The sequence below is a fragment of the Flavobacterium sp. ENC genome, from assembly GCF_020991415.1.
Classification (GTDB): domain Bacteria; phylum Bacteroidota; class Bacteroidia; order Flavobacteriales; family Flavobacteriaceae; genus Flavobacterium.
The window spans coordinates 345,830-403,500 of record NZ_JAJMOY010000005.1 but is presented as its reverse complement, the minus strand read 5'-3'; the positions used below and the strand labels follow the sequence as shown (position 1 = coordinate 403,500).

Below are 57,671 nucleotides of genomic sequence, written 5' to 3'. Positions count from 1 at the left end.
AAGCTTTTATATTTAATCACGCAAAGTCGCAGAGTCGCAAAGTTTGTTCTTTTTAGTTTTTGACTTGGCGTCTTAGCGCCTTTGCGAGAAATATTCAATCGCTTTCATCGTGTGATTTTTTTTGTCTCGCTGATTTTGCAGATTAAGCAGATCTGTTTGAAAAATATTAAAAAAAATCTGCTTGATCTGTCCAATCTGCGGGAAAACTTATTCGTAAAGTTTGCTAAGCTTTTATGTTTAATCACGCAAAGTCGCAGAGTCGCAAAGTTTTTTCTTTTAGGTTTTCAAACTTGGCGTCTTAGCGCCTTTGCGAGAAATATCCAATCACTTTCATCTTGTGATTTTTTTGCTCGCAGATTAAGCGGATCTATTCTAAAATTATTTAAAAAAAAAAGAAAATCTGCTCAATCTGCAAAATCTGCGAGAGAAATTTATCCAAGAGCTTGAAAAGAAAAACTTATAAATCCTTACATCTGTGGTAAAAAAAAACGAGCCAGATCTTTCTGGCTCGTTTAGTATAAAGTATAAAGAAAATTATACTAACTGTTTCAGTGCAATTTCAAAAGCTGTTGCGCTGATATTTGTTTTTGACCCATTTAGGGCATGCGCTTTTACAATTGCATTTTTTATAATATCTGAAGTATCATTAAAAATAGCCTCATCTGTCATTTGAACTTTTTTCTCCATGAAATAAGCAAATACCCTCGCCATTCCGCAGTTTGAAATGAAATCAGGAATCAAACTCACTTTGCTGTCTACTTCTTCCATAATAGAACCGAAGAAAATTTCTTTATCGGCAAAAGGAACATTCGCCCCGCAGGAGATAACTTCCAGTCCGTTTTGAATTAAACTGTCAATCTGAGTTTGGGTTACCAGTCTTGAAGCAGCACAAGGTGTGAAGATTTCAGCACCGATTGTCCAGATTTTAGAATTGATTTCATCAAACGGGATCATAGCATCGGCAACCAGTTTGTTTCCGTCTTTATTCAAAAACAACGTTCTGATTTCTTCAAAAGAAAAACCTTCTTCTTTGATCAGTCCACCATCACGGTCAATAATTCCGATTACTTTTGCGCCCATTTCGGCTAAGTAAAATGCAGCGGCTGAGCCTACATTTCCGAAACCCTGTACGATTGCTTTTTTGCCTTTTACATCACCACCGTAAGTTGCATAAAAATGACGAACAGCTTCAGCAACGCCATAACCGGTAATCATATCGGCTACTGTATATTTGCGGGTAACATCAGGTGAGAATTTAGGGTTTTCGATTACTTTGATAACACCCTGACGCAATTGTCCAATTCGGTTGATTTTATCGGCTTCAGTAGGTTTAAAATGTCCGTTGAAAACACCTTCCTGCGGATGCCATACCCCACATTCTTCTGTCATTGGGATTACTTCGTGAATTTCATCAACATTCAAATCCCCGCCAGTTCCGTAATAACTTTTTAATAAAGGCGAAACTGCTTTGTACCAACGCTGTAAAACTCCCTTTTTACGCGGGTCATTCGGATCAAAATTAATTCCGGATTTAGCTCCACCAATTGCAGGACCAGAAACGGAAAACTTAACTTCCATAGTTTTAGCCAAAGACAGAACTTCATTCATATCCAGGCCTTTTCTCATTCTTGTTCCTCCACCTGCGGCTCCTCCACGAAGTGAATTAATTACTGTCCAACCTTCTGCTTCTGTTTCAGAATCTTTCCAGTTAAAAACAATTTCAGGTTCCTTATTTTCAAATTGCTGTAATAAATCTTTCATTTTGTTGTGATATGTTTATTTTGCGTAAAAGTATAAAATAGAATAATGCGAATAATGTATTTGACATCAATTTTATTCAAACCCAAAAATAAAGCCGGAAAACATTATCGTATCCGGCTTCAACTATATTGTAATAAGAAAATTTTATTTCCCCAGTAAGTTTTCCTTTAGGGTTTGATCAACCGGCTTGTCGGACAGCCAGATGCCGAACAATGCTTTTTTGAAATCAAATCCCGGGATTTTTCCTTTCAACACTTCATTTTTGTAAACGTTTATTGTCTGATCGAAAGGATTATATGCTAAAACAAATACATCTTTTTCGGTAATAGGATCGCTTAATAATTTTTTGAAATCCTCAATTCTTGGTCGTAACTCCTGAAGATTGCTTCCTGCTGATTTTTCAAAACCCGTATTCATGGCCTTGGTCAGTTTATTGGAAGAAACCATAGAAGAAGTGATTTCTATACGAATAGCCATTTCAGTATCACTGTCAATAATAAATTGCGGGTCCTGGCTTAACTGTGATAAATACAAAGCCTGCACATAAACTTCCAGCCACATTTTTGATCTTCCGCCGGCACCGTTAAGTTGTAAGGTCTTGTTTTGGAATTCAATTTTTCTTGGAACTGTAACGCCATTAACTTCTAAAGTATTCTGTGCAGAAACAGTTGAAAATTGTAAACTTAAAAGGAGTGTAAATGCTAGTAAAATCTTTTTCATACGCTATCAATAATTTATTTTTTATAGGCAAAAATAATGTAATTTATAATTTTTGACTATTTAAAGTTAGTATTTTTTTTAGTAAAACGTTTTTTTTATGGCTGTTAGGCTATTCATTATCAAAATAGTAAGAGTTGTTTTACGTACATATACGTGATTTTGCCATTTTTGGTTTTTTTGAGATTATAATAATTTAACATATTTTCAGGCTCCTGTTTTGAGCGATAATTTAAGCGTTGCATTTTACATAAAACGTTGCAAAATTAATTCTGATCGGATTAAAATTCAACAGAATCACGAAAACGTTATCGTGATTGCTGATAATTTCTTAAAATGATATGCGCGCATTGTTAATTCGCATTTAAAAATTATCTTTGGAAGCCTTTATTCAAGAAAAAAGGACTTCAAAAAAAACAAAACAACAAAAACAAAGAATATGGATTTCAATCTTACTGAAGAGCATTTAATGATTCAACAGGCCGCAAGAGATTTTGCTCAAAACGAATTGTTGCCAGGTGTTATCGAGCGTGACGAAAAGCAAATTTTTCCGACAGAGCAGGTAAAAAAAATGGGGCAGCTGGGCTTCATGGGAATGATGGTTGATCCGAAATACGGAGGAAGTGGCCTGGATGCTATTTCGTATGTAATCGCTATGGAAGAAATTTCAAAAGTAGATGCATCTGCTTCAGTAGTAATGTCGGTAAACAATTCATTGGTTTGCTGGGGATTACAGGAATTTGGTACAGAAGAACAAAAACAAAAATATTTGCCGGGCTTAGCCTCAGGTGAAATTCACGGCGCTTTTTGTTTAAGCGAGCCGGAAGCCGGTAGTGATGCCACTTCGCAAAAAACTACTGCTGTTGATATGGGAGACCATTATATTGTAAATGGTACTAAAAACTGGATTACCAACGGAAACACGGCTTCTGTTTATTTAGTAATTGCGCAAACGCATCCGGAGTTAAAACACAAAGGAATCAATGCGTTGATCATGACCAAAGATATGCCGGGATTCTCTATCGGACCAAAAGAACAAAAAATGGGAATCCGTGGTTCAGATACCCACTCCTTAATGTTTAGTGATGTAAAAGTTCCGAAAGAAAACAGAATCGGTGAGGACGGTTTCGGATTTAAATTTGCTATGAAAACTTTAGCGGGAGGCCGTATTGGTATTGCTTCTCAGGCTTTGGGAATTGCTTCAGGAGCTTATGAACTGGCTTTGAAATATTCGAAAGAACGTAAAGCTTTCGGAACTGAAATCTGCAATCATCAGGCCATTGCTTTTAAACTGGCCGATATGGCAGTGAATATCGAAGCAGCGCGTCATTTGTGTATGAAAGCGGCCTGGGATAAAGACCAGCATAAAAATTATGATGTAAGTGGAGCCATGGCTAAGTTATTTGCTTCGCAGGTGGCAATGGACACGGCTGTTGAAGCCGTTCAGATTCACGGTGGAAACGGTTATGTGAAAGAATATCATGTAGAACGTTTTATGCGTGATGCCAAGATTACACAGATTTACGAAGGTACTTCTGAAATTCAGAAAATTGTAATTTCAAGATCCGTTATCGCAGGATAATTTTTTCTGAAATAATTTTATAAAAACCCTTTTGAAGTTTCGCTTTAAAAGGGTTTTGTTTTTAAGATGAAAATTTAATTACTTTTACAGCAACTGAATTCGATTTTTATGTACGAAGATTTAAAATACTGGTATTTGCGCGATCACAAATTGTTCCGGACCCTGAGCTTCAGCCAAATCAAACAATTGTGTATTATTACAGGTTTTAAAAAAGCGTCGAAAGGAGAAATTATTTACTTCTCCTCTTCTGATGTACCCCGTATTTTCCTGCTTAAAAAAGGGAATATCAAAATTGTTGCCGTTGATGAAGACGGAAACGAAACCATAAAAGATATTATCCAGAAAGGGGATTTGTTTGGAGAACTGACGCTGGAAACTGATGATAAAGCCAACGAATATGCGAAAGTACTTTCTGATGATGTCGCGATCTGCAGTTTCCTAATGTCCGATTTTGAAGATTTATTGCTTCGAAACCCGACACTCGCACTTTCGTATACGAAGTTTGTGGGGCTGAAAATGAAACGCATCAAAAACAGTTATGCCAATTTAATTTCTAAAGATGCCAAAACCAGATTGTATCAGTTCCTGAAAGACTGGGCAGAACAGGAAGGTATCAGAAACGGTAATTCGGTTGTAATTGAAAATTACCTGACCCAAAATGATATTGCCCAGATTATCTGTACTTCAAGGCAGACAGCAACCCAATTGCTGAATGAGATGGAAACCAATCATCTTTTAAGTTATACCCGAAAAGAGATTATTATACAGGATATCACCCAATTATAAACTATTTTGCCTCAAGTGTAAATTAGCCGACAAATTGTTTTTTCATACCACAGTAGTTTTACATCATCATAAAAGATGAAAAATTATATACTATGAAAAAAGCACTTTTTATTCTGTTTGCAGCCGTAAGTACTGTTGCAAACGCACAAAATACAGTTGCCAAAACGGCAACGGATGTAGCTCCCTTATTAATAGGGGAGAAGATTCCCAATTCGACTTTAAAATCATCAGATAATGCAGCTGTCAGTCTTTCTGAGCTGATTAGTAAGAAGAAAACCGTATTGGTTTTTTACCGCGGCGGCTGGTGCCCGTATTGTAACCTGCATCTGGCTGCCCTGGCCGAAGCCGAAAAACAAATTCTTGACTTAGGCTATCAGATTGTTGCGGTAAGTCCTGATTCTCCCGAAAATTTAAAGATCACAGCAGAAAAGGATAAAGTAAAATATACATTGCTGTCCGATGCAAACGGAGCCTTAATCAAAGAATTCGGAATTGCTTTTGAAGCTCCGGAAAACTATAAATCAGTTATCAACGTACATTCTAATGGAATGAACACAAATCTTTTACCTGTTCCTTCTGTTTTTGTAGTAAACACGAATGGAGACATTTTGTTCGAATACGTTTCGCCTGATTTTAAACAACGTATAAGCGCTGAATTATTAGTTTCAGTATTAAAAACCTTAAAATAAAATCAAGATGAAAAAGTTAATTTTAATAGTATTTGTTTTCGTATCAGCTGCTGTATTTTCGCAAAATGATACAAAAAGAATCACTCAGTATAATGTAGAAAATAAAGTGGCGATTCAGGGATATGATCCTGTGGCTTATTTTAAACAAAACAAAGCGATAAAAGGTAAAAATGAAGTGACGGCTTCTTATATGGGCATTACCTATAAATTTTCATCCGTGGCCAATAAGGAAATTTTTCTGAAAAATCCTGCCGGCTTTGAACCGCAATATGGCGGCTGGTGTGCTTATGCTATGGGAAGTGCCGGTGAAAAAGTAGAGATAAATCCGGAAACGTTTAAAATCACGGACGGGAAACTGTATTTGTTTTACAACGCCTATTTTAATAATACGCTGAAAAGCTGGAATAAAGACGAAACCAATCTGAAGGCAAAAGCAGAAGTGAACTGGAAAAAAATATACAAATAGTCATGAAAACACATTTGATAACCTGGGTGCTGCGAATAACGGCTTCGGCAATTTTACTGCAGACGCTGTACTTTAAATTTACAGGGGCGCCCGAAAGTATTTATATTTTCTCGACTTTAGGAATAGAGCCTTACGGAAGAATCGGATCCGGAATTGCCGAATTGATTGTTGTCGTTTTACTTTTAATTCCAAAAACAACCTGGCTCGGCGCTTTAGGCGGATGTGGCGTTATGACGGGTGCTGTCCTTTCGCATTTATTTGTGTTGGGAATCGAAGTTCAGGGTGACTCCGGTCTGCTTTTTTCGCTGGCCGTAATCACCTTAGTCTGTTGCCTCATATTACTTTATAGAAATAAAAATATAATTATGAACCTTTTAAGAACGAAATAATTATGCTGCTAAAATCAATAAACCACAGTTTAGAGGAGTTAACAAATTTGTTAAACCAATTGTCCGATCAGTTGTATGCAAAACCCTGTGCGGCTTTAAGCGACTCCAGTATCGGCGAACATACCCGTCATATTCTTGAAATGTTTCAATGTCTTGAAAACAGCTATGAGCCGGGAGTTTTAAATTATGATAACAGAGAACGTAATAAACGCATTCAGACCGAAACACAGTTTGCAAAACAATGTATCCTTGATATTAAAGCGGGTTTGCAAAAAGAAAATAAACCGCTCTATTTAGAACAAATGATCGACGGGCTTACTTTTAGGATTCAAAGTAATTATTACAGGGAATTGCTTTATAACTTAGAACATTGTATTCATCACCAGGCGTTGATAAAGGTAGCTGTTTTACAATTGGAGGATATTTTTGTGAATGAAAATTTTGGTGTGGCACGTTCCACCATAGCCTATAGAAGCCAATGTGTACAGTAAGTTTTGTAGCTCATAATGAAACGGTTATTATCACCTCGAACCGTGATGAAAAAGTGATTCGCCCCGGTGCACTTCCACCGCGGAGTTATCACTGTAATGGTAAAATCCTGGTGTATCCGAAAGATCAGAAAGCCGGAGGAACCTGGTTTGTGGCTGATGCAGACGGAACTGTTTTGGTACTGCTCAATGGCGGTATCACCAAACATGAAGTTCGGTTTTCGTACAGAAGAAGCCGCGGGTTAATTGCGCTGGATATTATTTGCAGCGAATCTCCAAAGGATTTTTGGGGAGTCATTAACCTGGAAGATATTGAGCCTTTTACGCTGGTGCTGTATCAGGACAAAAAATTGTACGAACTGATCTGGGATGGTTTGACCAAAAGAAGTACGATTTTAGATGAAACGAAAAATCATATCTGGTCGTCCGTAACCTTGTATCCGGAAGCTGTCAGAAAGAAGCGATCCCGCTGGTTTTTTGATTTCCTGAAAGATAAAAATGAAATTTCAGCTTCAGACATGCTCGGTTTTCATCGCAATACGGAAGGGAATGATTCTGAAAACGGACTGATTATCAATCGGGAAAATACTTTGAAAACAGTAAGCATCACACAAGTTGTAATCGGGCAGAATAAAAGGGCAATCGCCTATCATGACTTAGTTCTGGAACAGGAATTTTCGACAGCATTTATTAGTATTTAATATCATATAAAATGAAGCTCTTTTTTCATAAAATCGCAAATTGGGAATATTGGCCGTTTCAGGTAGTGTATATTCCGATCTATTTTCTTTGGGCGTATTATGCCATCAAAGCAAGATCTATTTTCTTCTTTAATGCTTCCAATCCCAGAATTAAAAACGGGGGATTTATTATGGAAAGCAAAAAGCAGATTTATGATCTGATTCCGCGAAAATATTATCCCAAAACGATTCTCATCCCTAAAAATACGGATCTCAAAAAAATCGTTCAGCAGATTATAGAGAAAGAAATTCATTTTCCATTAATTGCAAAACCGGATATTGGTTTGCGGGGTTCGGGAGTGAAAAAAATTCACACTGTTTCGGAGTTAGAACGTTATATGGAAAAAGCCAATTTCGATTTCCTGCTGCAGGATTTGATTCCTTACAAAAATGAAGTGGGTATCTTTTATGTACGCCATCCCAACGAAAAAGAGGGCAGGATTACAGGAATCGTCGCAAAGGAATTTCTGACGGTTGTGGGTGACGGGACCTCCACAATTGAAGCATTAATTCATAAAACGCCAAGATTTCAATTACAGTTTGACGCTTTACAGGAAGAATATGGCGATTTGCTGCATAAAATTTTAGCAACGGGAGAAGCATTCAATTTGGTTCCGTTTGGCAATCATGCCCGTGGTGCCAAATTTTTAGACGGAAGTCACTGGATTACCCCAAAACTTACCCAAACCATCAATGAGATTTGTGCGCAGATCCCGGAGTTTTATTTTGGAAGGTTTGATATTATGTATGATTCTTTTGAAGAACTGGAAAGAGGGGAGCATTTTCAAATTGTCGAATTAAACGGGGCAGCAAGCGAACCGACCCATATCTATGATCCAAAACATTCTATCTGGTTTGCATGGAAAGAACTGTCAAGACATATTACCTATATGTACGAAATCAGTGTAGCCAATCATAAAAGGGGATTTCCTTATTTGGATTATAAAGCCGGCATGCAGGAATACCGTTTGCATCAGGTTCAGAACAGTAAAATTTTAAATTTTTAGGAATGCAGCAAAGAGCGCAAAATATAGCAGTTGGATTTCTGGTCAGCTTTATCGGCTCTGTTCCGTTGGGCTATCTCAATTTGGCCGGACTGGAAATTTATTCCGGTTCCGGACTTCATCATTTGATTTTCTTTTTATTGGGCGTTGTTTTCGTAGAAACGTTTGTGATTTATTTTACACTGCTTTTTGCCAAACGGCTGGTAAAAAATAAAAAACTGATGAAAATTATCGATGGTTTCGCGGTTATATTTATGTTCGTTCTGGCCTATTTTTTTTATTCAAATTCACACGGTACTTCAGGTTCGAATGGAAATCTGAAAGCTTATTTAATGTATTCTCCGTTTGTAATAGGCGTAATTTTGAACTGTTTTAATTTTTTGCAATTGCCATTCTGGACGAGCTGGAATTTATATTTAATTAACGCAAAGTATATTACGATTGAAAAAAAGTTAAAATATTATTATATTGCAGGAACTTTGGCGGGTGTTTTTTCAGGAATGTTAAGTCTGATTGTACTTTTACAGACCATTTTTCATGAAACAAATCCATTTTCAAAGTATGTAATGCCTGTATTCATTCCATTATTTTTTATTGTTATGGGAAGTATTCAGGTGTTTAAGGTGTATAAAAAATATTTTAAATCAACTGCTTTGGAATCGTAGCTTCTGAAGCTAAAATTCTATTCATGAAAAAATTATACTTTCTGCTTCCACTTGTTTTGTTAGCCTGTAAATCGAATACCACAGCTGTAAGCGATACCTCTTCCAAAGTAAATTCCCAACCCGTTGAGATTGCTTATAAAGTAGAACAGTCAAACGTTTCGGATTTTCTGAAATATCTTTCTTCAGATGAATTGGAAGGCCGCGAGACGGGAACCAAAGGAATTGAGAAAGCAGCTGAATTCCTGGAAAAATTTCTCAAGAAAAACAACGTAAAGCCTTATTTTAAGACCTACCGCGACACGCTGACCAATTTTAAGTCACCAGCTTTTAATATTGTCGGGGTTTTGGAAGGAAATGATCCGGAACTTAAAAAGGAATTTGTGGTGCTGAGCGCGCATTACGATCATATTGGCGTAGATAAAAATAAAAAAGAAGACGTGATCAATAACGGGGCAAATGACGATGCGTCCGGAGTAACAGCCGTAGCCGAAATGGCGAAATATTTCAGCGAAACAAAATCGAACAAAAGAAGTATTCTCATTGTGTTTTTTGCCGGAGAAGAAAAAGGCCTGCTGGGGTCTAAAAGTTTAGTGGAAAAACTGAAGGTTCAAAACTTCAATTTATACGCACAGCTTAACATCGAAATGATCGGTGTACCCATGAAACGTGATTATCTGGCCTACATTACAGGTTTTGATAAATCGAACATGGCCGAAAAAATAAATGAATATACCGGTAAAAAAACAATTGGATTCCTGCCAAAGGAAGCCGAATATAAATTGTTTTACAGATCGGATAATTATTCTTTTTATGACGCTTTCAAAAAACCCTGCCAGTCCATAAGCACTTTTGACTTTGAGAATTTCGAATTTTACCACCATCCTTCAGACGAATTCAAAGTGATGGATATTCCTCATATGACTGCTTTTATACAGGAGTTTTTGCCTGCCGTAACGCAGATTGCAAATTCTAAGACACAGGAAATTACAATGAAGAATTAACGGTTCTTTTTGAGGGTTTTGCTTATTTTTGCTTCATGAAAAATATTATTATAACAGGAACGAGCAGAGGTATCGGTTATGAATTGGCCCTGCAGTTTGCAAATGCCGGAAATAAAGTCCTGGCTATTTCAAGAAAAATACCTCAGGCCCTTTTAGAACATGAAAATGTAACCTGTCTGTCTGTCGATTTATCAAACGAATCAGAATTATATAAGGTAGAAGATTTCCTTTCTTCTGCCTGGAAAAAAGTAGATGCGTTAGTGCATAATGCAGGGGCTTTGCTTTTGAAACCTTTTGCGGAAACCACACAGGCTGATTTTGAAAGTATTTACAAAGTAAATGTTTTTGCCGTGGCCAATCTTACCAGAATTTGCCTTCCCTATCTTCAAAGAGGAAGTCACGTGGTAACGATCAGTTCCATTGGCGGGGTGCGCGGAAGCCTGAAATTTGCCGGTTTAGCCGCTTACAGTTCCAGTAAAGGTGCTGTGATTACCCTAAGCGAATTACTGGCAGAAGAATACAAAGAAAAGGGAATTTCATTTAATGTACTGGCGCTAGGATCCGTTCAGACCGAAATGCTTCAGGAAGCTTTTCCCGGCTATCAGGCCCCTATTTCCGCAGAAGGAATGGCTACTTATATTTATGATTTTACCCTTAATGGGAATAAATATTTTAATGGGAAAGTTTTGGAAGTTTCTTCAACGAACCCTTAACTAAATACCAATTTTAAAATTCCAAATTCCAATTTGAGACAAAAAACTTTAACCTTTAACTTTTTACAAACAACTTTTAACTTCAAAAATTGAACGAAACTTTAGCAAGATATATACCGGAACATGCTGTAAAGCCTGTTTTTGATTTGATTGTGGCCAATCAGGTTCATCTGAAAATCGTAAATGAGCGCCAGACGCGTCATGGCGATTACAGAAGGGGACCAAGTGGCAAACATGAGATCACGGTAAATGCCAGTTTAAACAAATATCGTTTTTTGATTACGCTGATTCATGAAATTTCACATCTGGTAGCGTTTGAAAAGTTTGGAAGAAACATTAAGCCGCACGGAAATGAATGGAAACATACGTTCCAGCGAATGATGGTTCCTTTTATACGTCCCGAGATCTTTCCGGGCGGTTTATTGCCATTATTAGCGAGACATTTTAAAAATCCATCTGCCAGTAGCGATACGGACACCACTTTATCTCTCGCGTTAAAACAGTACGATGCGCAAAACGATAAAAACTATGTTTTTGAAATTCCGTACGGAAGTGTTTTCAGAATTAAGAACGGTAAAATATTCAAGAAACTGGCCGTTCGGACGAAACGTTTCGAATGCATCGAATTAAGTTCAGGCAGAACCTATCTTTTTAATCCGAATGCTGAAGTGGAACTGATTAAAAATTCCAATTAAAGGTATAAAATTCCAATAAAAAAATTCCAAATTCCAACTTTATAAATTGGGATTTGGAATTTTTTTATTAGGATTTAAAGCTTGGAATTTGGAATTTTCAGTATTGTAATTTCAAAATATTTTATCCCTTCAAATACGCTTCTCTTACTTTTTTGAACAAATTAGAAGAGTATACAAATTTCACAATGTCTTTGTTATCTGTTCTGAAGATTTCTTCTTTGGTTCCCTGCCAGGCTTTTAGTCCTTTTTTCAGGAAAACAATATTTTCTCCAATTTCCATTACCGAGTTCATATCGTGCGTATTGATTACGGTGGTGATATTGTATTCTTCAGTAATTTCCTTAATAAGGTTATCGATCAAAGTAGAAGTGTTTGGATCCAGACCGGAGTTGGGCTCATCACAAAACAGGTATTTTGGATTGTTTACAATAGCGCGGGCAATGGCCACACGTTTCTGCATACCACCTGAAATTTCCGAAGGTAATTTTTGATGAGCATCTACTAAATTTACTCTTTCCAGCACAAAATCAACACGTTCTTTAATTTTTGCTTTATTGTCGTGGGTAAACATTCTTAACGGGAAAGCTACGTTTTCTGCAACAGTCATCGAATCGAATAGCGCGCTTCCCTGAAAAACCATTCCGATTTCAGTTCTTAATTCTCTTTTTTCATCCGGATCCAATTCAGAATAAACACGTCCGTCAAACTCAATAGTTCCGGAGTCCGGTGTATGAATTCCCAATAAGGTTTTTAATAAAACTGTTTTTCCGGATCCACTCTGTCCAATAATCAGGTTGGTTTTTCCAGTTTCAAAAACTGTCGAAACACCTTTTAAAACTTTACTGTCCGCAAATGATTTTTCTATGTTTTTTACTTCAATCATTATCCTAATAATAGTTGCGTTAATATATAATTGAAAAGAATAATACAAACCGATGTCCACACAAACGATACTGTACTTGCCTTACCAACTTCAAGGGCTCCGCCTTTCATATAATAGCCATGAAAAGAAGGGATTGTAGCGAGTAACATGGCAAAAATTAAAGTTTTGATAAAAGCATAGGTGATATGAAAAGGGATAAACTCCATCTGAGCGCCCTGAATAAAGTCCTGACTGGTTGAAAATCCGCCGTATGCACAAGCAAGCCATCCTCCGAAAACACCCAAAAACATACTGATTCCGATGACGAAAGGATACATTAATAAGGCTACTATTTTTGGAAAAACAAGATAGTTTAAGGAATTAACACCCATAACTTCCAAAGCATCAATTTGTTCCGTAACACGCATGGTTCCGATACTCGAAGTGATGTAAGACCCCATTTTTCCAGCCATAATAACGGAAATAAAAGTAGGGGCAAACTCCAGAATTACCGACTGACGTGTGGCAAAACCAATTAAGTATTTTGGAATTAACGGATTAGTTAAATTTAGCGCCGTCTGAATGGCTACAACTCCTCCGATAAAGAAAGAGATAAAACAAACAATTCCCAGGGAGTCAATAATTAAATCGTCTATTTCTTTCAGGATTAGATTTTTCATGACAGGCCATTTGGTCTGTTTGTTGAAAATTTCCTTCAGCATTAAAAAATATCTTCCTATTTGGGATAAATAACGAATGAGCATCATAGTTTTTACAAATATTGGCTAAGGTAAAAAGAAGTTATGAGTTTTGGGTTATGAGTTAAGTATTTTCGGCCGTTTCGAGGTCAAATTAACTTTTCTTTCATTTTCTGCAAACGATAATTTCTAATAAATTTTGCCTGTTCAGGATTCACTAACAAAGGTGTCTTAGCCTTTTTGGCTTTCCGGAATCCGCTGATATAATCAAAAAAGAGAAATGGTTTTTTCTTCATCATCGCCAGTTTTGCCGAGGCAATTGCCGTAATCCAAAAACCGTAGCCCAGTGTATAAAAGGCTTCTCCTTGTTTGTAACGGGCCGTTTTGTTGTAATTGGCGCCTGTTGGTTTAAGGTGTTTGACGTGCAAAGAAGTATCTGTAACTACTTTCCAGTCGTAATATTTACAAAGTAATTCATCTACCGTATCCCAGCCCATTGCCGGTTTTAAACCTCCAATTTGCTGAAAAGTGGCTGCACGGTAAGCTTTTAGTGCACCGCGAATATGATCCTTATCAGTCAGGTTTTCTAAAACCCATTCGCCATTCTTTTCAATATAACAAAAACCTCCCGCCATTCCAATTTTCGGATCGGATTCAAAATGTCTGATTATGGTCTCAAAATAATTGGAAGGAAAAATTAAATCGCCGTCTATTTTTACAATAATGTCGTAGTTAGAATCCAGTGTTTCAAAACCTTTCTGAAAAGCCTGAATTACTTTGCTTCCGGGCATGTGAATAGCATCTGACGTTTTGTTTACAACAGAAATAAACGGATTTTCTTTGGCAAACCCCAGTACAATTTCTTCTGTTTTATCTGTCGAATTGTCATTTACAACAACCACTTTTGAAGGTAAAACGGTTTGTGAAACCAAAGATTGTAAGGTCAGGCCAATTAAGTCCTGCTCGTTGTGCGCGGGAATGACGATGTAATATCTCATAAATTTTTAAATTAAATTCCAGTTTTCTAAAATTCCAAATTCCAATTTGAACCATTAATTGGTAAAAATTGGAATTTGGAATTTATTTTATGGAATTTGAATTATATTTTTTCAGCGTAAACAATATAGTATCTGTTTGTAAAACTTCTTAAAAGCGGACGAAGACCAAACTTTTTTACCGGATTGGTCCATTTTTGCCTGTCGATGATTTTCCAGCCGGTTTTTTCTAAAAGCCAGTCTAACTGCCAGTCTTCAAATTCGTGGTAATGTCTGTCCCACATATCTGTTTTACTGCGGTATGCCGGAGAAAACCAAAGGCGCATCGGAATGGAAATTAAAAGCTTGTCGGATTTGATTTCGTTCAGGATCGTAAACGGATTTAATAAGTGCTCGAAGATTTCGAAGGCAGTTACCACGTCCTGTTTATCATTTTTTAAAACATCCTGGTTTAAATCTAAATCTTCTCCGGTAGTGTTTTTTACAGAATAACCGGCTTCTTTCATGATTTTAGAAAAAGGATTTTCTACTCCTAAATCCAAAATAGATTCTGAGGTATTGATATGTTTTTGTAAAAATTCTAAAGTAAGTTTGAATCTTTTATTCGGAAACGTTTTTTCGTACATCTTATATTTTTTAACAGCAAAGGCGCAAATATACTAAAAAGTCCGCATTTTAAAATGCGGACTTTTTTTTAGTTTTCAGTCACGGTGTTCAGTCACGGTATTCAGTCACAGTTTTCAGTCACGGTATTCAGTATATAAACTTTGACTGAAAACTAAATTCAATATCCGGACTGCTAACGGCGACTGTAAACTGAGACTGAAAACTGAATACTGCGACTGCAAACTATATTTTAATATCGGTATACAAAAGCATTCACATTCATTCCTGCTCCGACAGAAGCAAAAATAACAACGTCACCTTTGTTGATTTCATGATTTTCTAATTTGCCCTGTATCAGCAAATCAAATAGCGTAGGCACGGTGGCGACGCTGCTGTTCCCTAAATCATGGATACTCATCGGCATAATATTTTCAGGTGGCGTCTTGTCGTATAATTTATAAAAACGGGCCACAATTGCCTCGTCCATTTTTTCGTTGGCCTGGTGAATCAGGATTTTCTTTACCTCTTCAATTCCGATTCCGCTTTTGTCAAGACATTCTTTCATAGCACATGGTACCTGACTTAAAGCAAACTCGTAAATTTTACGGCCATACATTTTGATGTATTTGATATCCGGATCCAAATCAGGATTGTATGATTTTCCGAAGTATAAAAAATTAGCTTCCTCGTTAGCGAAAGTAGCGCTTTCATACGATAATAATCCTGCTTCATCATCAGAGGCTTCCAGAACCGAAGCACCTGCACCATCCGAATAAATCATGGAATCACGGTCGTGATCATCAACAACTCTCGAAAGGGTTTCAGCGCCAATTACCAGAACTCTCTTTGCCATTCCGGATTTGATAAAAGCATTGGCCTGAAGGACACCTTCAATCCAGCCCGGACATCCGAAAAGAATATCGTAAGCGACACATTTAGGGTTTTTAATGTCGAGTTTATTTTTAACACGGGTTGCTAAACTCGGAAGAATATCGGTTTGATGTGTTCCTGATTTTACGTCGCCAAAATTATGGGCGAAAATAATGTAATCTAAAGTTTCACGATCGATTTTAGCATTTTCAATTGCTCTTTCAGCAGCAAAATAGGCTAAATCTGAGGAAGTGTGATAATCTTCGGCATAACGGCGATTTTCGATTCCGGTAATACCTTTGAATTTTTTAATTACAACTTCGTTAGGGTAAGCGAAAGCAGTTCCATCCTCATTCAAAAAAACATGGTCCCCAAAATCAGTATTGCTTACTTCTTTATTTGGAATATAACTTCCTATGCCTATTATTTTTATTTTCATTATTCCTCGATTATCCGGTAAATTTATTGCTAAATTATAAATAAAATCATGATAACTGTCATAAAAAATACTATGCATGCATATAATTATGAAATAATAATTTTTTGTGGAATTTATTGTTTATTTTTTAATGAATTTTAAGTTTTACCGAGATTTCAAACGTTTGAAATGAAAGTGGCGGAGAAAGTTTTTTTTGTTTCAGGTTTGAAGTTTCAGGTTTCAAGTTAACATGAAACATGAAACATGAAACATGAAACAAAAATAAACCCGACAGGTTTTAAAGTCTGTCGGGTTTGGATATGAACAAGAAAACTGATTTTTAGTTTTCCATATAAGCTTCAATTGGAGCACAGCTGCAGATTAAGTTTCTGTCACCATAAGCATCATCTACACGACGAACTGATGGCCAGAATTTATTTTCAGCGATATACTCTAATGGGTAAGCCGCTTTTTCTCTGGTATAAGGGAAATCCCAGGCATCTGTAGTTAACATTGCCAAAGTGTGAGGTGCATTTTTCAATACATTGTTTTTATTATCGGCTGTTGCAGCTTCGATTTCTTTTCTAATTGAAATAAGCGCATCACAGAAACGATCTAATTCTGCCAAATCTTCAGATTCAGTAGGCTCAATCATTAAAGTTCCTGCAACCGGGAAAGAAACCGTAGGAGCGTGGAAACCGTAATCCATCAAGCGTTTCGCGATATCACCAACTTCAATTCCGTTTTCTTTAAATGCACGACAATCTAAAATCATTTCGTGAGCAGCTCTTCCGCATTCTCCTGTATACAGAATTGGGTAGTGCCCTTCGAAACGTGATTTCATGTAATTAGCATTCAAAATAGCATGTTCTGTAGCGCTTTTTAATCCTTCGGCACCCATCATGGTGATGTAACCGTAAGAAATTAAACATACTAAAGCTGATCCGTAAGGTGCAGATGAAATCGCTGTAATGGCTTGTTCACCGCCTACTTTTAAGATTGGGTTTGTTGGTAAAAACGGAACCAGTTTTTCGTTTACACAGATTGGGCCAACTCCAGGTCCGCCACCACCATGAGGAATAGCGAATGTTTTGTGTAAGTTTAAGTGACAAACATCAGCGCCAATTGTAGCAGGATTTGTTAATCCAACCTGCGCGTTCATATTCGCACCATCCATATAGACTAATCCGCCATTGTCGTGGATTAACTTCGTGATTTCAATTATTGAAGATTCGAAAACTCCGTGAGTAGAAGGATACGTTACCATTAAACAAGATAAATCATCTTTGTGTTCAATCGCTTTTTCTCTTAAATCTTCTACATCAATATTTCCTTCCGGAGTAGTTTTGGTAACAATGATTTTCATTCCGGCCATCGCTGCAGAAGCAGGATTTGTTCCGTGAGCAGATGAAGGAATTAAACATACATTACGGTGACTTTCGTTTCTTGATAAATGGTAAGCACGAATCGCCATTAAACCTGCATATTCTCCCTGAGCTCCGGAGTTAGGCTGCAATGTTGTACCGGCAAATCCTGTAATTACATTTAATTGCTCTTCTAATTTTTTAAGCATCGTGATGTACCCTTCGGCTTGCTCAACTGGTGCAAACGGGTGAATGCTGTTCCAGTTTGGCATTGATAAAGGCAACATTTCTGAAGCTGCGTTTAATTTCATCGTACAAGAACCTAATGAAATCATCGAATGATTCAATGATAAATCTTTACGCTCTAATTTTTTGATGTAACGCATGATCTGACTTTCAGAATGATGATTGTTGAATACATCATGCGTTAAGAAAGGTGATGTTCTTTCTAATGAAGCCGGTAACTGACTTGCAGTCGCTAATTCAGCAACAGTAAAAGTTTCTTTTCCTAAAGCTTCAGCAAAAATGGCAATAATTTGGTTGATGTCGGCAATTGAAGTGGTTTCATTTAACGAAATCGAAATTGTATCGGCATCAGCATAGAAGAAGTTTACTTCGTTTTTCTCCGCAATAGCTTTTACTTTTTGAGCATCAGCTTTTACCAAAATAGTATCAAAGTAAGCAGTATTGGTTTGGAAAACTCCTAGTTTATTTAAAGCTTCAGCAGTTGTAACCGCCGATGCGTGAACTTTGTCTGCAATATATTTTAAGCCTTTTGGTCCGTGGTAAACTGCATACATTCCGGCCATAACCGCTAATAAAACCTGAGCGGTACAAATATTTGAAGTTGCTTTTTCACGTTTAATGTGCTGCTCGCGAGTTCCCAACGCCATACGTAAGGCACGATTTCCGTTTACATCGATAGAAACTCCGATGATACGACCCGGCATGGATCTTTTATACTCATCTTTAGTGGCAAAAAAAGCAGCGTGAGGACCACCATAACCCATTGGGACACCAAAACGCTGTGAAGTTCCAACAACGACTGCAGCTCCCATTTCTCCCGGAGAAGTCAAAGCCGCTAATGATAAAATATCAGCAGCAAAAGCTACTTTAATTTCGTTTTCTTTTGCTTTAGCAACAAAAGCATTATAATCATTTACCTGGCCATATTTTCCGGGATATTGTAAAATAGCTCCGAAAAACTCATTTGAAAAATCAAAAGTTTCGTGGTTTCCAACCACTAATTCAATTCCAACCGGAGTTGAACGCGTTTGTAGTACAGATAAAGTCTGAGGTAAAATTTCTTCTGAAACGAAGAATTTATTTATGTTGTTTTTCTTTTGGTCACGTGTACGAACATCAAATAACAAAGCCATAGCTTCAGCAGCAGCAGTTCCTTCATCAAGTAAAGAAGCATTTGCAATTTCCATTCCGGTTAATTCAATAACAGTAGTCTGAAAATTTAAAATAGCTTCAAGACGACCCTGAGCAATTTCTGCCTGATAAGGCGTATAAGCAGTATACCATCCTGGATTTTCGAAGATATTTCTCTGAATTGGAGCCGGAACGATAGTTGGATGATAACCCAAACCAATATACGATTTGAATACTTTGTTTTTCTTTCCTAATTCCTGAATATGATTTGCGAATTCGTATTCCGTCATCGCCGGATCTAAGTTTAAAGGTGCTTTTAAACGAATGTCATCTGGAAGGGTTTCGTAAACAAGTTGTTCGATCGATTCAACTCCAATTGTTTGTAACATGTGTTGAAGATCTGTTTCTCTTGGACCAATGTGTCTTAAAGCAAAAGCATCTGTTTTCATATAGTTGTAAAAGTGTTGTTTTTTTGTCGCGCAAAATTAAGTATTATTAATAATTTAATAGGTATTTTTAACTTCAATTTTTATGAAATTTATAACTAAAGAGTTGATTTGTTACCAATTGATTAGATTTGAGCTATGAAACTTCCAAAACAGGTATTAGATTTTTATTTAAACAGCAGTATTCACGTGGCTTTATCGTGTTATGCTTTGGTTCGGATAACGTTTCATGTGTTTCATATTCAATATGATGAAGCCATGGCCTTGTTTGTTTTTTTCGGGACAATTGTGGGGTATAATTTTGTTAAATACGATGCTTTGGTCCGGGTCAAAAAAAAACCGATCGGAAATCAGCTGAAAATTATTGCCGTTTTAAGTTTTATTTCCCTGATTTTAGTGGGGTATTATTTTTTTCATTTAAAGCGGATTACACAAGTGGTTTCGGTTGGGATTTTTGCCATAACAGCACTTTATACGCTTCCGTTCTTTCCCAATCGAAAAAATGCCAGAAACTGGGCCGGAGTAAAAATTTATATTGTAGCCCTTTGCTGGGTGGGGGCGACCCTGGTATTGCCTTATGTAAATGCTGAAATTCTCTTTACAGCTAATTTTTTTATAAAGTGTATCCAGCGTTTTGTGTTGGTTTTTGTGCTGATCCTGGTTTTTGAGATTTTAGATCTGGCCAATGACGATCCGCATTTAAAAACGGTTCCGCAGACCATTGGCGTGAAACGAACTAAAATCTTAGGATTTTCACTGTTGATTCCGTTTTGGATTTTAGGAATATTGACGTTTACGCTTCACGACCTGATTATCAATTTGATCATGGTGGTGACGTTAATGTTATTTATTCTGTTTGCGAATCCAAAACGCTCTAAATACTACACTTCTTTCTGGGTAGAGAGCGTACCGATTTTCTGGTGGCTGATGATTGTGTTTCTTTAGAATAAAATTTAAGCTTTAGCTGGAGGCAAGTCAAATGAGTAAATTAAAATCTGCTAAATCTGCGTGAAAAACTGGTTACATTTTTTCTGGAAAAAAGGGTAAAATAATCTATTCCTGTTTTTTCTCAGCGGTCTCTTTCAGGATTTTATTTCTTGCCAAAAGAAAATTGGTCAGGTGTTTTTCGAGAAATAAGACGTCAAATAATTTTCCGAAGATTCCATAGGGCGTTTCATATTGTAAATGGTCTTTCATGATGGTAATGCCGTTTTTTTCTTCAAAAAAATGCTGGTGCCGGAATGATCTGAATTTTCCTTCTTCCATTTCATCCAGAAAATAATCGTACAAATCCATTTGGGTAATTCTGCTTTTATGGGTGAGGTAAAAACCGAAATGTTTGCCGCGCCAGGTCACGGTTTCATTTTTATTAATTAACCCTGAAGTGATGCCGGCAATTGCTTTTTCATTAGAAGTAGCAGCTGATTTTTGATGTAAATCAATATCTCTGGCCGTATCAAAAGTAATTTGTTTTGAGGCGTTTATTTGGGTAGCTAAATGTATCGTGGTCATTAGATGAGATCTTTTAAAGTTTTTTCCAGAGTGTCAAATTCAAATTGAAAACCATTTTCGTGCAGCCGTTTCGGAATCACATTTCGGCTTTTCAGGACAAGTTCTGGTTCTGTTCTGATAATCGCAGACCCAAATTTCAATAATGTTTCACTAATCGGAATTCCAAACGATCTTCCAACCGCTTTTCGCAACAGTGACATGAAATTTTTGTTTTCAATTGGTTTCGGAGACACGATATTGACAACACCCGTTATTTCTTTTTCAATTATAAAAGCAATGGCGCGGGCAAAATCGGCTTCATGAATCCAGCTTGTCATCTGGTTTCCTTTTCCCTGTTTTCCGCCAAAACCCATTTTTGCGAGCGTTTTTAGCGGGATTAATGCACCGCCCTTTTTTCCTAAAACTATTGAAGTTCGCAATGCCGTTTTTAAAGTTCCCGGGGTTTCAGTTTTAAAAAATGATTTTTCCCAGGATTGTGCTACGTTCATAGAGAAGTCATTTCCAATTTCACCATTGACCTCATCCATTTCCTTATCTAAAGAAAAACGATAGATGGTAGAAGTCGATGAATTCAGCCAGTGTTTTGGAGGATTTACACATTTTAAAACCGCTTTATTCAAAACCTTCGTGCTTTCGATTCTGGATAATAAGATTTCTTTTTTGTTTTCTTTGGTATACCGGCAGTCCACAGATTTTCCGGCAAGATTTATTAAGACGGTTGTATTTTCCAATTCCCTTTCCCAACCGGAAAAAGTTTTGGCGTTCCAGTTTACATATTTAATTCCGTTGCGTATTTTTGCCTGTCCTCTGGTTAAAATAACGATTTCTTCAAATTTATCTTTGAAATGAGTGAGCAGGCTTTGCCCTAAAAAACCGGTTCCTGCTGCGATGATAAGTTTCTTCATGATCTAGAAATTCAAAATTAATAGTAAAACAATAATTCGGTATACCACCCATGTCAGACAAAGATAAGCAGGCAATTCCAGCATTTTAATTCTTCTGAAATGTTCCGTAAACATGATCAGAACCGTAATGGCAAACCAACCCAATATTACATTTTCCGGAACATTTACAACGGTCTGAAGCGCGAGTAGGGGAAGCAGTAATAAAGATCCCATTAGAGAAACGGTCATTAGGTTCCCTGCATAATTCAGGATCGTTTTTTTGTCAGATTTCAATATAAAAAAACTCTGAAAAATGAGCTGGCCTAACGCAATTAGTACTTCTCTGGTAATACCGGCTTGTGGCAAAACCGGAAGTAAAGCAGCATAATGATACAATACTATTGACGTGATTATACTTGCAAATGCAATAAATAAAAAGCGGTATTTGTAGTTGAAATCCGGAACACATTGTAATTTTTGATCCTTATTAATTTTACCCGGAATAATGACTTTTCGATTGTAAGAAACAAATGAATACAGTTTTTTCAGAAAGAAGTTAACAGGTTTCAGGTTCCCGATTTTTTCAATTAAGGGAAAAGAAAACCCGATTACTTTGAGGAGGCTGTCAATGCCATAGAGCACGGTTTTGTTTTGATTGTCAATTAAGGCAATTTCGTTTGAGGCACGTTTTACATCTACAAAAGCCTGTTCGGTTTCGCTCAGTTGGCCATAAGATTTACGGCCGTTTTCGTCTAACATTTTTGCTTTTATAAAACCTGTTGTGTACACCTGGCACAACGGGCAGTCTTCATCATAAAGTAAGGTTTGGTTTTGCAGCGTTTTCATAATGTATGTTTTTTTTATTTTCGACTTTACTATTCGTTTATTCTTTTTTATAAACTAACAGAGAAAGGTAAATAGCCAAAATCAAGGGAATAGGAAAAAGGATGTAGTTTATAAAATCATTGTAACTTATTAAGACATTGGTCAGCCAAAGTGCAAAGAAGGTTACAACCCCCGCAATATACAGTTGCAGGTTTTTGTTTCGTGGATTGTCAATGAGCATTTTTATTCCCAGTGAAAATTGAAGAAATCCCGTCGCCATAGTTGATATAATAGCAAATATTATTGCACCTTCTTTATAGATCGGATAGGTGGCTGCAATTAAAAAAGGGAGGGTGATGGCAAATGTGTTGATGTATTTTATGATTTTCATGATTATTAATTGTTTTAAACTTTCAGAAAAAAATGAAAGTTATAATTAAATTTTTTTATTTTAAGATTTACTTCATAATTTTCAAAACCAGACGGCCTAACCAGTTTTCTTTAAACTCAGTCATTTTGTCTAAAATATTGTCTGCTTTCAGAACAAAATCATACAGTTTATTGGTTTGGTCGACAAAGTGTTTTTCTTCAGCCGAATCTTTTGCTTCAATTGAGGAAACTTCTTTCAGGATCTTAAGAGCGGGTTTAATTTCTCTTTTGCTTCTTTCCCTTGCAATTTTTACAGCCAGTTCATCGAGGTCTTTTTCGGCAGTAAAGAATTCTCTTCTTTCTCCGGCTTTGTATTCTTTATAAACAATTCCCCAATCCATTAAAGCTCTCAGGTTCATGCTGGCGTTTCCGCGTGAAATCTGTAATTCTTCCATAACGTCTTCCATAGAAACAGGTTCGTTTGAAACCATCAGTAAAGCATGAATTTGCGCCATGGTTTTATTGATTCCCCATTGGGAACCCAGTGCTCCCCAGGTTTGTACGAATTTGTTTTTTGCTTCTTTGAATTCCATAGATCAAATGTAGGTAAAAGTTTTTAAACTTTCAAAAATAAATGAAAGTTTGTTTTGAAAAGAAATGGCTGCTGTGTTTTTTTTTAAGAATAGTCTTATAGCGGTTTTTTTCCGCTTCATGACAAAGAATCTTTTTCTTACAACATTTTTTTTATTATGCCCGTAGGAGTGCTATAATTTTGGGTAAGAAAAGAAAAGTAAGCTAGCAAATTTATTTTCGATTTTTGTTTGAAGTGAATGGGTGAATGGTTCGTATCATTTTTATGCTAATCGTTTCAATATCCGTAACAAAACAAATCATCAAAAGTGGAGCAGACCCCACTCTAATAAACGAGGCGGATTCTGAAAAGCCTTACGAGTAAGAAAACCCAAAAAAATCAAGTCATGCCAAAAAGTAAAATTATAAACGTGAACATCATTATAGACTCTAGTCGTTTAATTAATGATTTTAAAAGTCCTAGTAAGGATCAGAATAATCCAACAGGAATAGGTCATAACTATCAGTTTATGGTAGTTTCAGACGGTGCCAGCATCACAGGTCAGGGTACGGGAGATTTAAGTTTTGTTGCAAAACAAGGAGATATCGTTCGTTTTTATGCTACTTCGGAGTATAATAATTTCGATAATCCGGTTATATTGTACAACTTATTTAAGTTTGGCGGAGATGATGTATTTCAAAATCCAAACTTCACCCTGGAGAATTTTCCGGGAGCGGATATCGTTGTGCCGACAAAATTTAATCCGTTAGACACTAAGAAAGCAACTCAGAATTTCTGGTTTGCCCAAAACACTGTAAATGCAAAAGGTGTGGAAAATTATGGTTTACGATTTGCATTATATGATTCCGATTTAAATATTTACGGATATTTCAGCTGGGATCCACAAATTACAGCCAAATAAATTTTAATTTTTAAGAGAGGTTCAGATTTATGCTGAACCTTTCTTTTTTAATACAAAAAGGCCATGTCAAATTTGCAGATTAATATAGTAGTAGAAACATCACTTTTGTTGGAAGAACATTTGAATGTTAGTATGGATATTCATAATCCTGCTCCGCTTTCTAATGAGTATGCCTGTTTAGTGATAACGGGACAGCAGGAAAAGATTAAAGGCTTAAAAAAAAACAAAGTAAGTGTTGAAAGAACTTCAGTTGAGGAATTAAGTTTTAATGTAGTTTCTGTAAGCGGAAACTTCGACAACCCTGTTGTTTTATATGATTTTACAGTATCGGAAGGAAACGATATTTTAGAACCTCTTTCCATTTTCAGTACCGAAACAGATACTATAGTTCCGGAGCGTTTTGATCCTTTGGAAACCGCTGTAGTTAAGAGGGTTTTTAGCACTAATAAATGTGCTGTACGGACTTCCGGTAAGGGTTGCTTTGGAGTGCGATTTGTTGTTTTTGATGACGATTTAGCCATTGCAGGATATTTTGAATTTCCTGTCCTGTTATCGGTAAAATAGTTCCGGTTCTGTTTTTTGAAAAGTTTGAAGCAAAAATATTCCGTGACATGTTTTGCCTCCTTCATGACTAAGAATTCCTGTCTCATGACATTTTTTTACCTGTAAGGTTATCTCTGATATAGTTTTGAGTAAGGAAATTTTAAACCAGAGAACCATGGAAATTTTAGGAGATGATTATTTTATAAAAGGTACAATCGGAAATCTTGCAATACCAGGTACCCCCGTAGCTTCTTTTGCTCTGGAAGTTTTGCCATTAAAAAATTCCGTGAAGGGAACAGTTGTGATTACACAGGCTGTCAACATGCTTGAAAGTGATATCGTTGTCCAGGTAAAAGGCAAAATTCATGCTACCGGATTCGGTCAATTCACCCAGGTAGTGAGTCTACAGGGACAATATGCCCAGACTTTCTCGCCGCTGGAAAAAGCTTCTTTCTTGGCAGAATTCGTTGCCCACTTTGCTATCGATAACGCCTGGAATGGAATTGGAGGTTTTTCCTGTTACAATTATCAAATCGAAAATGAACCAGTTGAACCTTCAGAATGCTTTCAGGAAGAACTGGTATAAATTAAAATTTCATCTTAAGTCCCCAAGCAGTCGTTTTTATAAAAAGGATGGACCAAAAACAACCAAATCAAAACTATAAAAAAATGAAAAAAACAATCACAAAAATTATTACTGTATCATTTATGGTAATTATAATCCTGTTCCTGGGATGTAAAAAAGAAAATGGGCTGCTGGCTTCCAATGATTCCGAATATCTGCCTCAGGATGTGAAACAGACCTGTACGGTGTCTGAGTCTGAATTTAAATCCTGGTTTGCCTCAGGTTCCATCACTGAAAACGGATTGGTAAAACCGGCAAACAGCGTTGCATTTCCACATAATAACAATTGTGACTTCTATAAATGGTCTGAACAAATGTTCTTGTGGATTACATCTCCTGCTTCGGCAGCCTATAATGGAAAAGGAACTGTTTTAGAGTCTTCCGTTTTTTACAACGTTTCTCCGCCTGATTCACTAAACAAACGTACACTGACCGAACATAAACCGAATCAGGTACTGCGTGCCGTAAGCAACATTAATCAAAGCGGACCTCACAGACTTCCGGTTTTGATCGATAAGTCCGGGAAAATGTTTGAGATTGAAGCTGAAAAAAGTGGCGAAAAAGTTAAGGATGAATCTAATAAATTGATTCAGGTAGATCATATCGTAACTAATGCGTCAGGTCTACATTCCTTTTTTGACATCAAAGGAAAAGTGATTAAAAATCCAAAACCGGTTATCGATACTAAAATCAAGCCTTCAGAAGTGGTACAGCAATTTAAAGTAGGCAATAAATCCATTTTTCTTGATTCTACGGGAAAAGAAGTGCAATCGGAGCAAGGACAGGCAGGTTCCCACGGAGCCTTAATGGGTGAAAATAAATCATTAGTCTATTATATCACAATGGTTAATGACGTTTACGCTTATTTTTTAACCGGAGTGAATGAGGGCAAATTAAACGGAAATCAGTTTCCAACAACGGCCGCTGCAAGAGACAGTATCCTTGCGTATGCCAAAACGAAAGGCTGGGCTACACCTCCGGATCCGGATGCACTGGCCATGGAATTAAAAACATCATGGGTAGAAGTGAAAGACTTGCCAAATCCGGAAACGTATGTAACGATCAAAGCAGTAATCCCGACTTACGATAAATCCAATCCAAATGCATGGGTAGAAAATGGAGAAACCACAACTACACTGGCCTTAGTAGGAATGCATGTGGTAGGTAGTGTCGCCGGGCATCCTGAAATGATCTGGGCCACATTCGAGCACGAGAAAAATTCACCAAATGATGCTTATACGTACAGAGATGTAAATGATAAAATAAAACAGGTAAAAGCAGATACGGGTAAGGGATGGCTTTTTAATGCCAATGCCAATGATACAACCGGACCTCAGAATATTCAGAATATGACGGTTGGGCACGATTCAATTTTGATTAAAGATCCATCGGTTAACAGCCCGACTGCGAGAAGAATTATGGCCTGGGGCGTGGCCTCTAACACAGTTCCAAACGGAGAAGATAAAACACCGGCCGATTCTAACAGTGAGATCATCTCTATAAACAATGCCGTTCGCAGCATGCTGGTTGGAAATGATATCAGAAAAAATTATTTATTAATAGGAGCAACCTGGACTTTTGGCGGTGCCGGACCAAACGGAAATGTTTATCCGTACGGAGCAGTTAATGACTCTATCCCTGCCGGAGATGCAATTGGTACTGGACAGCTATCCAACAGTACGATGGAAACCTATGTTCAGCCTTCGTCGACAGTTTCCACAGACAGCACAGCTATCTCTTGTTTCTCTTGTCACAATCAGAATAATGGTGTACAGCCAGGTGATTTAAGCCATGTTTTTGAAGACCTTATATCATTGCCGGCCAGTACCAATACTAAAAAAGTAAAAAGAAAAAGTTAATTACAATTCCTGTTGGTTAAAAAAAGAGCCAGTACTTCTGTACTGGCTTCTTATTTTATCAGGAAATCCACGCGTTAGTAAACTTTAGGTTGTATAACTGGAGGTTTCCTCTTATCGTTTATCATCTTTGGAATAATTAGAGGGACCATTAATGTTGATCGGATGGCCTAAAAAGTGCGGTTCCCGATTTCGCACAACATCAAAAAAGCATTTAAAGGTAGAAAGATATTCTCTGAAGGTAACATAGGTATACCCTCTGTATTTTCCTTTATTTGCAGAAAAGCCAACTGATTTTATACCCAGGCTCTTCCCTATATAGATTGCCCGGTTTAAATGATATTCCTGGGATATTAATGTTGCCTTGCTGATTTTAAAAATATGCTTTGCCCTGTACATTGTTGAATACGTATCGAAACCCGCGTAATCAATAAATATTTTAGTAGTGTCAACGCCATTTCTGTAACAGTAATTTTTCATCACCGTCAATTCATCATATTCATCTCGGCCATTATCACCCGAAAGCAAAATTTTATTGATCCTTTTGGCTTTGTATAACACGATTCCGGCATCAAGCCTGTCTTTTAAATATTTGCCTGGCTGATCTCCGTTAATCCCTGCGCCAAAAATAATTCCGACATCGTTTTTCGGAAACTTTTTAATTGAATAATAAATTTGCTTTTTGGTCGAAGATTTTACGTACCAATTCACAGCAATAATTGAAATAAATCCAATAATGGAAAGATAAAAGAGGATTTTAAAGTATTTTTTCAAAATGTGTTTAGTTTACTCTTTAATGTCTACTGCATTTATAGTCTGAATTTTTCCATCAGCATAAACAACAATTCTTCCGTTGATTTTCTTTTTGTTTTCAATCATTTTTTTTGAAGAAACCTTAAGGCCTTCAACTATTTTATTTTGTAATTCTTTGATTTTATCTTTTGTCATGTTGTATTTTTTTTATTTCATTAAATAGATCTTCCTTAATAATAACTGATTCCTCGCTAATTTCTTTTTCTAAAATAAGAACAGGCGATTTATTAGAATTGTCAAAAAGCATTACATTATCACATGCATTTAAATAAATTTTAAAGAAGTTTTTAATTCCCCTTACATACCTTCGTTCAATAACATCTTCTGGAATGCTATGTCCGCCTTCGCTTACTCTGATTAATACCCTCTGTTTTGCAAGCTCGGTAGAATTTAACCAAAAGAAGACTAATGTTACAAAATAACCCTGGCTTTGGGCTTTTTTTACAATTGAAATGTAACTTTTAGCAGAAAGAGTTGTCTCAAATGCAAAGTCGGCTTCCTTTTGTAATAATTCATCAATACGATGAAGCATTATTCTGCCAGCTTCAAAACTAACTTTTTCAGGCTGAAAAGGGGATAGTCCTTTTGCAATTTCATCAGCATTTACAAACTCTTTACAGTCCAGAATTTCAGGCAGGATCGTATATGAAGCAGTTGTTTTTCCCGCACCATTACAACCAGCAATTATATATAGATTTTTATCTTTCAATAGTTTTCATATTAACAAAGGTATCGAATAATTACAGCAATCCGGCACGTTTCAACAAAGCTTCCGGTTTTGGTTCCTGACCTCTGAAACGTTTGTACAATACCATCGGATGTTCTGTCCCTCCTTTTGAAAGTACATTTTCTTTGAATTTTGTAGCTACTTCTACATTGAAAATTCCTTTTTCCTGAAAATATTCAAAAGCATCAGCATCTAAAACCTCAGCCCATTTGTAACTGTAATATCCGGAAGAATAACCTCCCTGGAAAATATGCGAAAAAGCAGTACTCATAGCGTTTTCTTTTACATCAGGATACAATTGTGTATTGGCAAATTGTTGTGTTTCAAAAGTTTTAAGATCAGTAATATTTGTCGGATCCTGTCCGTGCCACGCCATATCCAGTAATCCAAAACTCAGCTGACGTAAAGTAGCCAGTCCTTCCTGAAAACTAGCGCTTTCTTTGATTTTCTGAACATATTCAATCGGAATGATTTCTCCGGTTTCATAATGATTGGCGAACAAAGCCAAAGCTTCCGGCTCGTAACACCAGTTTTCCATAATCTGACTTGGCAATTCTACAAAATCCCAGAAAACCGAAGTTCCCGATAAACTTGGATAAGTGGTGTTGGCCAGCATTCCATGCAAACCGTGACCGAATTCGTGAAATAAGGTGGTCACCTCATTAAACGTTAATAAGGATGGTTTGGTTTCTGTTGGTTTGGTAAAATTACAAACATTCGAAATATGCGGTCTTTCGTTTACGCCATCTTTTATAGCTTGTGATTTGAATGAGGTCATCCAGGCACCGTTTCGTTTTCCTTTTCGTGGAAAGAAATCGGCGTAGAAAATCGAAACCAGATTGTTTTGAGCATCGGTTACTTCGTAAGTGGTCACTTCTTCGTGGTATTTATCAATATCAAAAACCTCTGTGAAGGTTAAGCCGTAGAGTTTTTTGGCAACAGTAAAAGCACCGTTCAATACTTTTTCCAACTGAAAATAAGGTTTCAGTTTTTCATCATCCAAATTAAAAAGCTGTTGTTTTAATTTCTCGGAATAATAAGCACCATCCCATTTTTGCAATTCTTCAATTCCGTCCAGTTCTTTGGCGAAAGCCGTTAATTGAGCAAACTCCTTCTGAGCTGCAGGTTTTGCTTTTGCCAGCAAATCATTCAGGAAAGTGAAAACTTTGTCCGGACTTTCTGCCATTCTTTCTTCCAGAACAAAATGAGCATGCGTTTTATACCCTAACAAATTAGCTCTTTCGAAACGTAATTTGGCAATTTTCAGCACATTTTCCTGGTTATCGAATTCGTTATGCTGAAATCCTCTCGCTCCAAAAGCAATAGCCATTTTTTTACGCAATTCGCGATTATCGGCATACGTCAGAAACGGAACATAACTCGGGTGGTCTAATGTAAAAATCCAGCCTTCTTTTTCCTGGTTCTTCGCCAGTAATCGTGCCGCTTCAATGGTTCCTTCAGGCAAACCGGCTAAATCTTTTTCATCTGTTAAATGTAATTCGAAAGCATTCGTTTCTGCCAGGATATTCTCTTCAAATTGTAATTTTAATTTAGACAATTCCTTGTCGATTTCGCGTAATTTTTCTTTTTTATCTTCCGGCAGATTCGCCCCGTTTCTGGAAAAGCTTTTGTACTTTTTATCTAAAAGGGTAGTTTGCTCCGGATTTAAATTCAGCTGCTCTTTTTGATCGTAAACCGTTTTTATTTTTGCAAATAAAGCCGCATTTAACGTAATGTCATTTCCAAATTCAGACAATAAAGGAGAAACTTCCTGGGCGATTTTCTGCATCTCGTCATTCGTTTCTGCCGAATTCAAATTGAAAAAAACACTGGAAAGACGATCGAGAATATCTCCTGAAAAATCCATTGCAACAACCGTGTTTTCAAAAGTTGGTGCTTCCGGATTGTTAACGATAGCGTCAATTTCGGCTTTAGCCAAAGCAATCCCTTCCTGAAATGCAGGAAAATAATCTTCGATTTTAATTTGTGAAAAAGGTGCTGTATTGTGTTTTGTAGTAAATTTTGAAAGTAAAACGTTCATTATGATGTAATTATTTTATTAATTGAAGTCTTTATTTATGAATTCCAAAGGTAGTAATTTATAAAAACACAGCGAACTAAACAAGATGGATTCTCGGTATAAAAGACGAAGTAAATTATGTTATAGATATGTTATTTATTCCTTTAACGGATTTAAAAAGCCTAAATTGTAAAAATGGGATTTAACCTTATAAAAGGCTAATCATAACAATCATAAAAAATAAATAAAGGATGAACTATCAAATTGTAATAAAGCGTATCGATACTGTTAATGAAGTGGAAGGATACTGGTCAGATGAAGATTTTGTCCGGTTATTAGAAAAATTCAATTATCCGGATGGTGCAACAGCCGAGAAAAGTAGTTTGCCGGAATTATTACAAATGGCTATTTCTGATTATGAGCCTAATGAAGCTGCCGAAATAGTGTTGAAATATAAATTTGCTGATCGATTAGGTGATGGGCAAATAGAACAGATATCACACAATATGTTAATTGATAAAGTTTGCGAGGAATATCCGGAAATCGACATGCAGGGTACTTTGTTTCATGTCAATCAATTGCTTTTTAAAGCCTACAACGGAAAATTTCCTAATGCAAAAGCTTCTGTGGTTCATTTTTCAATGACACCCACGGATGGAGAAGGCCAAAAACTGACAGCCGAAAACGTATTAAAATTATTGAATAGTGGTTTGTCTGACAGAAATCTGATCAAAAGATTATTCGAAAATCAAATGTCACAAAACATTCCGTTTCCCGAAGCTGAATCTATTATTTGGGAATTGACAACCGAAGATTATATCAATTACAATTTGGTTACTTCAGAAAACTGGATAAATAAAGAAGATATAACGGAATATGAATTTGAGTCTGTTTTGGAAGAAATTCAAGATGAAGTTTAATTTCAAAAGAGATCATATTTTCAACAACAAAGGCCTCACATAATGTGAAGCCTTTGTTGTTTATTTTTCATCATAGTCTACACTGAAAACTGTGATTGAAAACTGAAAACTATTTCAATCCTTCGGCAGCTTTATTTACTGCTGCTTTCAGTTCTTCCTTGTAGGAGATAATCGTATCCAAAACAGTCTTATCATGGCTTCCTATGATTTGTGCCGCTAATATTCCGGCATTTTTGGCTCCGTTTAATGCTACAGTAGCAACCGGAACACCGCCCGGCATTTGAAGAATCGATAAAACGGAATCCCATCCGTCAATAGAATTGCTTGATTTTACCGGAACTCCAATTACAGGAAGTGGTGACATAGAAGCAACCATTCCCGGTAAATGTGCCGCACCACCAGCTCCGGCAATAATAACCGAAATTCCACGGGTGTGGGCATTTTTACTGAAATCGAATAGTTTTTCCGGCGTTCTGTGTGCCGAAACAATATCTACTTCTGTTTCAATATTAAATTGTTTTAATATGTCTATGGCATCCTGCATGACTGGCATGTCTGAGATACTTCCCATTATAATGGCTACTTTGCTCATGTGTTTTTTTGTTGTTTTTGTTTCAGGTTTCAAGTTTCAGGTTATTTACTGCGACTGAAAACTGTGACTGTTATTTTTGTTTCAGGTTTCAGGTTTCAGGTTTGTGCACTGCGACTGAAAACTGTGACTGTTATTTTTGTTTCAGGTTTCAAGTTTCAGGTTTGTGCACTGCGACTGAAAACTGTGACTGTTATTTTTTGTTTCAGGTTTCAGGTTTCAAGTTGTCGACTGCGACTGAAAGCTGCGACTAAAAACTGCGACTACAAACTAATCACCTTAATCGTATTCTTCACTTCCTCGGCAATACGTCTCGCTTCCACCATATTTTCATTTACTATCGTCACGTGACCCATTTTTCTAAAAGGACGGGTTTGTTTTTTACCGTAAATATGTGGCGTAACACCGTTCCATCCTAAAATGGTTTCAATGTTTTCGTAAACGACATCTCCGGAAAAACCTTCGGCACCCACTAAATTGACCATCACTCCGGCCACTTTGCTGTCTGTATTTCCTAAGGGAAGATCCAGAATGGCGCGTAAATGATTCTCGAATTGTGAAGTATAACTGGCTTCAATAGAATAATGACCTGAATTGTGCGGACGCGGAGCCACTTCGTTTACCAAAATTTCGTCGTCGCTGGTTTGAAACATTTCCACAGCCAGAAGACCAACGTGATTGAATTTTTCAGAAACATTCAAAGCGATTGCCCGGGCTTTTTCGGCTACTTTTTCGTCAATACGTGCAGGACAAATTACGTATTCTACCTGATTGGCTTCCGGGTGGAATTCCATTTCGACAACAGGATAGGTTTTTATTTCTCCGGATGGGTTTCTGCAGACGATTACAGCCAGTTCGTTTTTAAACGGAACCATCGTTTCTGCAATGCATTCTAAATTAGGAAGATCATCCATATCAGAAATCTGGCGAATGACTTTTACGCCATTTCCGTCATAACCGAATTCGGTACATTTCCATACAAATGGAATGGTCATTTCATCGTTTCCAACAGACTTCTGCAATTGCTCCGGACTGTCAAATCTTAAATACGCGGCTGTAGGAATATTGCTTGAGGTGTAAAAATCTTTTTGTACGCCTTTGTTTTGAATTCCTTTTAGGGTTTTTGGAGAAGGATAGACTTTTACGCCTTCGTTTTCCAATTGCGTTAAAGCTTCCAGATTAACCAATTCAATTTCGAAAGTTAAAACATCAACTTGTTTTCCAAAATCGTAAACTGTTTCATAATCCATCAAATCGCCCTTGAAGAATTTATTACAGGCAATTTTGCTCGGCGCTTCGTCACTCGGATCTAAAACATAAGTCTGGATGTCAAACTTTCTGGTATCTGACAATAGCATTTTGCCTAATTGCCCGCCACCTAAAATTCCTAATTTAAAATCAGAAGAAAAATAATTCATTGTTGTTGTGTTTTTGCAAAGATACTTTTTAATCTTTTTTTTGCCATTAATTTCACGATTTTCACGATTTTTTTCATCTTCTGATTTTCAGAACAGGATTAGTAGTGCCATCTGTGTTGAATTTAAAAGAGGTAATAGCTATTTTATTTTCTTCAGGACTTCCTTTGCAACGGCTTTGTAGGCTGCCGAATGATCTGCATAATCCTTGTTCAGAATGATTTGCAGCTCCGGATGAATCCAGTCGTAATGATTTCCCAATACGTATAAAGTTCTTATGGAATATGCTTTCGTTGCCACTTTGGTATCATTTATAAGCCAGTCAAAAGAAGTTTCTATGCAATCCTGAAGATTTTTTTCAGAGAGTACAACGCTGTTTTCAGTTTTCTTATAATGCGACTTTATCAAAAGCTGCACTACTTTTGCAATCGGACGTATCGCACTTTCGTCTTTTAATATTTTCAAATTAGCACAGAAAAAATCAAGATAAGGCTGCAGCCAATTCAGTTCTTCATACGATACAAATTCTAAGATCCAGCAGGCCTTATGATTGTTTTTGTCTGAAGGCGAAAAAGAAACAGCCACTAACTCCTCAAAAAAAAGCTTGTTTTCCAAAATGTCCTGCGCCACTTTAAGACGGTTTTCCCGATAAGCAGTTACATAGTTGAGCTTTAATTGGAGTTCAGAAGACATTTTATTTGGTTTTGTATACAACATCTAAAATAGGTAATTTAATGAGATTGTTCCATAATAATTTACGGGAAGACCCGGATAATAATATCTTGGCGTTGCATTTCCGACTGCGACAGCGTTGGGTAAAATCAATGATGCATATTTTTCATTGGTAAGATTGTTGATTCCGGCAGCAAAACTGGTCGTCAGGGAAGGCAAAATTTCAAATCCGTAACCAGCCTTAAGATTGATGAGGTAGTAGACATCTGAATACGCGGTGTTGGCATCGTTTAACGGAATTTCATCCACAAACTGATAATCAGCAGAAAAATAAATACCTAATCTAGTATTGAAAATCAATCCGGCATTTACTTTATTCGCGGCAACTCCGGTTAATTTGTTTCCTGAAAAATCATTTCCGTTATCCAGGTATTCCTTAAATTCATACTTGCCCAAAGAACCCGAAAAATAGGAACTCATTGTCCAGAATGAATTAATAGGCCAATTGTGTTTTAAGGTTATTTCGATTCCTTCGTGAAATGTTTTGCCGGCATTTATGCCTACATACTGATCGTCTCCAACGCGTTTTGCCACCAATAGATCTTTTATTTCCATTCGGTAAACGGCCAATTCGGTGTACAGTTGTTTATTGAAAAAATAAAATTTACCGCCTGCTTCAAAATTATAGCCGTTCTCCGGTTTGATATCCGGGTTAATGGTTCCGTTGCTGGTCAGTGTTTCTTCGGTAGCCGGTAATGAAAATCCGCGGCTTGCTGAAAAATACAAGGTTCTTTCCTGACTGATTTTAAATAACAAAGACAATTGCGGTGAAAGAATGCCGTCATAACTGTATTTTTGATTCGAACTGAGGTTGTAATTCTCCAATTCAAAAGCCGTTTTATTGTAATTTAGTCCGGCCTGGATTTCAAACTGTTTCGAAAGTAAAGTTCTGATTTGCGAAAAGATATTGTAAAAATGTCTTTTCTGACCATTTTCGGTAAGCTGGTTTCCCTGTAAACTTCCCTGGCTGTTATTCTGCTGATACAAATTTTCGAACGTATTACCTTTATAAGTGTCTGCGAAATATTCGATTCCCGTTATAAACTGGTTCTCGGTTTCCTTAATTTTAAAACTTCCTGAAAACTGGGTTCTTGCACCGGCTGCAAAAGTATATTGACGCAGAATATCGAAAGGCCTTGGTTCATTACTGTCTTTGTAATTAATAAAAACCGAAGTTGAATTCTGTATGTTTTCATTGATTTTAAAATCATAAGCCAATCCGCCCAGAGTTGATTTGTATTCTTTGTATCCTTTTGAAGCCACCCAGGTTGGGGCACCGGATTGCGGATTGTTTTCAAACATCGTTTTATTGATTGAACTTGGAATGAAAGATTTGAGATACGTATAATTGGAAAAGTAAGTCAGTTTGCTGTTTTCCTTCTTAAACAATTCGCCGGCCATTGTAATTCCTTCCCGGTTATAGGCACTATTTTCGCGCCAGCCATCGGTTTGCAGTTTGTGATAACTCAGGTTTAAACTGCCTCGTTTTTCATTCAGGCTGTAATTCAGGGTATTTTTTAATAAACCGTAAGAGCCAAAAACGGTACTTATGCCAGCATTTTGTCCCTGTGTTTTTGAAAGTTGAGGTGAAAGTAAAATCGCGCCGCCTAATCCCGCACCGTAAACACTGGAAAGAGGGCCTTTGATAATTTCAACCTGGCTGATGCTTTGAAGATCAATATCATCAATCACAGTTTCACTGTTTCCGGAAGTGAGCGGAATACTGCCATAAAAAGCCCTGATTTTATTCGTGCCGTAAGGCGTTCTCGCGCCAATGCCACGAATTGAAATCCGGGTGGTGGTAAAGTTCGCCGACTGCATAAAAACACCCGGAATTGTATTAATAACAGTGCTGATATCGGTTGTGTTATTTTGCAATAAATCTTTTCTGGATAAAACACCAATAGAAGCCGGAGCATTTTGTAAGTCCGTGTTAATGTAAAACGGACTGATCACCACTTCTTTGAGTTTTTGGGTCTGAAGAGAATCAATAGTGTTGCTTTCCCTATTTTGTGCATTGATCGTTTGTGAAAAAAGCAATGCAAAAAAATAAAGAAAGCAGTATTTTTTTAAGATCATAAAAAGGAGCTGTTATTTATTGGCAGTTACTTTCCAGATGGTATTTCCGCTGTCATCGTTTACCAGAAGCGAGCCGTCATTCATAACAGTAACGGCAACCGGACGTCCGTAGACTTCCGCTTTGGCTTCATCTGCAACAAATCCGGTTAAAAAATCTTCAGGTTTACCGGAAGGTTTTCCATTGGCAAAAGGAACAAAAATAACTTTATAACCCGAAATTTTGGCGCGATTCCAGGAACCGTGCTGCCCCACAAAAATTCCGTTTTTGTATTTTTTCGGAAAAGCATCTTTCGTATAAAATGCCAGCCCAAGAGAAGCCGTATGAGCGCCAACAGGCACATCAGGTACAATTGCTTTTGCGGCTAAATCTTTGCGTTCGCCTTTCATTCTCGGATCTAAAATGTTTCCATAGTACGAATACGGCCAGCCGTAAAAGCCGTCTTTTTTAACGCTTGTAGCATAATCAGGAACCAGATCATCACCCAATTCATCACGCTCATTAACTGCTGTCCAAAGTTCACCATTCGCCGGATTCCAGTCCATTCCAACCGGGTTTCTAATTCCGGAGGCGTAGATTTTTTCGCCGGTTCCGTCGGGATTCACTTCGAGAATAGCAGCGCGACGGACTTCTTTGTCCATTCCGTTTTCCCCAACATTACTTCCTGATCCTACGGAAATATAAATTTTTGTTCCGTCAGGATTTGCAAGTAGATTTCTTGTCCAGTGATTGTTGTAGCCGCCGGCAGGAAGTTCGAGAATCTTTGTGCCCTGGGTTTCCAGTTTTAGCGGATTATTTTTATAAGGATAGCGATAAAGTCCGTCGGTATTGGCGATATAGAAAAAATCTTTTAGCACCAGCATTCCAAAAGGCCTGTTCAGCCCAGAGATAAAAACATTGCGGGTTTCAAATTTCCCGTCTTTATCAGCGTCACGAAAAACCGTAATCTGATTTTTACTGGTTCTGGTACCGCTTTCCACAATAAAGATATCGTTGTTTGGTGCAATATAGGTCCAACGTGGATTTTCCAGACCATCTGCAAATTTAGATACGGTAAAACCTTCGGGTGCTTTTGGTGTTTTTCCTTCGGGCCATTTCAGGACGCGGCTGTTATTTGTTTTAGATTCGGTAGCGTAGGGTGGCGGTAAAGTAATTTCCCCGATTGCCGTTTTGACAATATTACCGGGCTGTTTTGCCAGCGCTTCTTTTTCTTCTTTTTTGACCTGCCCGTTACAGGCTGTCAAGACGATTAATAATATAGCCGAAGATATTTGTCTTATTATTTTCATTGTGATTTGGAGTTAAATATGTTAAAGACAACAATTTAGTAAATGTAAAAAATAATAACAGAATGGAAATGTAAAAATTAACTGATATTTAACATTGATAAAAAAGTGTTGTTTCAAAATAATTTGATACTAACAGTTTGGTTGTAATTCTGTATCTTTGCGCATTATTTTAAACATAAAAATAATGATACAACTTCACGATAAACAATTTGTTCCGTTTATTTCGGCAAAAGAAATTGATTTTGCTTTAACGAAAATAGTTGCACAAGTAGAAGATGATTTCGGAGATGATACACCAATTTTTATTGGAGTTCTGAATGGCGCATTTATGGTGGTTGCCGATTTTCTGAAAAAATATAAAAAACCGTGTGAGGTTTCATTTATCAAAATGGCTTCGTATGAAGGCACGGAATCGACTAATTCAGTTAAGGAGTTAATCGGAATCAATCAGGATTTATCCGGCAGGACTGTTGTTATCATTGAAGATATCGTCGATACAGGGAATACAATCGAGGAATTAAAACACCTGTTTAAAGCACAGAATGTAAAACATTTTAAAATTGCAACTTTGTTCTTTAAACCGGAAGCATATAAAAAAGATATTAAAATCGATTATGTCGGAATCAGGATTCCGAATAAATTCATTGTCGGTTACGGTTTAGACTATGATGGTTTAGGGCGAAATTTGACGGAAGTATATAAATTGGCGGAATAAATTGTAAACAAAACACACAACTATATATTCATTTTAAACTTCTTTGAAAATTAAGAAGTCAAGCAACACTCACACTTATTATGATTAACATTGTTTTATTTGGAAAGCCGGGAGCAGGAAAAGGAACTCAGGCAGAATTTTTAAAAGAAAAATACAAATTAACACATCTTTCAACCGGAGATATTTTTCGTTTTAATTTAAAAAACGATACAGATTTGGGTAAAAAAGCAAGAGTTTTTATGGATAATGGAGAGTTGGTACCTTGCGAAGTAACAACCGCAATGTTAATTGACGAAGTGAAAAAACACCCGGATACTGCAGGATTTTTATTCGACGGATATCCAAGAACTTTAGACCAGGCTGTGGCTTTGGATAAATTTCTGCCAACAATTGGTTCAAGCGTTACCGCAACAATCGCTTTAGAAGCTGATGACGAAATTTTGGTAGCCCGCCTGTTGGAAAGAGGAAAAACAAGTGGAAGACCCGATGATCAGGACGAAGAGAAAATTCGTGTGAGATATCAGGAATACAATGAGAAAACAGCACCATTAATTGGTTATTATAAAGAACAAAATAAGTTTTATGCCGTAAACGGTATCGGAACTATCGAAGAAATTACAGAGCGATTAACGTCAGTTATAGATAATTTGTAGAAGCTTTTTCCAGCTGTCGTTTCATCCCGGAAGCCATCGGGATAAAAGAAAACTATTTTTCCATACCATAAAATAAGCGTCTTCGGATTGCTGTTTTCTGGGAGGAAAAATTAGTTTTTTTAGTTCAGGACTTGTCGGGACATATAAGGCTATAATACATTTAGGTTACAAATTACAGATAACGAACTATTCAATAACGAATCAATTACAAATTGGAAATACTAATAATATTTTTTCTAATACTATTAAACGGAGTTTTCTCCATGTCTGAAATTGCACTGATTTCAGCCCGGAAAAACAGACTGGAAACAGCCGCTAAAAAAGGAAACAAGAGTGCCAGGATAGCGTTGGATTTAGCGAACTCGCCTAACAAGTTTTTATCAACTGTCCAAATCGGAATTACCTTAATAGGAATTTTGACCGGTATTTATTCAGGAGATAAAATCACAATTGATGTAGAAACATTCGTTAGCGGATTTCAGGTTTTAAAACCGTATGCACATTCTGTTGCAGTGGGAATTGTAGTAGTGGTTCTGACCTTTTTCTCTTTGGTTTTGGGAGAATTACTGCCGAAACGCATCGGATTGAATTACCCTGAATCTATTGCGAAAATGGTAGCCATGCCAATGAAGATCGTTTCGATTATTACAGCTCCTTTCATCTGGCTGCTTACCTCATCGACAGATTTTTTACTGAATGTGATGAGAATAAAACCAACCGCAGACGGAAAAGTGACGGAAGAAGAAATTAAAGCCATTATAAAAGAAGGAACCGAAGGTGGGGAAGTTCAGGAAATTGAACAGGATATCGTGGAGCGTGTGTTTCATATTGGTGACCGAAAAGTGAATTCATTAATGACACACCGTAAATCGGTAGATATGCTGCCGTTAAATGCTGATAAAGCCAAAATAAAAGAACTGGTTTTACAGGATTTGCACACCGTTTATCCGGTTTACAGCGATAATTACGATGATATTGTGGGAATCGTAACGCTTAAAAATATATTTGCCAATATCGAAAGCGATCATTTTGATTTATCGGCAATTATGATAGATGCCCCGTATTTAATGGAGCAAACGACCGCTTATAAAGCGTTGGAAAATTTCAAAAAAACAGGTATTCACTATGCTTTAGTATCAGATGAATATGGTGTTTTTCAGGGAATTATCACACTAAATGATATATTGGAAGCCTTAGTAGGCGATGCTTCTGATTTTTATAAAGATGAATTTCAGCTGATCGAAAGAGAAGATGGTTCATGGCTGGTTGACGGACATTATTCCTTACACGATTTCCTGACTTATTTTGAGTTGGATGAATTGACAAATGATTACGAAGTCAATACCGTAAGCGGAATGATTATGACCGAGCTTTCTCATATTCCGAAAGAAGGGGAGAAATTAATCTGGCAAAAATTTGTGCTTGAAGTCCTGGATATGGATGGCGTAAAGATTGATAAGGTGCTGGTAAAAGCACTTAAAGAGTAGAGAGAATAAAATAGTTTTCAGTCACAGTATTCAGTCGCAGTTTGCCCTGAAAATGAGACTGAGACGGAATACTAAAAACAATAGAATTTAGTAATACGATTAGAGTAATCTAAAATCCAAAATCTAAAATCTGAAATTTAAAACAATGACAGAAGGAAATTTTGTAGATTATGTTAAGATATATGTTTCTTCCGGAAAGGGAGGAAAAGGATCTACACATTTACATAGAGAGAAATTTATTGAAAAAGGAGGCCCGGACGGTGGTGATGGTGGTCGTGGAGGACACGTATATTTAGTGGGGAATAAAGGACTTTGGACATTGTTCCACTTAAAGTTTGCGCGTCATATTAAAGCCGGTCACGGTGGAGATGGAGGAGGAGACCGTAGCACAGGAGCTGACGGAGATGATAAATTTATCGAAGTGCCTTTGGGAACTGTTGTTAAAGACAAGGAAACCGGAGAAACTTTATTCGAAATTACCGAAGACGGAGAAAAAAGAATCCTGTCTAAAGGAGGTAAAGGAGGGTTAGGAAACTGGCACTTTAGAAGTTCTACCAATCAGACACCAAGATATGCGCAGCCTGGTTTACCGGGAGTGGAAATGGATGTGATCCTCGAACTTAAAGTTCTGGCAGATGTAGGTTTGGTAGGTTTTCCTAATGCAGGGAAGTCAACCTTATTGTCTGTGCTGACTTCTGCAAAACCAAAAATTGCCGATTACCCGTTTACAACCTTAAAACCAAACTTAGGAATTGTCGCTTACAGGGATTTTCAGTCTTTTGTAATTGCAGATATTCCGGGAATTATAGAAGGTGCAGCGGAAGGAAAAGGTCTTGGACATTATTTCTTACGCCACATTGAACGTAATTCAACTTTATTATTCTTAGTACCTGTTGATACTCCTGATATCAAAGGAGAGTATGATATTTTGGTTAACGAATTGACAAAATACAATCCGGAAATGCTGGATAAAGAACGTCTTTTGGTTATTTCAAAATGTGATATGCTTGACGATGAGCTTAAAGCAGAACTAAAAGTAGAATTAGATGTTGCTTTTAAGGATATTCCGTATATGTTTATTTCATCTGTGGCCCAACAAGGTTTAACAGATTTGAAAGACAAACTTTGGAAAATGCTAAATGAATAAAATCTATATGATTTATAGAAAGGTGTCCTGGTAAACAGGGCGCCTTTTTTGTTTTATAGAATATTATATTCGTAAAAAATGACCAGTAATAACTGAAGATATATAATTTTAAGAACTTGTAAGATTACAGAATTGCGAAAATGACTTATATTCGCATTACTTAAACAAAATAACATGAAAAAAATAATTTTATTCCTAACCATGTGCCTGATGGCTTTTCCTGTAAGAGCAGATGAGGGAATGTGGTTTCTGATGTTTATCGAGAGACTGAACCATAGAGATATGGAAAAAATGGGACTGCAATTAACAGCCGAAGAGATTTACAGTATTAATCATCACAGTCTTAAAGATGCAGTGGTACAATTCAACGGAGGGTGTACAGCGGAAATTGTTTCCAAAGACGGTTTGGTTTTAACAAATCACCACTGTGGATACAATGCTATTGCAGAACTTTCTACAGCAGAGCAGAACTACCTGAAGGATGGTTTCTGGGCAAAAGAAAGAAGCGCAGAGATGAAACCAAAATCTTTGTACGTTCGTTTCTTCGTTCGTATGGACGATGTTTCGAAAAGAATTTTGTCTAAAGTAAATGATACAATGACAGAAACAGAGAGAAACAAAATCATTCAGCAGGAAATCGCCTTGATTGAAAAGGAAAACAACGAAGGCGGAAAATATACCGTTTCAGTTCGTCCTTTCTTTCAGGGAAATGAATATTATTATTTCGTTTACCAGGATTATACGGATGTACGTTTAGTAGGTACGCCTCCGGAAAGTGTGGGTAAATTTGGCGGGGACACAGATAACTGGGAATGGCCGCGCCAGACAGGAGATTTCTCTATGTTCAGGGTGTATGCGGATAAAGCCGGGAACCCTGCTGCTTATTCGAAAGAAAATGTGCCTTTACAGCCGAAACATTACTTGCCGATAAGTATTAAAGGAGTTAAAGAAAATGACTTCGCGATGATTTTAGGTTATCCGGGAAGAACAAACCGTTGGATGCCAGCCGGCGGAATCGAGCAAAATGTAAAATTTGCTTACCCTGCATGGGTTGAAGGGGCTAAAACCGGAATGGACCAAATGAAAAAGTATATGGATAAAGATGCAACTGTTCGTTTACAGTATGCCTCAAAATATGCTTCAACAGCGAATTACTGGAAAAACCGTCAGGGAATGATTGATGCTTTGACTAAAGCAGGAACAGCAGATACCAAAGCAGAACAAGAAGATAAATTCTATGAGTGGGCAACCAAACCGGCGAATAAGGAAAAATATGAAAATGTAATTCCGACTATTAATGAATATTACAGATCAACCAATGTAAAAGCAACTCACGACAATTACCTGATGCAGCTTTTACGTACTTCAGCGTATGCAAGCGGTACGGCAAACTTAGGAAATGCCCTGATCGCTTATTACAATGAAAACGATGCTAAAAAGGCTGAAATGCTGCCTAAGATTACGGCAATGATCGATAATATGTATGGTGAATTTTATGCACCACTTGAAAAAGATCTGTTAACGGCACAATTGAATTTGTACGCGGCTAAAGGAACTGAATATGGTTTAGCGACACAAATTGCTAAAATGAAATCAGTTAACAATGGTGATTTTACTGCCGATGTGGCAAAAGCAACGGAGACCAGTTATTTTGCGACGAAAGAAAAAATACTGGCATTTATGGCCGATCCGAAACCATTAGCGATTGTACACGATCCGTTGTATATTATTTCTAACGATCTGTTGACAAAATACCGTTTTAAATCAGAGGATCAAATGAAATCGGATGACGGTTTTGCAGTTGCTTACCGTGAATTAGTACAAGGTTTAAGAGAGTCAAAATTAAATGCGATTCAGTATCCGGATGCCAATTCAACTTTGAGACTGACGTACGGAAAAGTTCGAGCTTTGCCGGAAGACAAACGTAATGATGCAAAAATCAACAATTATACGACCATGGAAAGTATGGTAAAAAAGTATAAAGCAGGAGATCAGGAATTTGATTTACCAGCACGTTTATTAGAATTAAACAAGGCAAAAGATTATGGTCAATATGCAGATAAAGCCGGATACATGCCTGTAAACTTTCTTACTGATAATGATATCACCGGAGGAAACTCAGGTTCACCGGTTCTTAACGGAAAAGGAGAATTAATTGGTATCGCTTTTGACGGAAATATTGAAGCAATGGCCGGAGATGTTATTTTTGATCCTAAATTGCAAAGAACAATTAACGTAGACATCCGTTATGTACTTTGGATTATCGACAAATACGCAGGAGCTAAAAATATTATTGATGAAATGACGATTATTAAATAATCGGATTGATTTCTTAAAAATTAAACCCGACAGGTTTTTAAAACCTGTCGGGTTTGTCATTTCAATTAATTAACTTTTACCCGAATTCCTTTTGTATGACTTGCAAATTCAGGGGCATACATACTTTCAATCGTAGTAATTCCGTTTGAGAATTCTCCACTGTTATTTACTCTGATTTCATATTCTAAAACATAAGTCCCTTTGTTAATCTGGTCAAAGAAGAAATGTGTAGCAGCATCTTTTGTACTGATATAATATCCAATTTGGTCTTTGTATCGGTATTCCGAAAGAACACTTACAGGTTCAAAACAAGAAGCTCTCATGTCTTTTAAATGTACAAATTCCATATCTTCTTTTGATATGATTACTAATCTTACAGTAACTAAATCTCCGGTTTTTAATGGATTTTTGCTTGTTATTTTTTCTAACTGATCACCTTTAAAGGAGTTTTTCTTTAGATATAATTCTTTCGAAACTGATAATACAGCTCCGGAATTGCTTTTGATCTTATCTAAATCTTCGAAGTATTGCCAGTAAACACCGCCAAAGCCCGGAACTTTCGATTTGTTTTCAATTTTAATAAAAGCCATTTCTTTTTTGACTTCCTCTTTTTTCCAGTTAAGTTTGATGTAACCCGTCTCCGCTTCTTTTTCGTTTTCAGCTAATTTTTTGGTTAGGATCTTTTCATCTCCAATTTTAATAACCGTATTGTCTTTTACAGAAAGCCAGTCGTTTCCCTGCATCAATAAAGCGTAAATGGCTTCGGTAGTTGCTTTTGTGGTGGGCCAGTTTTGGGTCTGTTTGTTTTTTAATAGCCAGACTTTCATAGCATCAACCGATTTGGTGTCTTTAGTTACTTCAGCGAAAGCTTCAATCAATAAGGCCTGAGTTTCTATTGGCGCCTGATACCAGTACCAGCCTGCCTTATTGGCGATCCAGTACATTCCCCAATCTTCATTGTTAGATGCTGTTTCTTTTAGGTTTTCAATGATTTTTTTAGCAGATTCACTTTCTCCAAAACGATTTAACGTCAAAGCAGCCAGTCCTTTTTCGTAAAGTGAATAGTTTAACCAGGCTTTTTTAGCCGTTTCAATATACAGTTGAGTTGCTTTTTTTAAAGTATCGGAAAGGGGATATTTATCCAGATAAAAACTTCTGGTATATAAGTAATGCAAATCAGAATAAGGATTAATCCAAATCTGTTTGCTTGTACCTTTTACGTTTTTAGTCTGGGTTTTATAATAGTCCAGAAATTTATTGTCGAGAAACGGAATTCCTGTTTTGGCAATAGCATCAATTTTAGTATCATTTTCTTTCATTTTATTTAATTTCGATAAATGACCTAAACCGGCTAAAATATGTCTCGTAATATATTCGCTTTCATCACCGCCATCAAACCAGGAAAACCCTCCTGACGATTTTTGTTTTTGTTTTAATTTATCGAAAGTCGCTTCCTGCGAAGTTTTCATTTTTTCCAAATCGAATAAAAGTGCCAGATTCTTTTTCTTTTCATCTTCACTTTGTGCGTCATTAAGCCACGGTGTTTCGGCGAGAATAATCGATTTTAGTTCTTCATTTTCTTCCAGTTTCGAATTCAGTTTTCCATTCTTTCTCCAATCTTCAAAGACAGTCGCAATCTTCGGATTCCCGGAGATAATTTCTGTAGCCAGCGCATTCGCATAAAAACGGGCAAAAGTCTGCTCGGCACATTCGTGCTCATATTCCATTAAATAAGGCAAAGACTGAATCGCAATCCACGAAGGGTTTGAAGTATATTCTAAGGTAAATTGGTGATTTCGTAAAGTGTTTGAGTTATTGTTTTTAAGATTCTCAAATGTGTATTGCTTTTTAGAATTCTCGCGAACCCAAATCGGTATACTTTCTGTCACCAGCATGTTGTTGGTCAAAACCGGAATAATGTTCTCTTCTCCATCGGAAAAAGTACCGGATTTGGCCAAAATTTTATATTGAACGCCCTGCAAACCTTCCGGAATAGAAATTTTCCAGGTTGCAGTTGTGTTTCCGAAAGCGGCAACGTTGAAATTTCTAACATTTTTTACGTTTAGCATTTTAGCGTCAATGGGCTGCATGGTTACGGCATCAAAAAACTGTAAAATCGCAATTCCGGTTTTCGCTTTATCTGTAATATTTGAGATTTTAGCAGAAATTACAATAGTGTCTTTCTCTCTGAAGAAACGCGGGAAATTTGGTAAAACCATCAACTCTTTTTGAGTCACAACGCTTTTCTCCAAATAACCGGAAACGGCATCTTTATTATGCGCCAGTAAACGAAGTTTCCAGGCGGTTAAAGCTTCGGGAGAAGTAAAGTTGAAACTTACTTTACCGTTTGTATTTGTTCTTAAATTCGGTAAAAAGAAAGCAGTTTCAGATAGATTTTTTCGGGCTTTTACCTGAGTAAGTTCTTCCAGGGCTTTTTTGGTCGTGATAATTATGACTCCGTTGGCGCCTTTGCTTCCGTAGAGGGCTGTGGCTTTATCCGGGCTTAAAATATCCACAGAAAGAATTTCATTTGGATTTAAGTTACTCGCGATATCCTCAGTTGAAATTTCTCCGTCAATTATATATAAGGTCGATTGATTTATCACTAGAGATGTCAAGCCGCTTATTATTTTTTTTCCAGGAATAAACTTGATTTTATTGGTTTGGAAATAGGCTGGTTTTATAAATTTTACCTGATCTACTTTAGGAGCAGGTGATCCTGAGTCAGAAAGGATAATAGGCGCAGCAGCTCCCACAGGTTCATCGACAGTTAAAGCGGCGTCAGCATCACCTTTAATAGTTTCACTGCCGATCTTTTTATCTTTAAGCTCCACTATAGTCAGGCCAAGTGAATCGCCGTATCGACTACTATTAATGTCAAATCCAAACCATTTTAGGCGTGTTTCTTCATTACGAAAAGCTGTAAGAGGCAAAACTGTATTTAAATTTTGCAATGAAGCGTACGTAACATCAAAACCTAATCTTTCTTTGAAATTAGTTCCGTTGTAATTGTATCGGTTAAATTGTAAGGTTTCCCATTCCTTCTCAGAAAACTGATCTAAGGAACTGTCATACATGGAGGCTAAAACTTCAGCTTCGGCTTGTGTGTTGAATGCGCTTAATTTGAACGACCAGTTTTCACTGGTTCCGGGTTGTATTTTATTCCTGAAACTTTCAACTGTCCACTCTAATTTTGTTTCTTCATTTTTAAGTAGTACATTGATTTCCTCCGTAAAAGTGTCATTTTCAAAAACACTTTCGAAACCTAATTTAATGCTTTTTTCAAATTCATTTTTCAACGGAATTTTGATTGTAGCTTCGTTGTTTTGTAAATGAAAAGTATCTTCAAAATATATTTTGCTATCGTAATTTCCATTCGCTGCAATATAAAGTTCAGGAATAAAAGAAGATAATTTTACAAGTACATAACCATCTTTTTTAGGGTTTTCATTGATTTGTTGTACCGTAAATAATTTGCTCGGATCGAATTTGTCCTTGCTTTGAATGAGTTTAAAGTTTGAAACAGATTCAATGGGGTTATTAAAACTGTCTTTGGCAGAAAAAACAATTTTGTAGGTACCGGATTTATAATTGGATATAAAATCCAATACTATTTTTTTGTCTTTTTGAGTGTCTAGTTTTTTAGAAAATAATAGAATTTCATCTGGCGCATCTTTAGTTTCGCTTTCAGATATTTCATAAGGAAATAATTTTTCAAAATCTGCCGGCGTGATAGTTTGAATCTCCGGTTTTTCCCAAATACGGGTTTTAAATTTATTCGATAATGGTTTTACAAAATAGAGTTTGATTTCGCCTTTGGCTGCTAAAAACTCTCCGTTTAAATTTGTACTTGATAAGTTGATTTCGTTTTTGTCTTTGGTTTCAATTTCATTTGGTAAGCTTGCATTAATAATCAAATCATGAAAACCTACTTTTATAGTAGTTTCTGCTGAATGTGTTTCGCCATTAAGGTCTGTAATCGTTGCAAATATTTTATAATTGAAGACTGGTAGTTGCTCTTTTTTACTGTTTTTTGACGGTAAAGCAATAAAGTCGATACTAAATTTTCCTGAGGCATCTGTTTTAGTTTCGCCAAAGGTTAAAACCTCGTTTTCTTCATTTCCGTAATAATTTCGAAAGTAGCTCGTATATCGGGTAACTGTGTACGTTACTTTTGCATCTGAAATGTTACTTCCTGCAAATGCTTTGGCATTTCCTTTTACTTTAATGGCCTCATTAACTTGAAAACTTTCTTTTTTAGGATCAAACCTTACTTCAAATTTAGGACGTTTGTATTCTTCAACATTGAAAGAAATTCGGGAATTTTCAAAATTTGCATTTTCCCAAAATTGAGACTGGACTTGATTTTTAAAGTAAGCCTCATTTTTCTTATAGTCTTCCGGCCTGGATGCACTAAGGCTATATTGTCCCGTTAGACCACTTTTTGGTAAAATAAACTCGCCGAAAAATGAACCAAATTCATTCGTAGTTACTTCAATTTCTTTAATTAGTTGATAGTTCGCGTCGTTTGCAATAAGCTTAAATGTAGTATTTGCAATGATGCTTGTTTTGCTTTTAGTTTTTTGAATTGCAATTCCTTTATAATAAACGGTTTGTCCCGGTCGATAAATAGCCCGATCTAAGTAAAATTCAACTTTAGCGTTTGTCTTGTTGTTTTCAGATTCTTTATATTCATCACTATAGCGGATGTAATCCTTATCAATTAAAATACTATCGTTTTCTGTTGAAATTTCGATAGTTTCATAATTATAATTATTACTGACTTTTTTATAAGAGGCTAGTCCTTTTGAATCTGTTTTAAGCATAAAGCTCGCTGATTTGATAATTGCATTTTCTATAGGCTTTCCTGTTTTTCGATCTAAAACCTGATAGTTTTCCGTGTCGTTTTTTTGGTTTGCAAGGACAGTGATGTTTGAAACAGTGATGATTTCAAAATCATATGCTTTTCCGTCTTTTGAATCGGAGTCACTTTCAAAATAAACCAAATAATTTCCTGTTTCTAAATTAGGTAAAAGAACCTCTGTGCTGTACTCAAAGTAATCTTCCTTATTTTTAAACTCATATTTTTGATTGGCAATTTTATTTTGATTTTTAATAATTACAGGAGCTAAACTATCTAATATTTGACGGTCTTTTTTGAATTCTTGTGCTTTCTTTTGAGGAATTTTGAAGAACGAAATCGTTAGATGGTTTACGTTTTTGTATTCAATCAGAGCTCGTGTGTTTTCATTATTGTACGTATATTTTTGAAGCTTTACGGATAATGTTTTTGAAAGAAGTTCTTGTTTTTGAGCTAAAGCCGATTTCGAGGCATTTGACTGGTTATTAATTTTTATAATTTCATCAAATAAGACAACTGCCTCAATATTGTTCTTTGGATATGTTTCTTTTGAAGCTTGTTTTAGAAGTATGCGGGCTATTTCAAATTTTATTTTCTGAGATAAAATCTCCTCTTTAGATTTGCTTTGAAGTTCATTTAAATATTTCATAAAGTCATCATCGGACTGTAACAGGTAGGTATTGCAAAATTGTGCCCGCTCAAACTGATTTTCAAAAGTAGGATGATCAGCTTCCTGTTTTTGATATAAAGACAGCACTTTTTTTACATTTTCATCTTTTATGAAATCTAAACTTAGTTTTATAAAATCATCAGAATCTGCCAATAGTTGCTCTTTATGAGTTAAGAAAACGCTTTTTTCAATTTGCCATTCTTTTATCTTTTCAGTGAAAAACGTAATGTTTTCTTTTAATAAATAATCATATAGATTTTCGCTTTTTAGTTTTTCTAAAGTTAGAAATTCAAATACGTGCTGATAATTTGTTAAAGGAGTAGCTTTTAAAATGTTTTCGTTTTCTAATGTTTTTGCAAAAAGAGCGATTATCTCATTTTCAGGAGTAAATTCAATCTTAACATCGTTTGTTTTGGAAATTCCATCCACTTCAGAAGTGTCTATAGTTGAAGCAGCCGAATCTATTAATGCAGCATAATCATCAACTACTGCCGCCGCACTATCTACAACAGCATAAGGTTCGTAGTAGTCAGAATAATTTTGTAAACATTTCGCATATACCAATGTCAAAATAGCCTTTGAAGGAACTGAAACGCGATTAATATCCGTTTTTAAATTATTTAAAATTTTGGTTTGGGCATTCTCATCAACAACCTGCAAATATTTAGATTGATAAAAAAAACATTTTATCATTTGCACTTCGTCTTTATCTGAGATTGCTTTTTTGTATATTTTTTCAACAATCTTATTGGCTGATTTTATTTTTCCTTCGTTTTCAAAGGCTATGACTTTATTCCATTTTTTATCAGTTTGTTGGGCAAACAATGCTGTAGAAAACAAAAAGAATGCAAATAATATATTTTTCATAAGATAGTTTTAATCTAAAGAGGACAATTGTAAAGAAAAGGTTGGGATGATCTTCAAATATTTTCGTACAAATTACTAATTTATCTTCAAATGCAAATTACTGATGTTATATTTCGCTATTTTTGAAATATGAAACAGCTACTATTCGTGTTATTGTTTATGCCATTGCTAATGTGGTCGCAATCTGGTTTTGAAAAAGCGGAGAAGTTGTTTCACGTCAAAAAATATGATGAGGCACAATTGCTTTTTGAAGCGATTTTAAAAACAAGACCCTCCGATATAAAAACGATTGAATATTTAGGGGAAATTGCCGCTTATCATAAATCATGGGTAAAAGCGGGAGAATATTTTAAAAAGCTGAAAGAGCTTAAGCCAACAGAAGCGGAGTATTTTTATAAATACGGAGGGGCTTTGGCTATGAGGGCAATGGAAGTAAATAAATTTAAGGCTTTTGGAATGGTAGAGGATATGAAAGAAGCTTTTGAAAAAGCCATTGTTTTGAATCCTAAACATATTCCGGCCAGATGGGCGCTTATAGAGCTGTATTTGCAGTTGCCCGGAATTCTGGGAGGAAGTGAGTCTAAAGCGGTTTCCTATTCCAATGAACTTGCAGCTTTGTCAGTGGTCGATGGTTATATGTCAAAAGGCAGAATCGAGGAGTATTTTAAAAGATATACTGCTGCGGAAAAATATTATATCAAGGCGAATGAAATTGGTAAATCAAAAATCACATTTCAAAAATTATATAATTTATATTTGAACAAATTAAAAGACCCTAAAAAAGCCAGGGAATTAAAGCAAAAGTTTGAGTCATAATAATTAAATCTCAACAACTGAATTTCAGGTAATTATTGGAATTTAGAACTTAAAAATTGGAATTTTAAATGAAAACACATTTCATCGCCATTGGCGGAAGTGCTATGCACAATCTGGCATTAGCATTACATAACAAAGGATATCAGGTTACAGGAAGTGACGATGCTATTTTTGAACCTTCAAAATCAAGACTGGAAAAAAAAGGAATTCTGCCTGCTGAATTAGGCTGGTTTCCTGAAAAAATCACTTCAGATCTGGATGCCATAATCTTAGGGATGCACGCAAAAGCGGATAACCCGGAATTACTGAAAGCACAGGATTTAGGATTGAAAATATATTCATATCCGGAGTTTTTATACGAACAATCCAAAAACAAAACGCGTGTGGTTATCGGAGGTTCTCATGGTAAAACGACCATTACTTCGATGATTTTGCATGTTATGCATTACCATAATATAGCAGTTGATTATATGGTTGGCGCACAACTGGAAGGATTCGATACCATGGTGCATCTGACAGAGGAGAACGATTTTATCGTTTTGGAAGGTGACGAATATTTATCGTCCCCGATTGACAGACGCCCGAAATTTCATTTGTATCAACCCAATATTGCACTGATTTCCGGAATTGCGTGGGATCATATTAATGTTTTTCCAACCTATGAAAATTACGTAGAGCAATTCGAAATTTTCATTGGAAAAATTACTAACGGGGGTATTTTGGTTTACAACGAAAATGACCCGGAGGTAAAACGCGTTTCAGAAGCGGCTACAAGCCCAATTCGTAAATTAGCCTACCACACACCTGAATACATCGTTAGTGATGGTGTTACGTTGTTAAAAACGCCGGAAGGGGATATGCCGATCGAAGTTTTCGGAGCCCATAACTTAAACAACTTAGCCGGAGCCAAATGGATCTGCCAGAATATGGGTGTTGATGAAGCTGATTTTTATGAAGCAATTGCCAGTTTTAAAGGAGCTTCCAAACGTCTGGAAAAAATTGCAGAAGGAAAAGGTAAGGTAGTCTACAAAGATTTTGCACATTCACCAAGTAAAGTAGCAGCAACCACCAAAGCCGTAAAAGAACAATATCCAAACAGAACTTTAGTAGCCTGTCTGGAATTGCATACGTACAGCAGTTTAAATGCTGAATTCTTAAAAGAATACGAAGGCGCTCTTGAGTATGCCGATGTTGCGGTAGTATTCTACTCACCGGATGCGGTAAAAATCAAACAGCTGGAAGAAGTGACTTATGACCAAATTGCAACTTCTTTTAATAGAAAAGACCTGATCATCTATACAAATCCTGTTGAGTTCAGGGAATATCTTTTTAATTTAAATCTGGAAAATTCTGCTTTGCTTTTAATGAGTTCAGGGAATTATGGAGGATTAAATTTTGATGAGGTAAAAGGTCTTATTAATTAGATAATTTGAAAATGAGATAATGGGCCAATCGCAGTTTTGTGATTGGCTTTTTTTTTACTTTATTTCCATTGGAATTTGGAATTTCAAGTTTGGAATTTAAAACTTGGAATTTTGAATTTTAGATTTGGAATTTTGGATTTAACCACCATAACTATAATGTCCCGTAATTTCGTATTCAAACAAACAATCTTCCAGAACCTGGCCTCGGCCAACATTGTGAACAATCAGATTTCGTTTTCCGTCTTTTGATTTTTTGTTGGTAACGATCCCGATGTGAGGAAGCTTTCCGTTGATCATCCAGGTTACTATTTCTCCGGTTTTGTAAGTGGCAGGATCTTGGCTTACAGTACGTTTTTTACCCTTTCTTTCGAAGAAAACTTCCAGATTGGGTACTCTTCTGTGGTCGATGTTGGTATCTGTTTTTGTCATTCCCCATTTTTCCAGATTAGGATATTCTGAAAAATTGGCGATCATATCTTCATGAACTTCTTTTTGTAAATCAATGCCTAATTTTATGTAAGAGCGAATGATCACATCTGTACACACACCTTTGTTTTTAGGAACATCACCGTTAGGATAGGCTATCGAAAAATAAGCAGGATCATAATCTATTGTCGGGTCGATTACAGAGATGGCAGCATCAGACAATCTTTCTTCAAATGTTTTTGTGGTTGTGTTGGTGGTGAAAGATGCAATTGGTTCTTTTTCTTTTTGATGGCAGGAATATGATAAGACCACGAACAAAAGAATATTAATCTGTTTCATCTTTTTGTTTTAAAATTAAGAATAATAAAAATAACAATTTAATTTTATAATGAATGAATTTTCTTATTTTTTTAGTAGTTTAGCAGAATAAGAAATTATTTAATTTATTACAATGGAAACCCAATATTTTCCTATTACAAAATGGTCAGACGAAGACAAGCCGCGTGAAAAATTAATGTCAAAAGGTAAAAGTGTTTTAAGTAACGCTGAGTTAATTGCGATTTTGATTGGTTCCGGCAGCAGAAACGAATCCGCTGTTAGTTTGAGCAAAAGAATTTTGGCTAGTGCCGATAGTCTGAATACACTTGGTAAAATGTCTGTTTCAGAATTGATGAATTTCAAAGGAATAGGGCAGGCCAAAGCAATAATGATTATAGCGGCCTTAGAACTGGGGCGCCGCCGAAGAGCTGAGGATACTGTAGAATTAACTAAAATTGTATCCAGTAAAATGGTTTTTGACATTATGCAGCCCATAATTGGTGAGTTGCCACATGAAGAATTTTGGGTGCTTTTTCTGAATAATTCGAATAAAGTGATTTCTAAATCCCAATTAAGTAAAGGAGGAATATCAGGTACAATTGTCGATGTCCGTTTAGTTTTTAAATTGGCTTTAGAAATTAATGCTACAAGCTTGATTTTGTGTCACAATCATCCTTCAGGAGCATTAAAACCAAGTGATGCCGATATAAAAATTACAAAGAAATTAAAATGGGCAGGGGATAGCTTAGATGTTAAAGTTTTAGACCATTTGATTATTACTGAAACAAAATATTATAGTTTTGTAGATGAAGGAATTTTTTAATATATGAGTACTACGATTACCGATATCTTTTTCGACTTAGACCACACACTTTGGGATTTTGATAAAAATTCAGAGATGGCTTTCGATCGCATTTTTAAAGCAAATTACCCGCACATAATCACAGCTGATTTTATAGAGAAGTACATGCCCATCAATCAGGCTTGCTGGAAATTATACCAACATGATAAAATTACCCATCAGGAGTTGCGTTACAACCGGCTGAAATTCTCCTTTGATGCTTTAAACCATCAGATTTCGGATCCCGATATCGATGCCATTGCAAATGATTATATTGAACTTCTAACAGAGAATAATCATCTTTTTGACGGGGCTATTGAGATTTTGGAATACTTAAAGCCAAAATACAAATTGCACATCATCACAAATGGTTTTGCCGGGGTTCAGGATAAAAAAATTAATAATGCCCAACTTTCGGGCTATTTTGTCACTATAACAAATTCGGAGTTGGCAGGTGTAAAAAAGCCAAATAGTATTATCTTTGATTATGCGGTAAATTTGGCCAAAGCTTCAAAAGAAAACTGCATTATGATTGGAGATTGTCTTGATGCGGATGTAAACGGCGCTTTAAATGCCGGTTTAGATGCGATCTTCTTTAACGACAAGAAAATCGAGGCACCGCAAAATATTAAACAAATAAATCACTTATTAGAACTTAAAAAATATTTATAATTATGAAAATTAAATTTTTGTTGATGGCACTTTTAGTTTCAGTTATTGGGTTTTCGCAATCTGTAAACGATTATAAAGCAGTCATTATTCCGTTGAAATATGACTTTCTTAAAACCGATAATCAATACAGATTAGCAACCACTACGAAATCAAATTTAGTGAAGGCCGGTTTTAAAGCCTTTTATGTAAATGAAGAAATTCCTGCTGAATATAACGATCGTTGTCAGCTTTTATACATTGACGTAAAAAGAGAAAGCGGATTTTTAGTAACGAAACTTTTTGCTGAATTTAAAGACTGCTACGGAAAAGTGGTTTACACTTCTGAAATTGGAAAAAGCAAAGAGAAAGATTATGAAATTGCTTACAGAGAAGCTCTTGAACAGGCATTTTTATCTGTCAATGCTTTGCATTATGCCTATAATGGGAAAGCTGTTGCAACATCAGCTCCGGCTAAGATTTCTAATGCCGCTGCTTCAGTTCCTGCTGTAGCGACGACTACAGTTGTTGCTGCTCCGGTTGCAGATACTTCAGATCCGAATTTACTTTATGCACAGCCGACAGAAACGGGATATCAATTGATTGATAAAACGCCAAAAGTAGTTATGAAATTGCTTAAAACCTCACGTGCAGATTCATTCATAGCAATTAAGGATGGTATTCAGGGGACCTTAAATGCTAAAGATAATCAGTGGTTTTTTGAATATTACCAAAATGACAAAATGGTATCTGAAAAGGTATCCGTTAAATTCTAAAATATAAAATACGGTTTAATAACCATATTTGTCTTTCCAGCGGTTCTTTAGAAATTCGCGGTTGCTGTTCTCTCTGGAATTGCTTCCCGGATTATAAAGAACCGTTTCTTTTATAGGATCCGGCAAAAACTCCTGGTCTGCAAAATTATTAGCATAATCATGGGAATATTTGTAATCTTCACCATAACCCAGTTCCTTCATCAATTTAGTTGGAGCATTTCGCAGATGAATCGGAACCGGCAAATCTCCGGTTTGTTTCACCAGTTGCTGTGCATTTCCAATCGCCATATACGATGCATTGCTTTTGGGTGAAGTGGCTAAATAAATAGCACACTGACTCAATATAATCCGGCTTTCAGGATAACCAATTGTCGATACCGCCTGAAAGGTATTATTGGCCATAATAAAAGCCGTAGGATTGGCATTTCCGATGTCTTCACTCGATAAGATCAGCATTCGTCTGGCAATAAATTTTACATCTTCGCCGCCTTCAATCATTCGGGCCAGCCAATACACAGCTCCATTCGGATCACTTCCCCTGATTGATTTTATAAAGGCAGAAACAATATCGTAATGCTGCTCTCCGGTTTTGTCATACAAAACAGTATTTTGCTGCACCAGCTCAAATACACGGTCATTCGTAATAACAATTTCTCCGTCCGGAGATGCATTCACCACCAGTTCAAAAATATTAAGAAGTTTTCTGCCATCTCCGCCAGAAAGTCGTAATAAAGCCTCGGTTTCTTTCAGGACTATATTTTTTGAAGCTAATTCACTATCGGTCTTCATTGCCCGTTGCAAAAGGGCTTCCAGGTCATTTTTGCTAAAAGCATTCAGTATATAAACCTGACAGCGGGAAAGTAGGGCAGGGATAACTTCAAAGCTTGGATTTTCGGTTGTAGCACCAATTAATGTAATCCATCCTTTTTCTACAGCGGCCAAAAGGGAATCTTGTTGCGATTTACTAAATCTGTGAATCTCATCAATAAACAAAATCGGGTTTCTGGCAGTAAATAAACCGCCGCTTTGTTTTGCTTTTTCAATGACATCGCGAATATCTTTTACTCCCGAATTTATGGCACTTAAAATGTAAAAAGGACGTTTTGATTCCTGTGCAATAATCTGGGCCAATGTCGTTTTTCCGGTTCCGGGAGGCCCCCAAAAAATCAATGAAGGTATAATTCCCTTGGATATCTGTTGCGTCAACGAACCGTTTGGGCCAACCAAATGGTGCTGACTAATATAATCTTCTAATTTTTGTGGGCGAATTCGCTCTGCTAACGGTGCTTCCATTTTGTAAAATTACGGTTTTCAATTTAATTTTGTTATTTTGAGGAGCTATTTCCTGCTGTTCGCTATATCTTTTCCTGGCTAAAGAAGCCAGAAAAAGGATGCCACTTCCATCAGGGCTAAAAAAAGGATTTAAGAATATTTTCGGTTAGCTGACAAATTATCAGTAAATTATATTTGGATAGTTTTTTGATATTTAATCCTGAACCTATTATTGGAATTATGAATGACGATCATTTTAAGTTTTCAAATGCTGTTATCGGACTTCCGGTATTTTTTGTGCTTTTTCTTTGGATAGTGTACTGGTTTCAGATTCGCTTTGATTTTGATTTTTACCAAAACGGAATTTATCCCCGGGATTTTTCAGGTTTACAAGGCGTTTTATTTAGCCC

The 57,671-nt window shown here is 36.5% G+C and carries 54 protein-coding genes (1 of these 54 cut by a window edge); 29 read left to right on the top strand and 25 right to left on the bottom strand.

All coding sequences use genetic code 11. The features are described 5' to 3' along the window. Positions 1 to 534: 534 nt before the first annotated feature. Positions 535 to 1,761, bottom strand: coding sequence for a Glu/Leu/Phe/Val dehydrogenase dimerization domain-containing protein (locus LPB89_RS15950; protein ID WP_230702684.1), 1,227 nt, complete (start codon positions 1,759 to 1,761; stop codon positions 535 to 537). A 144-nt stretch (positions 1,762 to 1,905) separates the two neighbouring features. Beyond that, positions 1,906 to 2,481, bottom strand: coding sequence for a chalcone isomerase family protein (locus tag LPB89_RS15945; RefSeq protein WP_230702683.1), 576 nt, complete (start codon positions 2,479 to 2,481; stop codon positions 1,906 to 1,908). A gap of 436 nt (positions 2,482 to 2,917) precedes the next feature. Here LPB89_RS15945 and LPB89_RS15940 point away from each other — a divergent pair, with 436 nt between their 5' ends. The 12 genes from LPB89_RS15940 (at position 2,918) to LPB89_RS15885 (ending at position 11,696) form a co-directional block, all read left to right on the top strand. Then, on the top strand, positions 2,918 to 4,060 hold the full coding sequence (locus tag LPB89_RS15940; RefSeq protein ID WP_072960457.1) for an acyl-CoA dehydrogenase: 1,143 nt from the start codon (positions 2,918 to 2,920) through the stop codon (positions 4,058 to 4,060). Between the two features lie 108 nt (positions 4,061 to 4,168). Then, positions 4,169 to 4,846 (top strand): Crp/Fnr family transcriptional regulator, encoded by a 678-nt coding sequence (locus LPB89_RS15935; RefSeq protein WP_127338575.1) that lies wholly within the window; start codon positions 4,169 to 4,171, stop codon positions 4,844 to 4,846. A gap of 92 nt (positions 4,847 to 4,938) precedes the next feature. Then, positions 4,939 to 5,535, top strand: a complete 597-nt coding sequence (locus tag LPB89_RS15930; protein WP_230702682.1) for a peroxiredoxin-like family protein — start codon at positions 4,939 to 4,941, stop codon at positions 5,533 to 5,535. A gap of 7 nt (positions 5,536 to 5,542) precedes the next feature. Next, positions 5,543 to 6,001, top strand: a complete 459-nt coding sequence (locus LPB89_RS15925) for a YHS domain-containing (seleno)protein (protein ID WP_230702681.1) — start codon at positions 5,543 to 5,545, stop codon at positions 5,999 to 6,001. Positions 6,002 to 6,003: 2 nt separating this feature from the next. Beyond that, the gene (locus LPB89_RS15920) at positions 6,004 to 6,390 is read left to right on the top strand and encodes a DoxX family protein (protein WP_230702680.1); all 387 of its coding nucleotides are present in this window, start codon (positions 6,004 to 6,006) and stop codon (positions 6,388 to 6,390) included. 2 nt (positions 6,391 to 6,392) lie between these two features. Further along, positions 6,393 to 6,881: a DinB family protein gene (locus LPB89_RS15915; protein WP_230702679.1), complete on the top strand. Its 489-nt coding sequence runs from the start codon at positions 6,393 to 6,395 to the stop codon at positions 6,879 to 6,881. After that, positions 6,869 to 7,579, top strand: coding sequence for an NRDE family protein (locus LPB89_RS15910; RefSeq protein WP_230702678.1), 711 nt, complete (start codon positions 6,869 to 6,871; stop codon positions 7,577 to 7,579). Before LPB89_RS15915 ends, LPB89_RS15910 begins: the two co-directional genes overlap by 13 nt. 11 nt (positions 7,580 to 7,590) lie before the next feature. Continuing rightward, positions 7,591 to 8,625: a D-alanine--D-alanine ligase gene (locus tag LPB89_RS15905; RefSeq protein WP_230702677.1), complete on the top strand. Its 1,035-nt coding sequence runs from the start codon at positions 7,591 to 7,593 to the stop codon at positions 8,623 to 8,625. Between the two features lie 2 nt (positions 8,626 to 8,627). Next, entirely contained in the window at positions 8,628 to 9,287 is a 660-nt protein-coding gene (locus tag LPB89_RS15900) for a hypothetical protein (protein ID WP_230702676.1), read from the top strand. 23 nt (positions 9,288 to 9,310) lie between these two features. Further along, the gene (locus LPB89_RS15895) at positions 9,311 to 10,288 is read left to right on the top strand and encodes a M20/M25/M40 family metallo-hydrolase (protein ID WP_230702675.1); all 978 of its coding nucleotides are present in this window, start codon (positions 9,311 to 9,313) and stop codon (positions 10,286 to 10,288) included. A gap of 35 nt (positions 10,289 to 10,323) precedes the next feature. Next, entirely contained in the window at positions 10,324 to 11,001 is a 678-nt protein-coding gene (locus LPB89_RS15890; RefSeq protein ID WP_230702674.1) for an SDR family oxidoreductase, read from the top strand. Between the two features lie 89 nt (positions 11,002 to 11,090). After that, positions 11,091 to 11,696 carry a SprT-like domain-containing protein gene (locus LPB89_RS15885; RefSeq protein WP_154339919.1) on the top strand — a complete coding sequence of 202 codons (606 nt, stop codon included), beginning with the start codon at positions 11,091 to 11,093 and terminating at the stop codon, positions 11,694 to 11,696. Between the two features lie 121 nt (positions 11,697 to 11,817). On the opposite strand, the gene LPB89_RS15880 is transcribed toward LPB89_RS15885, so the two are convergent. From LPB89_RS15880 to gcvP, 6 genes are all read right to left on the bottom strand, one after another. Next, the gene (locus tag LPB89_RS15880; protein ID WP_230702673.1) at positions 11,818 to 12,579 is read right to left on the bottom strand and encodes an ABC transporter ATP-binding protein; all 762 of its coding nucleotides are present in this window, start codon (positions 12,577 to 12,579) and stop codon (positions 11,818 to 11,820) included. After that, positions 12,579 to 13,325 (bottom strand): ABC transporter permease, encoded by a 747-nt coding sequence (locus tag LPB89_RS15875; RefSeq protein ID WP_230702672.1) that lies wholly within the window; start codon positions 13,323 to 13,325, stop codon positions 12,579 to 12,581. The genes LPB89_RS15880 and LPB89_RS15875 overlap by 1 nt, the downstream gene beginning before the upstream one ends. Before the next feature lie 80 nt (positions 13,326 to 13,405). Continuing rightward, entirely contained in the window at positions 13,406 to 14,254 is an 849-nt protein-coding gene (locus LPB89_RS15870; RefSeq protein ID WP_230702671.1) for a glycosyltransferase family 2 protein, read from the bottom strand. 101 nt (positions 14,255 to 14,355) lie between these two features. Further along, on the bottom strand, positions 14,356 to 14,877 hold the full coding sequence (locus tag LPB89_RS15865) for a methyltransferase (protein WP_230702670.1): 522 nt from the start codon (positions 14,875 to 14,877) through the stop codon (positions 14,356 to 14,358). A 230-nt stretch (positions 14,878 to 15,107) separates the two neighbouring features. Next, the gene (locus LPB89_RS15860; protein ID WP_230702669.1) at positions 15,108 to 16,166 is read right to left on the bottom strand and encodes a 3-oxoacyl-ACP synthase III family protein; all 1,059 of its coding nucleotides are present in this window, start codon (positions 16,164 to 16,166) and stop codon (positions 15,108 to 15,110) included. Positions 16,167 to 16,485: 319 nt separating this feature from the next. After that, a complete protein-coding gene (gene gcvP, locus LPB89_RS15855; protein WP_230702668.1) occupies positions 16,486 to 19,335 on the bottom strand; it encodes an aminomethyl-transferring glycine dehydrogenase in 2,850 nt (949 codons plus the stop codon). 135 nt (positions 19,336 to 19,470) lie between these two features. On the opposite strand from gcvP, the gene LPB89_RS15850 reads away from it, so the two are divergent. After that, entirely contained in the window at positions 19,471 to 20,277 is an 807-nt protein-coding gene (locus LPB89_RS15850) for a hypothetical protein (RefSeq protein ID WP_230702667.1), read from the top strand. A 108-nt stretch (positions 20,278 to 20,385) separates the two neighbouring features. Here the strand turns inward: LPB89_RS15850 and LPB89_RS15845 are convergent, their stop codons facing one another. From LPB89_RS15845 to LPB89_RS15825, 5 genes are all read right to left on the bottom strand, one after another. Next, positions 20,386 to 20,844, bottom strand: coding sequence for an SRPBCC family protein (locus tag LPB89_RS15845; RefSeq protein ID WP_230702666.1), 459 nt, complete (start codon positions 20,842 to 20,844; stop codon positions 20,386 to 20,388). Then, a complete protein-coding gene (locus tag LPB89_RS15840) occupies positions 20,844 to 21,749 on the bottom strand; it encodes a TIGR01777 family oxidoreductase (protein ID WP_230702665.1) in 906 nt (301 codons plus the stop codon). The genes LPB89_RS15845 and LPB89_RS15840 overlap by 1 nt, the downstream gene beginning before the upstream one ends. A 3-nt stretch (positions 21,750 to 21,752) precedes the next feature. Beyond that, positions 21,753 to 22,574, bottom strand: a complete 822-nt coding sequence (locus LPB89_RS15835) for a hypothetical protein (RefSeq protein WP_230702664.1) — start codon at positions 22,572 to 22,574, stop codon at positions 21,753 to 21,755. A gap of 37 nt (positions 22,575 to 22,611) precedes the next feature. Beyond that, positions 22,612 to 22,944, bottom strand: a complete 333-nt coding sequence (locus LPB89_RS15830) for a hypothetical protein (RefSeq protein WP_230702663.1) — start codon at positions 22,942 to 22,944, stop codon at positions 22,612 to 22,614. A gap of 67 nt (positions 22,945 to 23,011) precedes the next feature. Continuing rightward, a complete protein-coding gene (locus LPB89_RS15825; RefSeq protein ID WP_230702662.1) occupies positions 23,012 to 23,515 on the bottom strand; it encodes a GbsR/MarR family transcriptional regulator in 504 nt (167 codons plus the stop codon). Between the two features lie 384 nt (positions 23,516 to 23,899). Here LPB89_RS15825 and LPB89_RS15820 point away from each other — a divergent pair, with 384 nt between their 5' ends. The 4 genes from LPB89_RS15820 to LPB89_RS15805 all read left to right on the top strand — a co-directional run bounded on the left by LPB89_RS15820 (position 23,900) and on the right by LPB89_RS15805 (position 27,442). Then, the gene (locus tag LPB89_RS15820) at positions 23,900 to 24,415 is read left to right on the top strand and encodes an inclusion body family protein (protein ID WP_132036318.1); all 516 of its coding nucleotides are present in this window, start codon (positions 23,900 to 23,902) and stop codon (positions 24,413 to 24,415) included. Between the two features lie 63 nt (positions 24,416 to 24,478). Further along, positions 24,479 to 24,979: an AidA/PixA family protein gene (locus LPB89_RS15815; RefSeq protein ID WP_230702661.1), complete on the top strand. Its 501-nt coding sequence runs from the start codon at positions 24,479 to 24,481 to the stop codon at positions 24,977 to 24,979. A 154-nt stretch (positions 24,980 to 25,133) separates the two neighbouring features. Further along, complete coding sequence (locus LPB89_RS15810) at positions 25,134 to 25,544, top strand: DUF1842 domain-containing protein (protein WP_230702660.1); 411 nt, start codon at positions 25,134 to 25,136, stop codon at positions 25,542 to 25,544. A gap of 83 nt (positions 25,545 to 25,627) precedes the next feature. Beyond that, the gene (locus LPB89_RS15805) at positions 25,628 to 27,442 is read left to right on the top strand and encodes a hypothetical protein (RefSeq protein WP_230702659.1); all 1,815 of its coding nucleotides are present in this window, start codon (positions 25,628 to 25,630) and stop codon (positions 27,440 to 27,442) included. A gap of 111 nt (positions 27,443 to 27,553) precedes the next feature. Here LPB89_RS15805 and LPB89_RS15800 read toward each other — a convergent pair whose 3' ends face one another. The 4 genes from LPB89_RS15800 to LPB89_RS15785 are packed head-to-tail and all read right to left on the bottom strand — an operon-like array spanning position 27,554 to position 31,020. Continuing rightward, on the bottom strand, positions 27,554 to 28,213 hold the full coding sequence (locus tag LPB89_RS15800; protein WP_230702658.1) for a vancomycin high temperature exclusion protein: 660 nt from the start codon (positions 28,211 to 28,213) through the stop codon (positions 27,554 to 27,556). Between the two features lie 12 nt (positions 28,214 to 28,225). After that, positions 28,226 to 28,387: a hypothetical protein gene (locus LPB89_RS15795; protein ID WP_161568429.1), complete on the bottom strand. Its 162-nt coding sequence runs from the start codon at positions 28,385 to 28,387 to the stop codon at positions 28,226 to 28,228. Next, positions 28,374 to 28,961, bottom strand: coding sequence for a zeta toxin family protein (locus tag LPB89_RS15790; protein ID WP_230702657.1), 588 nt, complete (start codon positions 28,959 to 28,961; stop codon positions 28,374 to 28,376). The genes LPB89_RS15795 and LPB89_RS15790 overlap by 14 nt, the downstream gene beginning before the upstream one ends. Positions 28,962 to 28,992: 31 nt before the next feature. Beyond that, complete coding sequence (locus LPB89_RS15785; protein ID WP_230702656.1) at positions 28,993 to 31,020, bottom strand: M3 family metallopeptidase; 2,028 nt, start codon at positions 31,018 to 31,020, stop codon at positions 28,993 to 28,995. 230 nt (positions 31,021 to 31,250) lie between these two features. Here LPB89_RS15785 and LPB89_RS15780 point away from each other — a divergent pair, with 230 nt between their 5' ends. Next, on the top strand, positions 31,251 to 31,919 hold the full coding sequence (locus LPB89_RS15780) for a hypothetical protein (RefSeq protein ID WP_230702655.1): 669 nt from the start codon (positions 31,251 to 31,253) through the stop codon (positions 31,917 to 31,919). A gap of 109 nt (positions 31,920 to 32,028) precedes the next feature. Here LPB89_RS15780 and purE read toward each other — a convergent pair whose 3' ends face one another. From purE to LPB89_RS15755, 5 genes are all read right to left on the bottom strand, one after another. Further along, positions 32,029 to 32,511 carry a 5-(carboxyamino)imidazole ribonucleotide mutase gene (gene purE, locus LPB89_RS15775; RefSeq protein ID WP_127338546.1) on the bottom strand — a complete coding sequence of 161 codons (483 nt, stop codon included), beginning with the start codon at positions 32,509 to 32,511 and terminating at the stop codon, positions 32,029 to 32,031. 260 nt (positions 32,512 to 32,771) lie between these two features. Then, entirely contained in the window at positions 32,772 to 33,926 is a 1,155-nt protein-coding gene (locus LPB89_RS15770; RefSeq protein WP_230702654.1) for a 5-(carboxyamino)imidazole ribonucleotide synthase, read from the bottom strand. 138 nt (positions 33,927 to 34,064) lie between these two features. Beyond that, the gene (locus tag LPB89_RS15765; protein WP_230702653.1) at positions 34,065 to 34,616 is read right to left on the bottom strand and encodes a hypothetical protein; all 552 of its coding nucleotides are present in this window, start codon (positions 34,614 to 34,616) and stop codon (positions 34,065 to 34,067) included. 24 nt (positions 34,617 to 34,640) lie between these two features. Beyond that, positions 34,641 to 36,734, bottom strand: a complete 2,094-nt coding sequence (locus LPB89_RS15760; RefSeq protein WP_230702652.1) for a TonB-dependent receptor — start codon at positions 36,732 to 36,734, stop codon at positions 34,641 to 34,643. Positions 36,735 to 36,746: 12 nt separating this feature from the next. Beyond that, positions 36,747 to 38,021 (bottom strand): sorbosone dehydrogenase family protein, encoded by a 1,275-nt coding sequence (locus LPB89_RS15755; RefSeq protein WP_230702651.1) that lies wholly within the window; start codon positions 38,019 to 38,021, stop codon positions 36,747 to 36,749. A 184-nt stretch (positions 38,022 to 38,205) separates the two neighbouring features. Here LPB89_RS15755 and hpt point away from each other — a divergent pair, with 184 nt between their 5' ends. The 5 genes from hpt to LPB89_RS15730 all read left to right on the top strand — a co-directional run bounded on the left by hpt (position 38,206) and on the right by LPB89_RS15730 (position 44,342). Then, on the top strand, positions 38,206 to 38,736 hold the full coding sequence (gene hpt, locus LPB89_RS15750; RefSeq protein ID WP_230702650.1) for a hypoxanthine phosphoribosyltransferase: 531 nt from the start codon (positions 38,206 to 38,208) through the stop codon (positions 38,734 to 38,736). A gap of 80 nt (positions 38,737 to 38,816) precedes the next feature. Further along, the gene (locus LPB89_RS15745; RefSeq protein ID WP_230702649.1) at positions 38,817 to 39,389 is read left to right on the top strand and encodes an adenylate kinase; all 573 of its coding nucleotides are present in this window, start codon (positions 38,817 to 38,819) and stop codon (positions 39,387 to 39,389) included. A gap of 212 nt (positions 39,390 to 39,601) precedes the next feature. Further along, the gene (locus LPB89_RS15740) at positions 39,602 to 40,876 is read left to right on the top strand and encodes a hemolysin family protein (protein ID WP_255667760.1); all 1,275 of its coding nucleotides are present in this window, start codon (positions 39,602 to 39,604) and stop codon (positions 40,874 to 40,876) included. A gap of 145 nt (positions 40,877 to 41,021) precedes the next feature. Next, the gene (gene obgE / locus LPB89_RS15735; protein ID WP_127338538.1) at positions 41,022 to 42,023 is read left to right on the top strand and encodes a GTPase ObgE; all 1,002 of its coding nucleotides are present in this window, start codon (positions 41,022 to 41,024) and stop codon (positions 42,021 to 42,023) included. 174 nt (positions 42,024 to 42,197) lie between these two features. Beyond that, positions 42,198 to 44,342 carry a S46 family peptidase gene (locus LPB89_RS15730; protein WP_230702647.1) on the top strand — a complete coding sequence of 715 codons (2,145 nt, stop codon included), beginning with the start codon at positions 42,198 to 42,200 and terminating at the stop codon, positions 44,340 to 44,342. A gap of 65 nt (positions 44,343 to 44,407) precedes the next feature. Here LPB89_RS15730 and LPB89_RS15725 read toward each other — a convergent pair whose 3' ends face one another. Further along, positions 44,408 to 50,740 (bottom strand): alpha-2-macroglobulin, encoded by a 6,333-nt coding sequence (locus tag LPB89_RS15725; protein WP_230702646.1) that lies wholly within the window; start codon positions 50,738 to 50,740, stop codon positions 44,408 to 44,410. Between the two features lie 129 nt (positions 50,741 to 50,869). On the opposite strand from LPB89_RS15725, the gene LPB89_RS15720 reads away from it, so the two are divergent. Beyond that, positions 50,870 to 51,556 carry a lipopolysaccharide assembly protein LapB gene (locus LPB89_RS15720; RefSeq protein ID WP_230702645.1) on the top strand — a complete coding sequence of 229 codons (687 nt, stop codon included), beginning with the start codon at positions 50,870 to 50,872 and terminating at the stop codon, positions 51,554 to 51,556. Positions 51,557 to 51,624: 68 nt separating this feature from the next. Beyond that, positions 51,625 to 52,980, top strand: a complete 1,356-nt coding sequence (murC, locus tag LPB89_RS15715) for a UDP-N-acetylmuramate--L-alanine ligase (RefSeq protein WP_230702644.1) — start codon at positions 51,625 to 51,627, stop codon at positions 52,978 to 52,980. A gap of 138 nt (positions 52,981 to 53,118) precedes the next feature. Here the strand turns inward: murC and LPB89_RS15710 are convergent, their stop codons facing one another. After that, entirely contained in the window at positions 53,119 to 53,745 is a 627-nt protein-coding gene (locus LPB89_RS15710; RefSeq protein WP_230702643.1) for a DUF1287 domain-containing protein, read from the bottom strand. A 112-nt stretch (positions 53,746 to 53,857) separates the two neighbouring features. Between LPB89_RS15710 and radC the strand changes: the two genes are divergently transcribed. From radC to LPB89_RS15695, 3 genes are read left to right on the top strand one after another with little or no spacing between them, the layout of a single operon-like run. Next, positions 53,858 to 54,547 carry a DNA repair protein RadC gene (gene radC / locus LPB89_RS15705; RefSeq protein ID WP_230702642.1) on the top strand — a complete coding sequence of 230 codons (690 nt, stop codon included), beginning with the start codon at positions 53,858 to 53,860 and terminating at the stop codon, positions 54,545 to 54,547. Between the two features lie 3 nt (positions 54,548 to 54,550). Continuing rightward, entirely contained in the window at positions 54,551 to 55,237 is a 687-nt protein-coding gene (locus LPB89_RS15700; protein ID WP_230702641.1) for a YjjG family noncanonical pyrimidine nucleotidase, read from the top strand. Between the two features lie 2 nt (positions 55,238 to 55,239). After that, positions 55,240 to 55,989 carry a hypothetical protein gene (locus LPB89_RS15695; RefSeq protein ID WP_230702640.1) on the top strand — a complete coding sequence of 250 codons (750 nt, stop codon included), beginning with the start codon at positions 55,240 to 55,242 and terminating at the stop codon, positions 55,987 to 55,989. Between the two features lie 15 nt (positions 55,990 to 56,004). Here LPB89_RS15695 and LPB89_RS15690 read toward each other — a convergent pair whose 3' ends face one another. Further along, entirely contained in the window at positions 56,005 to 57,282 is a 1,278-nt protein-coding gene (locus LPB89_RS15690; protein WP_230702639.1) for a replication-associated recombination protein A, read from the bottom strand. Between the two features lie 219 nt (positions 57,283 to 57,501). Here LPB89_RS15690 and LPB89_RS15685 point away from each other — a divergent pair, with 219 nt between their 5' ends. Continuing rightward, positions 57,502 to 57,671: the 5' end (the start) of a rhomboid family intramembrane serine protease gene (locus tag LPB89_RS15685; RefSeq protein WP_230702638.1), read on the top strand. The gene runs 595 nt beyond the window's last position; the window shows 170 of its 765 coding nt (coding positions 1–170); it begins with the start codon at positions 57,502 to 57,504; its stop codon lies beyond the right edge, outside the window.

Coding starts and splice junctions, on each gene's coding strand:
- LPB89_RS15835 (WP_230702664.1), bottom strand. CDS start 22,574: ATGAAAACGCTGCAAAACCAAACCTTACTTTATGATGAAGACTGCCCG.
- LPB89_RS15755 (WP_230702651.1), bottom strand. CDS start 38,021: ATGAAAATAATAAGACAAATATCTTCGGCTATATTATTAATCGTCTTG.
- LPB89_RS15710 (WP_230702643.1), bottom strand. CDS start 53,745: ATGAAACAGATTAATATTCTTTTGTTCGTGGTCTTATCATATTCCTGC.
- LPB89_RS15840 (WP_230702665.1), bottom strand. CDS start 21,749: ATGAAGAAACTTATCATCGCAGCAGGAACCGGTTTTTTAGGGCAAAGC.
- LPB89_RS15950 (WP_230702684.1), bottom strand. CDS start 1,761: ATGAAAGATTTATTACAGCAATTTGAAAATAAGGAACCTGAAATTGTT.
- LPB89_RS15745 (WP_230702649.1), top strand. CDS start 38,817: ATGATTAACATTGTTTTATTTGGAAAGCCGGGAGCAGGAAAAGGAACT.
- LPB89_RS15940 (WP_072960457.1), top strand. CDS start 2,918: ATGGATTTCAATCTTACTGAAGAGCATTTAATGATTCAACAGGCCGCA.
- LPB89_RS15945 (WP_230702683.1), bottom strand. CDS start 2,481: ATGAAAAAGATTTTACTAGCATTTACACTCCTTTTAAGTTTACAATTT.
- LPB89_RS15870 (WP_230702671.1), bottom strand. CDS start 14,254: ATGAGATATTACATCGTCATTCCCGCGCACAACGAGCAGGACTTAATT.
- LPB89_RS15930 (WP_230702682.1), top strand. CDS start 4,939: ATGAAAAAAGCACTTTTTATTCTGTTTGCAGCCGTAAGTACTGTTGCA.
- LPB89_RS15910 (WP_230702678.1), top strand. CDS start 6,869: ATGTGTACAGTAAGTTTTGTAGCTCATAATGAAACGGTTATTATCACC.
- LPB89_RS15795 (WP_161568429.1), bottom strand. CDS start 28,387: ATGACAAAAGATAAAATCAAAGAATTACAAAATAAAATAGTTGAAGGC.
- LPB89_RS15860 (WP_230702669.1), bottom strand. CDS start 16,166: ATGAAAATAAAAATAATAGGCATAGGAAGTTATATTCCAAATAAAGAA.
- LPB89_RS15845 (WP_230702666.1), bottom strand. CDS start 20,844: ATGACCACGATACATTTAGCTACCCAAATAAACGCCTCAAAACAAATT.
- LPB89_RS15890 (WP_230702674.1), top strand. CDS start 10,324: ATGAAAAATATTATTATAACAGGAACGAGCAGAGGTATCGGTTATGAA.
- LPB89_RS15895 (WP_230702675.1), top strand. CDS start 9,311: ATGAAAAAATTATACTTTCTGCTTCCACTTGTTTTGTTAGCCTGTAAA.
- LPB89_RS15920 (WP_230702680.1), top strand. CDS start 6,004: ATGAAAACACATTTGATAACCTGGGTGCTGCGAATAACGGCTTCGGCA.
- LPB89_RS15905 (WP_230702677.1), top strand. CDS start 7,591: ATGAAGCTCTTTTTTCATAAAATCGCAAATTGGGAATATTGGCCGTTT.
- LPB89_RS15785 (WP_230702656.1), bottom strand. CDS start 31,020: ATGAACGTTTTACTTTCAAAATTTACTACAAAACACAATACAGCACCT.
- LPB89_RS15825 (WP_230702662.1), bottom strand. CDS start 23,515: ATGGAATTCAAAGAAGCAAAAAACAAATTCGTACAAACCTGGGGAGCA.
- LPB89_RS15760 (WP_230702652.1), bottom strand. CDS start 36,734: ATGATCTTAAAAAAATACTGCTTTCTTTATTTTTTTGCATTGCTTTTT.
- LPB89_RS15700 (WP_230702641.1), top strand. CDS start 54,551: ATGAGTACTACGATTACCGATATCTTTTTCGACTTAGACCACACACTT.
- hpt (WP_230702650.1), top strand. CDS start 38,206: ATGATACAACTTCACGATAAACAATTTGTTCCGTTTATTTCGGCAAAA.
- LPB89_RS15720 (WP_230702645.1), top strand. CDS start 50,870: ATGAAACAGCTACTATTCGTGTTATTGTTTATGCCATTGCTAATGTGG.
- LPB89_RS15690 (WP_230702639.1), bottom strand. CDS start 57,282: ATGGAAGCACCGTTAGCAGAGCGAATTCGCCCACAAAAATTAGAAGAT.
- LPB89_RS15780 (WP_230702655.1), top strand. CDS start 31,251: ATGAACTATCAAATTGTAATAAAGCGTATCGATACTGTTAATGAAGTG.
- LPB89_RS15875 (WP_230702672.1), bottom strand. CDS start 13,325: ATGATGCTCATTCGTTATTTATCCCAAATAGGAAGATATTTTTTAATG.
- LPB89_RS15880 (WP_230702673.1), bottom strand. CDS start 12,579: ATGATTGAAGTAAAAAACATAGAAAAATCATTTGCGGACAGTAAAGTT.
- LPB89_RS15810 (WP_230702660.1), top strand. CDS start 25,134: ATGGAAATTTTAGGAGATGATTATTTTATAAAAGGTACAATCGGAAAT.
- LPB89_RS15935 (WP_127338575.1), top strand. CDS start 4,169: ATGTACGAAGATTTAAAATACTGGTATTTGCGCGATCACAAATTGTTC.
- LPB89_RS15830 (WP_230702663.1), bottom strand. CDS start 22,944: ATGAAAATCATAAAATACATCAACACATTTGCCATCACCCTCCCTTTT.
- LPB89_RS15765 (WP_230702653.1), bottom strand. CDS start 34,616: ATGTCTTCTGAACTCCAATTAAAGCTCAACTATGTAACTGCTTATCGG.
- LPB89_RS15820 (WP_132036318.1), top strand. CDS start 23,900: ATGCCAAAAAGTAAAATTATAAACGTGAACATCATTATAGACTCTAGT.
- LPB89_RS15695 (WP_230702640.1), top strand. CDS start 55,240: ATGAAAATTAAATTTTTGTTGATGGCACTTTTAGTTTCAGTTATTGGG.
- LPB89_RS15850 (WP_230702667.1), top strand. CDS start 19,471: ATGAAACTTCCAAAACAGGTATTAGATTTTTATTTAAACAGCAGTATT.
- LPB89_RS15770 (WP_230702654.1), bottom strand. CDS start 33,926: ATGAATTATTTTTCTTCTGATTTTAAATTAGGAATTTTAGGTGGCGGG.
- radC (WP_230702642.1), top strand. CDS start 53,858: ATGGAAACCCAATATTTTCCTATTACAAAATGGTCAGACGAAGACAAG.
- gcvP (WP_230702668.1), bottom strand. CDS start 19,335: ATGAAAACAGATGCTTTTGCTTTAAGACACATTGGTCCAAGAGAAACA.
- LPB89_RS15805 (WP_230702659.1), top strand. CDS start 25,628: ATGAAAAAAACAATCACAAAAATTATTACTGTATCATTTATGGTAATT.
- purE (WP_127338546.1), bottom strand. CDS start 32,511: ATGAGCAAAGTAGCCATTATAATGGGAAGTATCTCAGACATGCCAGTC.
- LPB89_RS15815 (WP_230702661.1), top strand. CDS start 24,479: ATGTCAAATTTGCAGATTAATATAGTAGTAGAAACATCACTTTTGTTG.
- LPB89_RS15865 (WP_230702670.1), bottom strand. CDS start 14,877: ATGTACGAAAAAACGTTTCCGAATAAAAGATTCAAACTTACTTTAGAA.
- LPB89_RS15900 (WP_230702676.1), top strand. CDS start 8,628: ATGCAGCAAAGAGCGCAAAATATAGCAGTTGGATTTCTGGTCAGCTTT.
- obgE (WP_127338538.1), top strand. CDS start 41,022: ATGACAGAAGGAAATTTTGTAGATTATGTTAAGATATATGTTTCTTCC.
- LPB89_RS15915 (WP_230702679.1), top strand. CDS start 6,393: ATGCTGCTAAAATCAATAAACCACAGTTTAGAGGAGTTAACAAATTTG.
- LPB89_RS15725 (WP_230702646.1), bottom strand. CDS start 50,740: ATGAAAAATATATTATTTGCATTCTTTTTGTTTTCTACAGCATTGTTT.
- LPB89_RS15730 (WP_230702647.1), top strand. CDS start 42,198: ATGAAAAAAATAATTTTATTCCTAACCATGTGCCTGATGGCTTTTCCT.
- LPB89_RS15925 (WP_230702681.1), top strand. CDS start 5,543: ATGAAAAAGTTAATTTTAATAGTATTTGTTTTCGTATCAGCTGCTGTA.
- murC (WP_230702644.1), top strand. CDS start 51,625: ATGAAAACACATTTCATCGCCATTGGCGGAAGTGCTATGCACAATCTG.